At 59.9% G+C, this 46,789-nt stretch carries 44 protein-coding genes, 2 tRNA genes and 1 pseudogene; 18 read left to right on the top strand and 29 right to left on the bottom strand.

Annotation, left to right across the window (positions count from 1 at the left end):
- Positions 1-2 precede the first annotated feature (2 nt).
- The gene (locus tag ACWR1S_RS26220) at positions 3-647 is read left to right on the top strand and encodes an energy transducer TonB (RefSeq protein WP_454565512.1); all 645 of its coding nucleotides are present in this window, start codon (positions 3-5) and stop codon (positions 645-647) included.
- Positions 640-1,092: a ribosomal protein S18-alanine N-acetyltransferase gene (gene rimI / locus ACWR1S_RS26215; RefSeq protein WP_007912963.1), complete on the top strand. Its 453-nt coding sequence runs from the start codon at positions 640-642 to the stop codon at positions 1,090-1,092. Before ACWR1S_RS26220 ends, rimI begins: the two co-directional genes overlap by 8 nt.
- A 143-nt stretch (positions 1,093-1,235) precedes the next feature.
- Here rimI and ACWR1S_RS26210 read toward each other — a convergent pair whose 3' ends face one another.
- Positions 1,236-1,640, bottom strand: coding sequence for a serine kinase/phosphatase (locus tag ACWR1S_RS26210; protein ID WP_454565511.1), 405 nt, complete (start codon positions 1,638-1,640; stop codon positions 1,236-1,238).
- 141 nt (positions 1,641-1,781) lie between these two features.
- Here ACWR1S_RS26210 and can point away from each other — a divergent pair, with 141 nt between their 5' ends.
- Entirely contained in the window at positions 1,782-2,426 is a 645-nt protein-coding gene (gene can, locus ACWR1S_RS26205; RefSeq protein WP_064120416.1) for a carbonate dehydratase, read from the top strand.
- Positions 2,427-2,446: 20 nt separating this feature from the next.
- Here the strand turns inward: can and ACWR1S_RS26200 are convergent, their stop codons facing one another.
- From ACWR1S_RS26200 to ACWR1S_RS26175, 6 genes are all read right to left on the bottom strand, one after another.
- Positions 2,447-2,968, bottom strand: a complete 522-nt coding sequence (locus ACWR1S_RS26200) for an SET domain-containing protein-lysine N-methyltransferase (protein WP_127929781.1) — start codon at positions 2,966-2,968, stop codon at positions 2,447-2,449.
- Positions 2,969-3,148: 180 nt separating this feature from the next.
- Positions 3,149-4,336 carry a hypothetical protein gene (locus tag ACWR1S_RS26195; protein WP_454565510.1) on the bottom strand — a complete coding sequence of 396 codons (1,188 nt, stop codon included), beginning with the start codon at positions 4,334-4,336 and terminating at the stop codon, positions 3,149-3,151.
- A gap of 119 nt (positions 4,337-4,455) precedes the next feature.
- Positions 4,456-6,150: an acid phosphatase gene (acpA, locus tag ACWR1S_RS26190; protein WP_454565509.1), complete on the bottom strand. Its 1,695-nt coding sequence runs from the start codon at positions 6,148-6,150 to the stop codon at positions 4,456-4,458.
- A 99-nt stretch (positions 6,151-6,249) separates the two neighbouring features.
- Positions 6,250-7,977, bottom strand: coding sequence for a J domain-containing protein (locus ACWR1S_RS26185; protein WP_454565508.1), 1,728 nt, complete (start codon positions 7,975-7,977; stop codon positions 6,250-6,252).
- An 11-nt stretch (positions 7,978-7,988) separates the two neighbouring features.
- A complete protein-coding gene (locus tag ACWR1S_RS26180; protein WP_454565507.1) occupies positions 7,989-9,686 on the bottom strand; it encodes a molecular chaperone HscC in 1,698 nt (565 codons plus the stop codon).
- Between the two features lie 189 nt (positions 9,687-9,875).
- Positions 9,876-11,294: a short-chain fatty acid transporter gene (locus tag ACWR1S_RS26175; RefSeq protein WP_116031448.1), complete on the bottom strand. Its 1,419-nt coding sequence runs from the start codon at positions 11,292-11,294 to the stop codon at positions 9,876-9,878.
- A gap of 333 nt (positions 11,295-11,627) precedes the next feature.
- Between ACWR1S_RS26175 and ACWR1S_RS26170 the strand changes: the two genes are divergently transcribed.
- Positions 11,628-12,941 (top strand): MFS transporter, encoded by a 1,314-nt coding sequence (locus tag ACWR1S_RS26170; protein WP_454565506.1) that lies wholly within the window; start codon positions 11,628-11,630, stop codon positions 12,939-12,941.
- 39 nt (positions 12,942-12,980) lie between these two features.
- On the opposite strand, the gene ACWR1S_RS26165 is transcribed toward ACWR1S_RS26170, so the two are convergent.
- Positions 12,981-14,351, bottom strand: a complete 1,371-nt coding sequence (locus tag ACWR1S_RS26165; protein WP_454565505.1) for a GntT/GntP/DsdX family permease — start codon at positions 14,349-14,351, stop codon at positions 12,981-12,983.
- 190 nt (positions 14,352-14,541) lie between these two features.
- Between ACWR1S_RS26165 and ACWR1S_RS26160 the strand changes: the two are divergent.
- The 3 genes and pseudogenes from ACWR1S_RS26160 to ACWR1S_RS26150 form a co-directional block, all read left to right on the top strand.
- Positions 14,542-15,366: pseudogene (locus tag ACWR1S_RS26160) on the top strand (PAS domain-containing protein); the annotation flags it as partial.
- Positions 15,346-15,906, top strand: coding sequence for a methyl-accepting chemotaxis protein (locus ACWR1S_RS26155; protein ID WP_371748318.1), 561 nt, complete (start codon positions 15,346-15,348; stop codon positions 15,904-15,906). The pseudogene ACWR1S_RS26160 and the gene ACWR1S_RS26155, both read left to right, overlap by 21 nt.
- 100 nt (positions 15,907-16,006) lie before the next feature.
- On the top strand, positions 16,007-16,606 hold the full coding sequence (locus ACWR1S_RS26150) for a flavin reductase family protein (protein ID WP_454565504.1): 600 nt from the start codon (positions 16,007-16,009) through the stop codon (positions 16,604-16,606).
- Here ACWR1S_RS26150 and ACWR1S_RS26145 read toward each other — a convergent pair whose 3' ends face one another.
- The 3 genes from ACWR1S_RS26145 to ggt form a co-directional block, all read right to left on the bottom strand.
- Positions 16,607-16,978 carry a helix-turn-helix domain-containing protein gene (locus ACWR1S_RS26145; protein WP_454565503.1) on the bottom strand — a complete coding sequence of 124 codons (372 nt, stop codon included), beginning with the start codon at positions 16,976-16,978 and terminating at the stop codon, positions 16,607-16,609. It abuts the gene before it with no gap.
- A gap of 3 nt (positions 16,979-16,981) precedes the next feature.
- Entirely contained in the window at positions 16,982-17,284 is a 303-nt protein-coding gene (locus tag ACWR1S_RS26140; RefSeq protein ID WP_095122959.1) for a type II toxin-antitoxin system HigB family toxin, read from the bottom strand.
- Between the two features lie 249 nt (positions 17,285-17,533).
- Positions 17,534-19,366, bottom strand: a complete 1,833-nt coding sequence (gene ggt, locus ACWR1S_RS26135) for a gamma-glutamyltransferase (protein ID WP_454565502.1) — start codon at positions 19,364-19,366, stop codon at positions 17,534-17,536.
- A gap of 264 nt (positions 19,367-19,630) precedes the next feature.
- Between ggt and ACWR1S_RS26130 the strand changes: the two genes are divergently transcribed.
- The 3 genes from ACWR1S_RS26130 to ACWR1S_RS26120 all read left to right on the top strand — a co-directional run bounded on the left by ACWR1S_RS26130 (position 19,631) and on the right by ACWR1S_RS26120 (position 21,797).
- On the top strand, positions 19,631-20,740 hold the full coding sequence (locus ACWR1S_RS26130) for a DUF2817 domain-containing protein (protein WP_454565501.1): 1,110 nt from the start codon (positions 19,631-19,633) through the stop codon (positions 20,738-20,740).
- A 269-nt stretch (positions 20,741-21,009) separates the two neighbouring features.
- On the top strand, positions 21,010-21,480 hold the full coding sequence (locus tag ACWR1S_RS26125) for a helix-turn-helix domain-containing protein (RefSeq protein WP_454565500.1): 471 nt from the start codon (positions 21,010-21,012) through the stop codon (positions 21,478-21,480).
- A 92-nt stretch (positions 21,481-21,572) separates the two neighbouring features.
- The gene (locus ACWR1S_RS26120) at positions 21,573-21,797 is read left to right on the top strand and encodes a SymE family type I addiction module toxin (RefSeq protein ID WP_454565499.1); all 225 of its coding nucleotides are present in this window, start codon (positions 21,573-21,575) and stop codon (positions 21,795-21,797) included.
- A 375-nt stretch (positions 21,798-22,172) separates the two neighbouring features.
- Here the strand turns inward: ACWR1S_RS26120 and ACWR1S_RS26115 are convergent.
- From ACWR1S_RS26115 to ACWR1S_RS26090, 6 genes are all read right to left on the bottom strand, one after another.
- A tRNA-Met gene (locus tag ACWR1S_RS26115) sits at positions 22,173-22,249 on the bottom strand.
- Positions 22,250-22,335: 86 nt separating this feature from the next.
- Entirely contained in the window at positions 22,336-23,790 is a 1,455-nt protein-coding gene (locus tag ACWR1S_RS26110) for an amidase (RefSeq protein ID WP_454565498.1), read from the bottom strand.
- A gap of 60 nt (positions 23,791-23,850) precedes the next feature.
- The gene (locus ACWR1S_RS26105) at positions 23,851-24,897 is read right to left on the bottom strand and encodes an ABC transporter substrate-binding protein (RefSeq protein ID WP_454565497.1); all 1,047 of its coding nucleotides are present in this window, start codon (positions 24,895-24,897) and stop codon (positions 23,851-23,853) included.
- Positions 24,898-24,924: 27 nt separating this feature from the next.
- The gene (locus ACWR1S_RS26100; RefSeq protein ID WP_116255190.1) at positions 24,925-25,731 is read right to left on the bottom strand and encodes an ABC transporter permease; all 807 of its coding nucleotides are present in this window, start codon (positions 25,729-25,731) and stop codon (positions 24,925-24,927) included.
- Positions 25,731-26,651, bottom strand: coding sequence for an ABC transporter permease (locus tag ACWR1S_RS26095; protein WP_108226011.1), 921 nt, complete (start codon positions 26,649-26,651; stop codon positions 25,731-25,733). The genes ACWR1S_RS26100 and ACWR1S_RS26095 overlap by 1 nt, the downstream gene beginning before the upstream one ends.
- Before the next feature lie 15 nt (positions 26,652-26,666).
- Positions 26,667-27,785, bottom strand: a complete 1,119-nt coding sequence (locus tag ACWR1S_RS26090; protein ID WP_454565496.1) for an ABC transporter ATP-binding protein — start codon at positions 27,783-27,785, stop codon at positions 26,667-26,669.
- Positions 27,786-28,011: 226 nt separating this feature from the next.
- Here ACWR1S_RS26090 and ACWR1S_RS26085 point away from each other — a divergent pair, with 226 nt between their 5' ends.
- On the top strand, positions 28,012-28,914 hold the full coding sequence (locus tag ACWR1S_RS26085; RefSeq protein WP_454565495.1) for a LysR substrate-binding domain-containing protein: 903 nt from the start codon (positions 28,012-28,014) through the stop codon (positions 28,912-28,914).
- Here ACWR1S_RS26085 and ACWR1S_RS26080 read toward each other — a convergent pair.
- Positions 28,907-30,964: a methyl-accepting chemotaxis protein gene (locus tag ACWR1S_RS26080; RefSeq protein WP_454565494.1), complete on the bottom strand. Its 2,058-nt coding sequence runs from the start codon at positions 30,962-30,964 to the stop codon at positions 28,907-28,909. The genes ACWR1S_RS26085 and ACWR1S_RS26080 overlap by 8 nt on opposite strands.
- Positions 30,965-31,297: 333 nt before the next feature.
- Between ACWR1S_RS26080 and ACWR1S_RS26075 the strand changes: the two genes are divergently transcribed.
- On the top strand, positions 31,298-32,515 hold the full coding sequence (locus ACWR1S_RS26075; protein WP_454565493.1) for an MFS transporter: 1,218 nt from the start codon (positions 31,298-31,300) through the stop codon (positions 32,513-32,515).
- 185 nt (positions 32,516-32,700) lie between these two features.
- Here the strand turns inward: ACWR1S_RS26075 and ychF are convergent, their stop codons facing one another.
- The 8 genes from ychF to ACWR1S_RS26035 form a co-directional block, all read right to left on the bottom strand.
- On the bottom strand, positions 32,701-33,801 hold the full coding sequence (ychF, locus tag ACWR1S_RS26070; RefSeq protein ID WP_034156038.1) for a redox-regulated ATPase YchF: 1,101 nt from the start codon (positions 33,799-33,801) through the stop codon (positions 32,701-32,703).
- A gap of 22 nt (positions 33,802-33,823) precedes the next feature.
- Positions 33,824-34,408, bottom strand: coding sequence for an aminoacyl-tRNA hydrolase (gene pth / locus ACWR1S_RS26065; RefSeq protein WP_008079560.1), 585 nt, complete (start codon positions 34,406-34,408; stop codon positions 33,824-33,826).
- A 171-nt stretch (positions 34,409-34,579) separates the two neighbouring features.
- Positions 34,580-35,179 carry a 50S ribosomal protein L25/general stress protein Ctc gene (locus tag ACWR1S_RS26060; protein WP_454565492.1) on the bottom strand — a complete coding sequence of 200 codons (600 nt, stop codon included), beginning with the start codon at positions 35,177-35,179 and terminating at the stop codon, positions 34,580-34,582.
- 141 nt (positions 35,180-35,320) lie between these two features.
- Entirely contained in the window at positions 35,321-36,262 is a 942-nt protein-coding gene (locus ACWR1S_RS26055) for a ribose-phosphate pyrophosphokinase (RefSeq protein WP_003171603.1), read from the bottom strand.
- A 45-nt stretch (positions 36,263-36,307) separates the two neighbouring features.
- Positions 36,308-36,382, bottom strand: a tRNA-Gln gene (locus tag ACWR1S_RS26050).
- Between the two features lie 36 nt (positions 36,383-36,418).
- On the bottom strand, positions 36,419-37,270 hold the full coding sequence (ispE, locus tag ACWR1S_RS26045) for a 4-(cytidine 5'-diphospho)-2-C-methyl-D-erythritol kinase (RefSeq protein ID WP_122604795.1): 852 nt from the start codon (positions 37,268-37,270) through the stop codon (positions 36,419-36,421).
- A 3-nt stretch (positions 37,271-37,273) separates the two neighbouring features.
- A complete protein-coding gene (gene lolB / locus ACWR1S_RS26040) occupies positions 37,274-37,891 on the bottom strand; it encodes a lipoprotein insertase outer membrane protein LolB (RefSeq protein WP_454565491.1) in 618 nt (205 codons plus the stop codon).
- 3 nt (positions 37,892-37,894) lie between these two features.
- Entirely contained in the window at positions 37,895-39,619 is a 1,725-nt protein-coding gene (locus tag ACWR1S_RS26035) for a tetratricopeptide repeat protein (RefSeq protein WP_454565490.1), read from the bottom strand.
- Positions 39,620-39,801: 182 nt separating this feature from the next.
- On the opposite strand from ACWR1S_RS26035, the gene hemA reads away from it, so the two are divergent.
- The 6 genes from hemA (at position 39,802) to ACWR1S_RS26005 (ending at position 45,162) form a co-directional block, all read left to right on the top strand.
- Complete coding sequence (gene hemA / locus ACWR1S_RS26030) at positions 39,802-41,088, top strand: glutamyl-tRNA reductase (protein ID WP_007951716.1); 1,287 nt, start codon at positions 39,802-39,804, stop codon at positions 41,086-41,088.
- Positions 41,085-42,167 (top strand): peptide chain release factor 1, encoded by a 1,083-nt coding sequence (gene prfA, locus ACWR1S_RS26025; protein ID WP_454565489.1) that lies wholly within the window; start codon positions 41,085-41,087, stop codon positions 42,165-42,167. Before hemA ends, prfA begins: the two co-directional genes overlap by 4 nt.
- The gene (prmC, locus tag ACWR1S_RS26020; protein ID WP_454565488.1) at positions 42,168-42,998 is read left to right on the top strand and encodes a peptide chain release factor N(5)-glutamine methyltransferase; all 831 of its coding nucleotides are present in this window, start codon (positions 42,168-42,170) and stop codon (positions 42,996-42,998) included.
- Positions 42,992-43,747: a molybdopterin-synthase adenylyltransferase MoeB gene (locus tag ACWR1S_RS26015; protein ID WP_007912884.1), complete on the top strand. Its 756-nt coding sequence runs from the start codon at positions 42,992-42,994 to the stop codon at positions 43,745-43,747. The genes prmC and ACWR1S_RS26015 overlap by 7 nt, the downstream gene beginning before the upstream one ends.
- Positions 43,740-44,531 carry a glutamate racemase gene (gene murI, locus ACWR1S_RS26010; protein ID WP_454565487.1) on the top strand — a complete coding sequence of 264 codons (792 nt, stop codon included), beginning with the start codon at positions 43,740-43,742 and terminating at the stop codon, positions 44,529-44,531. Before ACWR1S_RS26015 ends, murI begins: the two co-directional genes overlap by 8 nt.
- 112 nt (positions 44,532-44,643) lie before the next feature.
- The gene (locus ACWR1S_RS26005; protein ID WP_454565486.1) at positions 44,644-45,162 is read left to right on the top strand and encodes an acyloxyacyl hydrolase; all 519 of its coding nucleotides are present in this window, start codon (positions 44,644-44,646) and stop codon (positions 45,160-45,162) included.
- A 129-nt stretch (positions 45,163-45,291) separates the two neighbouring features.
- Here the strand turns inward: ACWR1S_RS26005 and ACWR1S_RS26000 are convergent, their stop codons facing one another.
- The 3 genes from ACWR1S_RS26000 to ACWR1S_RS25990 all read right to left on the bottom strand — a co-directional run.
- Positions 45,292-45,597 carry a YkgJ family cysteine cluster protein gene (locus ACWR1S_RS26000; RefSeq protein WP_077574517.1) on the bottom strand — a complete coding sequence of 102 codons (306 nt, stop codon included), beginning with the start codon at positions 45,595-45,597 and terminating at the stop codon, positions 45,292-45,294.
- A gap of 52 nt (positions 45,598-45,649) precedes the next feature.
- On the bottom strand, positions 45,650-46,141 hold the full coding sequence (locus tag ACWR1S_RS25995) for a DUF2878 domain-containing protein (protein WP_454565485.1): 492 nt from the start codon (positions 46,139-46,141) through the stop codon (positions 45,650-45,652).
- A partial coding sequence (locus ACWR1S_RS25990) for a class I SAM-dependent methyltransferase (RefSeq protein WP_454565484.1) occupies positions 46,134-46,789 on the bottom strand: 656 nt, incomplete at its 5' end. The genes ACWR1S_RS25995 and ACWR1S_RS25990, both read right to left, overlap by 8 nt.

Raw genomic sequence — 46,789 nt, 5'->3', positions numbered from 1 at the left:
TGGTGCTTGCACCGCAGGTCGAAACGCCCGCGCAACCTGCCGTTCGTCCGGCCGAACGGCCGAAAATCGAAGTGCCGCGCCCTTCGTTGGCCAGCACGCGGACCAACGCCAAACCGGCGGAAGAGGCCGACGACACGCCAGTGGTCGCCAAACCGGCGCCGGTGCCACCACCGCGTTTCGCCCTGCAATTGCTGCGTGCCGGGCGCTGTTTGCTGCTGGTCGAGTTACCCACAGGCGAACCGTTCCAGAGCCGCGATCCTGCCTACCTGTTGCTCAAAGACATGTTGCGCGCCGCCGGTCTGCCGGATGCGCCGCAAATTGTCGGCGAGCCGGTGCGCTGGCCGTGGCTCAATCGCGGCACCATGGACCAAGGTCCGGAAGCAGCGCGTGACTTTGTGCAGGGTTTCCTTTCTGTGCAAATGGAAACGGCGCCGTGCGCCTGCCTGTGGCTGATCGGCCTGCCGGCGGTGCGTTTTGCCGGTGAAGCGGACGCCGAAGCGTTCAATCGTGAATTGCAGATCGAAGGTCTGGGCTCGGCCTGGGCCATTCCCGGTCTGGAATTGTTAATGGAAGAGCCACAGCGCAAGGCCGCTGTGTGGCAAGCCATGCGTCGGCTGATGGCGCGCTGGAAAGAATCGAATGAGTGACGCTGTATCGTTCCGCCCGATGACCGAGGCGGATCTGGAAACCGTGCTGAAAATCGAGTACGCCGCGTACAGCCATCCGTGGACCCGCGGGATTTTTCTCGACGGGCTGGGCAAGTACCAGATCTGGCTGATGTTCGAAGGTGAGCAGCAGGTTGGCCACGGCGTGGTGCAGATCATTCTGGATGAGGCGCATCTGCTCAATATCACCGTCAAACCGGAGAATCAGGGGCGCGGGCTGGGGCTGACGTTGCTCGAGCATCTGATGTCGCGGGCGTATGCGGCTTCGGCGCGGGAATGTTTTCTGGAAGTGCGTGACAGCAATACGGGCGCGTTCAAGTTGTATGAGCGTTATGGCTTCAACGAGATTGGCCGGCGTCGGGATTATTATCCGGCGGTGGGCGGGCGTGAAGATGCCGTGGTCATGGCCTGCACCCTGGTTGACTGATCCTGCTTAAAAGCTTCGTCGGAACGCCGCCCGGAGCAAGCTCGCTCCCACAGTGGATTTGATTCGCACACAAATTTTGTGATCAAACCATAAACCTGTGGGAGCGAGCTTGCTCGCGAAGACGTCCTCTCAGGCACTGATGATCAACGGTTGCCATCCAGCGGATCACGCCGTGCCAGCTCTGCCTCATCCAGGCCATTACCCCCGCCGATGTCATCCTCATCGACGATGCTCAAATCCCAATCCGCCTGATTGCCTTGACCCGCTTCCTCGGCATCCCGCGCACCGTCTTCATGAATCAGCGTTTCCGGGCTCATGTCATCGTCAGTTGGCTCATGATCGCTGACCGAAGCCCCGGTCATGCCCGCCTCGCGTACACGCTCACGCGGCATCAACTGCTCACGTTCACGCTCGGGAATCTCATCACCGATCTTCGCGCTGGGTTCATCTTCATCGAAATCCAGCTCATGCACCGAACCCATGCGGTCTTCGTTATCATCGATGGGCTCTGGTTGCGCTGCATCGTAAGGGCGTCGTGAATCAGTCATGGCAATTCCTCATACTGTGGGCCTTACTTAGGTGGACTCACCGGGCACACGAGAATTCCAATGAAATCACTTGCGCTGGCGGCGTGACCCCGACGGGCGGTCGTCTGTCATACCAGCGCATCTTTCTTGAGGCCTTACAGCATGCACGACTTACAAGACCTGATTGATAACAACGAGCGTTGGGCTGACGCGATCACCAAGGAAGACCCGGATTTCTTCGCCAAACTGGCGCGCCAGCAAACCCCTGAATACCTGTGGATCGGCTGTTCCGATGCGCGCGTGCCGGCCAACGAGATCGTCGGCATGCTGCCGGGCGATCTGTTCGTGCACCGCAACGTCGCCAACGTAGTGCTGCACACCGACCTCAACTGCCTGTCGGTGATCCAGTACGCGGTCGACGTGCTCAAGGTCAAACATATCCTCGTCACCGGCCACTACGGCTGCGGCGGTGTGCGCGCGTCGATGCAGGACCGTCAGTTCGGTCTGATCGACGGCTGGCTGCGATCGATCCGCGATCTGTACTACGAAAAACGCGAAGAACTGGCCAAGCTGCCGACCGAAGAAGAGCAGGTTGATCGCATGTGCGAACTCAACGTGATCCAGCAAGTGGCCAATGTCGCCCACACCAGCATCATCCAGAACGCCTGGCATCGCGGGCAGAGCCTGTCGATCCACGGGTGCATCTATGGCATCAAGGATGGCCGCTGGAAAAGTCTGAACACGACCATCAGTGGTTTCGAGCAATTGCCGCCGCAGTATCGTTTGCGTCCGGTTGGCGCGGTATAACTCAGCTTCCAGCGCACCTTTCAGCGCCCTGAATGCCGCCAGCGCTGTAGAAAGTGCTGACCTTCGAGGGTGGGTGGTTCGTCGTAGCCGGTGATCCACCCACGGCAGCGTGGCGAACCGCAACCGCAGGCAAACTGGTGCAGCAGTTTGTCTTCAGTGGCGGTGTAGTCCATGGTCAGCCGTTCGCCGCTGTGGATATCTTTCAACGCCCACAACCATAACTCGCTCATGTCGAGAAACACGTTGGGGTCGCAGGCGTGTTCGATCAATCCGCAGAAGCGCGGGTCGTAAATGTGGATCCCCGTCAGCAATTGTCGGGTCTGGCGGCAGCGATACGGCAGTAATTGCCCGGACACCCGGCACATCCGGTGGGTGTGCAGGAACTCGCGCCGCGCGGCGACCGCCGTAGGGGCGCCGTATCCATCCTGAAGGATTTCGAAATCGGCGCTGGCCGGAAACCCCAGGCGCACGGGCAGGCCGGCGAAGGGATAGATGCCTTCAGTATCGCGTGGCGGCGAGTGCGCCATAGCGTGGATGTTCATATCAGTCCTTGTCGCAAGGCTTTTGCGACTTCCTTGGGTTGACGTCCTGTCAGCGCTGCAATACTGCTGGTTGGATCCAATCGTGTCTTATTAGGTATAGCTGGTCTACTGTCAGATCTGACAGGCGATTTAGACGTATTCCCGCGTCAGCCTTGGCTGACACGGGAATGCCTCAAGCGATTACAGGTGCGGGGCGGGGATTGCAGTGGCTGGCAGCGGTGCCTGCAGTTGCTTCAGTTGAGTCTTGATCGGGGTGGTCGCGCACTTGGCGGTGGCCTGTTCCGGGGTCAGATTGCGGATCGAGGTGTAGAACAGCTCGCAGGTTTTGACTTTCTGCGTGACTTGCCACGTCTGCGTGCAACTGTTGAGCGTTGTTTGCGCATCGCTGCCCGGTTTGCTGCCCATGCCGGCCTGCCAGCAGGCGGCGCTCAAATCCTGACCCATGACTTTCAGGCCCGCAGCATCGGCCTTGGCTTGCGCATCGTCGCCGGTGTAGCTCTTCGGGTCAGCGGCGTACCAGATGTAACTCGGGTGGTTCGAACCCAGCACGGGCACTTTCACACCTTCGCTCGGGCTGATGGTCGCCAGCCCCAATACATTCACGGTTGGCCCGTATTGCTGCTTGATCCAGTTACGCACCGGCGCGCCGAACGCGACCATCGGCAACGTCGTGCCGCTGGCGGTCTGGCTGAATTGTTTGACCAGCGTGGTCTGGTAGTCCTTGAAGTAGTCATACACGCCTTCCAGGTCGCTGCCGGCATTGGACGGCGCAGCGATCGGGGCAATGTCGATGATGGTTTGATAGGCCGGCGTCTGCTCGGCAGGAATGCCATTGTCGGTCAGCAGCGTAGCCCAGCGATCGGTGGTGTTCGAACGCAGATAATCCTGCGCTTGGGTCAGCGAGTAATCCGGCGGGAAGTGCAGCAACTCGACGCTTTTGCGGTTTTCCAGGGCCATGCCCAGTGGCAGGAACAGATACCAGCTGTAGGCCCACTTGCCGTCGGCGTTGAGCTTGCTCGCGCCGGTGTAGGCCAGATCCCCCGCATCCAGCAGCGCCGACAGCGGTTTGTCGTAATCCTTCGGCACGCCGGTGATTTCGGCGTAGAGCTGGCCATTGTCGGTCTTGACCAGCACTTTGGCGTCGGCATAACCATCGCGCTGCACGCTCTGGCTCAAGTAATGGCTGACGGTCTGCTCCAGCGTCCAGTTGCGGAAGCAGATCACGTTGCAGTTGTTGGGGTAAGCGAAGAGGCGGGTAACGCGTTCGGTGCTGCCCAGTTTCAAGTCGACATCGGCGTGGGCGGCCGCGCTCAGCGTGAGCGCGGCAAGAGCCAATGCTATCGGGTTAAGTCCTGCGAATTTGAACATGCTCAGATCCTTTTCAGCGTCGGTTCCCCGCGTATCGGGGGCGGCTCATAGTGGATCAGCCGCGTTTGACAGAGAAGCCGTCATCGGCAGATTTTTGCGCAAACTCGCAGGTCTGGTTTTCAAGCCTGAAAATGCAGAGCGTTGGTCAGATCGCCCATGGGTTTCTGGCCCCGGGCAATCATCGCCTCGTCCCGTTGTTTGAGGCCGTCGAGGGTTTCCAACTGGAAGACACGGGTGATCAAGCGCAGGATCGACGCCGTGTCGTAGACCGTGTGATCCACCGTACCCTTGCGTGCAAACGGCGACACCACCAGCGCCGGCACGCGTGACCCCGGGCCCCAGCGGTCGCCCTTGGGCGGGGCGACGTGATCCCACCAGCCACCGTTTTCGTCGACCGTGACGATCACCACCATGTTTTGCCATTGCGGGCTTTCGCGCAGCACTTTCAGCGCGCGCACGATATGCCGGTCCCCGGACGCCACGTCGGCGTAACCGGCGTGCATGTTCAGGTTGCCTTGGGGTTTGTAGAAACTCACCGCCGGCAGCTTACCGGCCTCGGCATCGGCGAAGAATTTGTTGGTGTTCGACTCATCGCCCAGACCGGCGTCACGCAGGCGTTTGTTGCGCTCGGCGGGGTTCTCCGGGCCTTGCTGCTTGAAGTAGTTGAACGGCTGGTGGTGATACTGGAAATTCGGGATCTTCGGAATGCCGCCGGAATCCTTGTATTGATCCAGCGTTGCCTGCCACGCGCCGGCGTACCAGGCCCAATCGATGTTCTTTTTCGACAGCTTGTCGCCGATGTGTTCGTGGGTCTGCGGCACCATGACGTTGGGCAGATCCGCTTTGGCGTACGCCGGGCGCTCCGGATCGCGAATCCATGTCGGCCAGTAGGGCGGGGCGAGGGTGTTGACGCCGAAGCCGTCCGGGGTCAGCGCACTCGGGCCGAACTGCGGCGGGCCGGTCATGGCGCTGGCCGGCGATGCGTCCAGCGGCTTGAGGCGCGGATCGGCTGGATTGTCACTTTGCAGCGCGGCGATCTGTGATTTGGCCACCGAGTTGGCAACGTCCGGATAGAACGGCGCGGTGGCGCTGATCAGGTACTGGTGGTTGAGGAACGAGCCACCGAAGGCGCCCTGGAAGAAGTTGTCGCACAGCACGAATTCCTGCGCGACGTCCCACAGGCGCAGTGAATACCGGCTCTGCGCGTAGTGGCCCATGGTCAAGCCACCGGAGTCGGCCCAAGCGACGAAGCCGTCGTTCTTGCCGCCGTTGATCTGCATCTGATTCTGATAGAACACGTGCCACAAGTCGCGCGTCACCAGACCGAACGGCAAGTCCTCGCCGTTCGGGCCTTTGAGGGCGAAAGGTGCGTTGGGCAGGTTTTCCTGAAACTGCGTGGCGCTAGGGTAGGTCACACCATCGAGGGGCTGCGGGCCGATCTGCAGGACGCCGCCCCAGACGGGCGGCAGGGTTTGCAGCAGCGAGCCGTCGCGATCACGTTGTTGATAGTCGCCGGGTTTGAGCGCGGCCAGCGGCTTTTCGACTCCGGGAAAATCACCGAACAGGTTGTTGAAGCTGCGGTTCTCGGCGTAGATCACCACCACGGTTTTCACCTGATCGCGCAGGGCCTTGTCCAGCTCGGCGGGTGTCAGCGGGTGCTCGGCCGGTTTGCCCGGTTGATCGCTGGCGCTGCCACACCCGGCCAGCGTGGCACCGACACCGAGCACCGCGACGCCGCCGAGAAAGCGGCGGCGACTGGTGTCGGTGGGGTGATTGGATTCAGGTGCGTCAGTGCCGTCTGTGTCGTCTTTCATCTGTCAGCCCGTTCTTGCTTAATTGTTTCAGTATGTTTCGGGCGGACGCTAGCAAGTGAGTGTGACGGATGGATGACAAACGGCACTGGCGCTGCTTGCCTAGCCGGGCATGAGTTGGCTGAGCGAAAAACCGAGTCTGCTGGCTGCCGTGATCGCGGTCATGACCACCAGAAAGAGCAATTGCAGCGGACTGAAGTGCGCCCAGTGCAGCGCGGTCAGCCAGGGGCGGCGGCTGCTCAGCTGCGGATCGAGCGAACCGATGCGGCGTTTGTGCACCAGCCCGATCAGCAGCGTGCCGACATAAGTGATCGCCCCCAGCGGGCCAAGCATCAGCGAAAACAGCAGCACCATCACCCCTTGCGGTACGCCGTGGCGTATCACCAGCCAGCGCGTGTCAGGGTTCCATTTGCGCGGAATCAGTCCTTCGGTGAGCCACAGGTCCGGGACGATGACATGGGCCGTGAGCACCACCCACCAACTCAGGGCAAAGCGGAAAAACCAGACCGGTACGCAGGCAAAGATCATCGGAATGAAGATCAGATTGGCGGTATCTCTTTTCTCAAGGCCCAGATAGAACAGGCACAGCGCCAGGGCAATGGCCGCCCACACGCGTACCCAGGTTTCGGCGGCGATGGGCCGTGGAAAAAAACGCCGCCAGTAAAAAGCATCGGCATAGGGCAAACGTGCGAGCAGCTCGGGGAAGCGCCACGTGAGTTTTTCCGACAAGTCATGGCAGGCCTGCCATTCGTTCTGACCAAAGCCGTCGATGATCTTCTTCTGCTGCAGGGGCTTGAGCGGATTGATCAGCAGATGCGCCGCTTGCACGTCGGCCGCCCAGGTGCGGTCGCTTTCAGCCTTGGCGCGCAGATTGTCGTAGAAACTTTCCTGATCGCAGCGTTCGATCAACGTGTCCCAGAGCCAGTCCGGTTGCGGGTGCAGGCCTTTGTTGTGATCCCAGCCGAACAGCTGGCCGATGCGGTCGAACAGCGGCACGCTCCATTCGCTGTCATTGAGCAAGTGCAGCAGGGTTTGCTGCCATTGTTCGCGGCGATCGAAAACCTGCAGCCACGGTTGGGCGCTGTAGCGTTTGAGCACGTTGAGGAATTCGCGCTCGCTCTGACTTTCGAGCAGTGCTCGCAGGGCGTTTTGATAATCGGCCATTAGGCTTTCGGCGAGCAGGTCACGCTGACGTTCATTCATCAGCACGTCTTGCCACGGCCCCAACCATCCAAGTTGCTCGACGGCCCAGTGCAGCAGTGGAGCGCGCAGTGATGGCTGTTCAAAACACAGTTGCAGCAAAAGTCTTTCGAAGGCCTTGGCGCAGCCTTGCTGTTGCGCCTGATCCCAACGCTCGTCGAGGTTTTCGGGTGATAGCCCCTCAATCAGTGGCCGTGCGGCCTGGGCTTCAAGCGCATACGCCTCTGTGTCCGGGGCCACCGTCAGTGGCTCGACAGGCAAAACATCATCCTTCGCCGGCGGCGCAAAAGGCTCGGGGGCTGCCGGGTTGACGGGCGGAACGTCGAGATCGGCAAAATCCCACGACGGGTTTTGCGGGTGGCTGTGTTTGTTTGCCAGCGCAGCATCGAACGCCAGTGCGGCAAAGGTGCTGGACGCCGTGGCCACGGCGACGTCTTCTTCGTCGGCAGGCTCAGCGTTTTCAAGCCGCCACCGGGCAATCGCCAGCGCTTGTTCGTAGGCTTCGCGCAAGCGCTGGAAACCTTCGGCATCCTCATCGGGGCGGAAGGTTTTCAACAGCCGCGCATAGGCGCGCTTGATGTCGCGGGTTTCAGCATCATCGTGCAGGTGCAGCACCGACCAGCAATCCATGGCCAGGCTCCTTATTGCCACGGGGTGCGATCAAGTTCGCTCAGGCGGCGGCTCAAGTCGGTGCGCACTTCACGGATCTGGCGCTCGTCCTGAGAGTCGAGGGCGATCTGGAATTGTTTGGCCCAATCGCCCATCAGGTCACGCAGATCGCCCAGGCTTTCCTGGTAGAGGCGCTCAAGGCGTGCAGTCAGCAGCGTGTTGACCTGTTGCTCGCGCGGGTGAATCTTCAGCTGTGCGAGGTTCGCCAGGCGTTGCTGGATCTCCTCGGGTGACAGCACGCCCGGGTTGTTCTCGATGACCAGCGAATGCTGTTGCCCGGTCAGGGGAATTTTCACCTGGGCTTCCAGCAGACCGTTGTTGTCGTAGGTGAAACGCACATCGAGGGCGACTTCGCCGGCCTTGCGTTTCGGCACCTTGATGTCCAGCTCGCCGAGTGCGACGTTGTCTTTGACCAGACGGCTTTCACCCTGGAAGATCCGCACGACTACGTGTTCCTGATTGTCGTGCAGGGTGTACACGGTTTTCACCCGACTGACCGGCACGATGCTGTTGCGCTCGATGATCGGCAGGTAGTGGCCGCTCTCATAGTTGCGGCCGACCTGCGTGGAGGTCTCGATGCCCAGGGTGTAGGAGCAGACGTCGGTCAGCACCACTTCTTCCAGCGCGGCGGCGCGGGCCTTGAGGGCTGCCTGAATGGCCGCGCCCTGTGCGACCACCTGATCAGGATCGAGGGTGATCGACGGAAAGCGGCCGAACAGCCCGGCGGCGAGTTTGCGCACCAGCGGCATGCGCGTGGTACCGCCGACCAGCAGAATTTCGTCGAGGTCGCTGACGCGGATGCGCGCATCGCGCAGCGCCCGTTCAATCGGCGCGCGCAGGCGTTCGAGCAGCGGCATGTACAGCGTCGCCAACTGTTGCTGGGTGATGGTGTGCGTCCACTGCCGCTCACCGAGCTGCAAGCGGAATTCGGCACTGTCGTCCTGCCCCAGCGCCTTGCGCACGCGTTCGGCCTCGCGACGCAGCGGTTGGATGACGCTGCTGCGCTCAGGGAAGTCTGCGGCCGAGCGGTGCTGGCTGATGAAGTGCTCGAGCAGCACGGTGTCGAAGTCTTCGCCACCGAGGAAGTTGTCACCAGCGCTGGCACGCACCTCCATGACGCCTTCGAACAGCTCCAGAATCGACACGTCGAACGTGCCGCCACCAAGGTCGAAAACCAGGAACGAAGTTTCCTTGTCCCGTTGGTGCAGTCCATAGGCGAGGGCGGCGGCGGTCGGCTCGTTGATCAGCTTCTCGACCTTCAGCCCGGCCAGTTCGCCGGCGATCCGCGTGGCCTTGCGCTGGGCATCACTGAAGTACGCCGGGACGCTGATCACGGCTTCGGTGACGGTTTCGCCAAACGCGCGTTCGACGTCTTCTTTCAAGCTCTTGAGCACCAGCGCGGACAGCTCTTCCGGGCGAAACGCCTTGTCGGCCAGATAAACTTCCGTGGCGCTGCCCATGTGGCGCTTGAACAGCGATGCGGTCAGGCGCGGATGCGTGTGCAGACGCTCACGCGCCGCCTGACCGACCAGAATCCGGCCTTGATCATCCAGGCCGACAACGCTCGGTGTCAGGAACTGACCCAGGGCATTGGGCACCAACTCGGTGGCATCCCCACGCCAGACGGCGACCAGGCTGTTGGTGGTTCCCAGGTCAATCCCTACGATCATTGCAACGAACTCCCTTTGCGCTTGGTAAAAAATGGAAACATTTATCGGCGCGCAGAATATTACCGAGGGTGCGATGCGGTAAAGCACGATGATGGCTCTGAGCCATTATTTGCGACAGGCAGCCCGATAAACGGCTGTTTCAGGAGAAAAGTGCGGAGCGCGGCCAGCATGACCGCGCCCCGCTTGGGGTTACGGCATGACTGGCGGCGTATACGCCAAGGTCGTCCCCAGCGCCCACAGCAAAACCAGCACCAGCGGCGTATGCACCAGCAACTGCACGAACGAGAAACCGATCAGATCCCGCGCCTTCAGTCCGAGTACGCCGAGCAGCGGCAGCATGTAGAACGGGTTGATCAGGTTCGGCAGCGCTTCTGCAGCGTTATAAATCTGCACTGCCCAGCCGAGGTGATACTGCAGATCGTTGGCGACCTGCATCACGTACGGCGCTTCGATGATCCACTTGCCGCCACCGGATGGAATGAAGAAGCCGAGAATCGCCGAGTACACGCCCATCAACAGCGCATAAGTGTCGTGGGAGGCGATGCTGACGAAGAACGTCGAGATGTGGTGCGCCAGCGTCTGCGCATCGGCGCCTTTGACCGTGGTCATCAGCGCGGCAATCGAGCCGTACAGCGGGAACTGGATCAACACGCCGGTGGTGGTCGGCACCGCACGGGCCACGGCATCGAGGAAACTGCGCGGACGCCAGTGCAGCAATGCGCCGAGCATGATGAACAGGAAGTTGTAGGTGTTCAGCCCGGAAATCGCGGTGATCGCCGGTTTGGTCGAGAACTCGTGAAACAGCCATCCCGCCGCCAACAGCACTAGCACAATGATCAGCAGTGGACTGTGTTCCAGCCATTCACCCGGCCGCGTCCGCGGTTGCAGCGGTGGCAGGTTGAAGGCCGGGTCGATGCCGCAGGCCTTGGCGTCGCGCGCCGAATTCGGCCCGGGGGCGGTGGCGTAGGCGATGATGATCGAGATCACGATCAGCGCCAGCAGCATGACACCGGACTGCCAGAGGAAAATCGTTTCGGTGAACGGAATCACCCCGGTGATCGACAGGATCGACGGCGGCAGGCTGGCCGGGTTGGCCTGCAACTGCGCGGCCGACGACGACAAACCCAAGGCCCACACCGCGCCAAGGCCCAGATAGGCCGCGGCGCCGGCGGCGCGGTAATCCATTTTCAGGTCAGTGCGGCGGGCGAGGGCGCGGACCAGCAAACCGCCGAACACCAGCGACAGGCCCCAGTTGAGCAGGGACGCAACCATCGAGATCAGCGCCACCCACGCTACAGCGGAGCGGCCGTTTTTCGGGATGCGCGCCAACCGGTCAATCAGTTTTACGGCGGGTGGCGAACTGGCGACGACATAGCCGCCAATCACCACGAAGGCCATCTGCATGGTGAACGGAATCAGGCTCCAGAAGCCGTCACCAAACGCCATCGCCGCATCGGTGGGTTTGGCGCCCATGGCCAGTGTGGCCAGGGCGACGATGATCACGGCCAGCGCGGCGAACACCCAGGAATCGGGGAACCAGCGTTCGGCGAAACTTGAACAGCGCAGGGCAAAGCGTGCGGAGCGGCTATCTTCGATATCAACGGCCACAGGGAGTACCTCGGATTTTTATGGTTATTGTGGTCTTGCGGACGAAACACATATCCTCTGTAGGAGTGAGCCTGCTCGCGATAGCTTTCTTACATTCAACACTTGTATTGACTGAATCGACGCCATCGCGAGCAGGCTCACTCCTACAAGGATCTCGGCATGACTTGCCGATGGTGGTTCGCCTGGCAGGACAGGCATTAACAGTAATTCAACTGCCGATGCTTTGTGAGCAGGTTTTGCAAAACCGGGACTATGGTCTAACGGGTTGTCCACCAGCCCATTTGCGTAGACCATGGGCGCCTTGGTTTTTTGCCTGTTTCCGAGTTCTTTGCCATGACTGCCCAATCCCCGGCCAAACCTGCGCCGTTCAGCCGTTCCGACTACAAGACCCTCGGCCTTGCGGCCCTTGGCGGTGCGCTGGAAATCTACGATTTCATCATTTTCGTATTCTTCGCCCTGACCCTCAGCCAGTTGTTCTTCCCGCCGGAAATGCCCGAGTGGCTGCGGCTGCTGCAAAGCTTCGGCATCTTCGTCACCGGTTATCTGGCGCGGCCGCTGGGCGGGATTTTGATGGCGCACTTCGCCGATAAACTTGGGCGCAAGAAAGTCTTCAGCCTGAGCATCCTGATGATGGCGCTGCCGTGCCTGCTGATCGGGATCATGCCGACTTATGCACAGATCGGTTACTTCGCGCCGTTGCTGTTGCTGGCGCTGCGCATCCTGCAAGGTGCGGCGGTGGGGGGTGAGGTGCCGAGCGCCTGGGTGTTTGTCGCCGAGCACGCGCCGGCCGGCCATCGCGGTTATGCCTTGGGCTTTTTGCAGGCCGGGCTGACCTTCGGTTACTTGATCGGCGCATTGACCGCTACGTTTCTGGCGCAAGTCTTCACCCCGGCGGAAATACTTGATTACGCCTGGCGCTACCCGTTCCTGCTCGGAGGCGCCTTCGGTGTGATCGGCGTTTATCTGCGCCGCTGGCTGAGCGAAACCCCGGTGTTCATGGCCATGGAAGCGCAACGTGAGGCGCGCGTTGAATTGCCGTTGCGCACAGTGCTGCGCGAGCACCGGCTGGCGATGCTGCCGGCGATGTTGCTGACTTGCGTGCTGACCTCGGCGGTGGTGGTGTTCGTGGTCATTACGCCGACCATGATGCAGAAAACCTTCGGCATGACCGCCAGCCACACCTTTGCCCTGAGCGCATTGGGCATCGTCTTTCTCAACATCGGCTGCGTGATTGCCGGTCTGTTGGTTGATCGCTTCGGTGCCTGGCGCACGGTCATGCTCTACAGTCTGCTGCTGCCATTGGGTATCGGTGTGCTTTACGGCTGCCTGATCAGCGGCGGCGAGTGGATTGGTATCGCGTATGCCATTGCCGGTCTTGCTTGCGGTGTCGTCGGAGCCGTGCCATCGGTGATGGTCGGCTTGTTCCCCGCGCGTATTCGCGTGTCAGGCATTTCCTTCACCTACAACATTGCCTACGCGGCGTGGGCGAGCATCACACCGCTGCTGCTGATCGGTCTGATGCCGTGGAGTCCGTGGATCTGTGTGATGTTCTGCGCGGTGATGGGCATGGTCGGCGTCGTCAGCGCGGCGTATTTTGGCGCGCGCATGCCCCGAGTCGGCAGCCAATCCGTGGCGCCCTGTTCCTGAAAACGGGTTATCAGCCTCGGCGCCAACCCGCCGAGGCCGTTACGTCAGCCAGTGCCACCACAGCAACGTTCCCGCCAGACCCACTACCGAGACAATGGTTTGCAGGATCGACCAGACCCAGATGGTCTGTTTCAGTTGCAAGCCAAAGTACTCGCGAACCATCCAGAACCCGGCGTCGTTGACGTGGCAAAAGAACACTGAGCCGGCACCAATCGCCAACGCCACCAACGAACTCTGCGTCGCGGCGAGGCCCGCCATCATCGGCGCCAGAATCCCCGCCGTCGTGGTCGTGGCCACCGTCGCCGAGCCCGTGGCCTGACGCAAGGCCACAGCGATCAGCCACGCCAGCAACAGGTACGGCATGTGCGCGCCTTCAGCGACTTTGCTGATGGTCTGGCTGACGCCGGCATCCAGCAAGGTCTGCTTCAAGCCGCCGCCAGCACCGATGGTCAGCAACAGCACGGCAATCGGCGCGAGGCTTTTGCGCAGGGTGCCGCCGACGTCTTCGCGGGGCATGCCATTGGCCCAGCCGAGGCAGATCACCGCCGCCATCACTGCAATGCCCAGCGCCACCAACGGTTCGCCAAGAAACTTCAAGGTCAGGGCGACGCTGCTTTCCGGGCTCATCGTGACTTTCGCCAGGGTACTGCCGAGCATCAGCAGCACCGGCAGCAGAATGATCAACAGCGACATGCCGAAACTCGGCTGACGCGGCGCTTTTGGCGGCGCACTGAACAGGGCGCCGAGCTCTGCCGGCTCATCGACATGCATGCGTTTCGACAGCCAGTTGCCGTACAGCGGCCCAGCCAGAATCACCGCCGGGATGGCGATGCTGAAACCGAGCAACATGGTCAGCCCGAGGTCGGCATGCAACGCGCTGACCGCAATCAGCGGTCCCGGGTGCGGCGGCATCAGCGCATGCAGCGTGGTCATTCCGGCCAGCGCCGGAATCGCGATTTTCAGCAGCGGCTGACCTGAACGGCGAGCCATGACGAAGATGATCGGCACCATCATCACCAGCCCCACTTCAAAGAACAGCGGCAGGCCAATCACCATCGCCACCAACGCCATGACCCATGGCAGTGACTTGCCTTTGCCCAGCCCGAGCAAGGTCGACGCGATGCGGTCGGCGGCGCCGGATTCGGCCATCAGTGCGCCGAGCATCGATCCCAGCGCAATGATGATCCCCGCTTCACCGAGAATCGCCCCGGCGCCTTTGCTGAACGCCTTGGCCACGTCTTCGGGCGGTAAACCGGCGCCGACACCGGCAATGAACGTACCGATCAGAATTGAGAGAAAGGGCGGCAGTTTGGTGGCGCTGATCAACACGATGATCGTCGCAATGGCCAGCAGGCAGCAGAGAATCAGGCGGGTGTCGTGCACCATCCAGGCAGCGGTCGATACATCCAAAACGGAACTCCTTATCGGGCGAATACCGGCAACATGTTGTTGCAATTTATCTTGAGAATACCTGATGTGGCCGGGCCAGAGCGCTGGGTTTTGTATCCGCTCGATGGTGGATAGAGAAGGCCAGTGGCCTATTGAGATTATTTTTGACTGACCGGTCGCAAGCGCTCTTCAGAAAAGATTTTCAAGGCCGATGGTTAGGCTGCATCCCGCTTTCTATCCTGCCCATCGGTACTTCCCCATGTTCAACAAACGCTTGAAGCAAGAGCTGGCCGCTCTTCGTGAAGAACTCTCCAGCCTTGTGCAAGTGAAAGAAAGCCTGGAAAGCGAGATGCTGGTGCTGACCCTTGAGCCCGACGGGCGCATTCAGTCGGTCAACCAGAACTTCCTCACTGAGATGCTCTACAAGAGCCAGGACCTGATCGGTCGGGCGATTGAAGACATCGTCCCGGCGCATGTGAAGTCGGACGAATTCCATCACCGTTTCAAAAACGCCATGAATAGAGGCGAGCACTTCGCCGGTGCCGTGCGCCTGTTGCGTGGCAATGGTGAAGAAGCGTGGCTGCGTTCGATTGTGCAGCCGGTGCGTTCTTCGGATGGGCGGATCAAACACATTTCGCTGTTCGCCAGCGACCTGACCCGCACCATTGAAGCCTCGCGTGAACACGAAAACCTGATCGGTGCGCTGGTGCGCTCCACTGCCGTGATCGAGTTTGACCTCAACGGCAACGTGCTTAACGCCAACGATCGCTTCCTCAGCGGCATGGGTTACAGCCTGGCGCAGATCAAGGGTAAACATCACCGGACGTTCTGCGCTCCGGAGGAGTACAACAGCGCCGAGTACCAGAACTTCTGGCGCCGTTTGAACAACGGCGAGTTCGTCGCTGACCGCTTCAAGCGTGTCGACAGCCATGGTCGTACGGTGTGGCTGGAGGCGTCCTACAACCCGGTGGTCGATGCCAACAACAAACTGTACAAAGTGGTGAAATTCGCCACCGTGATCACCGATCAGGTCAATCGCGAACAAGCAGTAGCCGACGCGGCCAGCATTGCCTACAGCACTTCGCAGCAAACCGACAGCACCGCGCAACGCGGCACCACCGTGGTCACCGAGGCGGTGAATGTGATGCGTGATCTGTCGCGGCACATGCAGGCTGCCGGGGAAGGCATCGAGGCATTGAACGAGCAGTCGCAGGTGATCGGCACCATCGTCAAAACCATCAGCGGCATCGCCGAACAGACCAACCTGCTGGCGCTCAACGCTGCCATTGAGGCGGCGCGCGCCGGTGAGCAGGGCCGTGGTTTTGCGGTGGTGGCCGACGAAGTGCGGCAACTGGCCTCGCGCACCAGTCAGGCGACCGAAGAGATTGTCACCGTGGTGCGGCAGAACCAGGAAATGGCGCGCAACGCCGTAGCGCTGATGACCGACGGCAAGCTTCAGGCCGAACAAGGCCTGGCGCTGGCAGCAGAGGCGGGCACGGTGATTGTCGAGATTCAGGACGGTGCGCAGAAAGTCGTGAATGCGGTCGGCCAGTTCGCCAACCAACTCTCCCACTGATCTGCACTGATCCCATGTGGGAGCGAGCTTGCTCCCACAGGTTCTGTGTTTCTTCAGTGGCAGCGCTACAATCGGCTCCTTTTCCCCCGGAGCAGACCCCATGAGCGATTCCCACCGCCGCCCGGTGCCCCTGAACAAAGCCTACCGTTTGCTCAACCACGGGCCGACCGTGCTGGTCAGCGCCGCCCACGATGGCCAGCGCAACATCATGGCTGCCGCTTGGGCCATGCCATTGGACTTCGAACCACCGAAAGTCGCCGTCGTCCTCGATAAATCCACCTGGACCCGCCAACTGCTCGAAGCGTCCGGCACCTTCGTGCTCAACGTGCCGTGCGTCAACCAGGCCGACATCGTGCAAACCGTCGGCAATACCTCGGGTCTGGACATCAGCCAAAGCCAAGGGCAAGACAAGTTTCAGGCTTACGGCCTGCAAACCTTTGCCGGCGAACAAGTCGAAGCGCCGCTGCTCGAAGGCTGCGTCGCTTGGCTGGAATGCCGCTTGCTGCCTGAGCCGCGCAATCATGAGCAATACGACCTGTTCCTCGCCGAAGTCATCGCCGCCCACGCCGATGAGCGCGTGTTCAGCGACGGGCGCTGGCATTTCGAAGGGCATGACGGTTTGCGCACCTTGCACCACGTGGCGGGCGGGCATTTCCTGAAGATTGGTGATGGGGTGGATGGCAAGACGTTGTCGGTTTGATTAGCCCAGCTTGGCGGGTTTGATCAGGCTCTCGGCTGGAATACCGAATAGTTCATGGAGCTTCCATATCATGGGAAGCGTCAAAGCACGCTTGCCATTGAGGACTTCATATACCCGGTTCGTCCTGCCAATGGCAGGGGCCAGATCCGCCGCAGAAAGCCCTGATTGCTCCATACGGAACTTGATGGCTTCGATTGCATTCGGCAAGTCGAGGGGGAATTTCTTGGCTTCGTAAACTTCGATGAGGGTGATCATGACATCGAAGTAGTCCCCTTCGGGTGTACCCGGTTCTGGCTCATTGTCAAAAAATGCAGACACCTCTTTGAGTGCTGCACGGTATTCCTCTTCCGTATGAATTGGATGAATATTCATGGGTTACTCCATTTCGACGGTATCAGCGTCGATTGCATCGTACTGCTTGTGGGTGCCGACGAATTTTATGTATATGGCGCCGAAGCGGTAGGCCACGGCTACGATCAGGCGAAAGTCATTACCCTTGATGTTGAACACCACTCTGCGGCTTTTCAGAATGCTCGCAGAAGCAAAGTGTGCCTTGATGTCCGAGGGTGTTGACCAGCTTGCTTTTCTCGCTTCATCTATCCACGCCAACAGTGGTTGCTCTGAGTCCGGATACCGTTCCCAAAAATTTTTGAGCTGACTGACAGCGATAATTCTCATGACGCGATCCTAGTCCCGCTATGGGACTGATGCAAGGCAGTTAGCATTCGGTGGACGTACGGTTCAAATATTTCTGTATTCATAATTGCCAGCAGATTCCGAAAGTATTTTTTGCTGAACGGCCACTTACTCTATCTGTGGCAGCAAGTTTTCGGGGTAGGAAAAGGCGACGGAATGCGAGTGAACACAATCTGTTAGCCACAAAAAAGGCCTACCTCACGGTAAGCCTTTTCTCTTTGCGTCCTAGCCTCAATCCCCCAACGCTTCCCCCTCACGCCGTGGATCCGCGCCACCCTCCAACGACGCTTTCCCCTGCGCATCCTTGACCCGCACGATGGCCTGGGTGCCGCTGGTCATGTCGATTTCATTCACCGCATGCCCTTTGTCCTTCAGTGCCTGAATCAGCGCCGGGCTGAATTGGCCTTGTTCCAGTTCGGTCGGGCCGTTGCGGCTGCCGAAGTTGGGCAGGCTGATGGCGCTTTGCGGGTCGAGGTGCCAGTCGAGCAGGCCGACGGTGGTTTTGGCCACGTATTCGATGATTTGCGAACCGCCCGGCGAGCCGACCGTGGCGACGAATTCGCCGCTGGGGCGATCGAAGATCAGCGTTGGCGCCATCGACGAGCGTGGACGTTTGCCGGGTTCGACGCGGTTGGCGACTTTCTGCCCGTTCTCTTCGGGGATGAACGAGAAGTCGGTCATCTGGTTGTTCAGCAGGAAACCCTGAACCATCAGGTGCGAACCGAACGCCGCTTCGATGGTGGTGGTCATCGACACGGCGCCGCCGAGGTCATCCACCGCGACCACTTGCGAGGTGGAGATGCGCAGCGGCGAACGGTCCGGGGCGTAGGCCACCTGCACGCCCGGCGGTGTGCCCGGTTTGGCGCTGCCCATGCTGCGCTCGCCGATCAGGCTGGCGCGGCTTGCCAGATAACCCGGGTCGACCAGGCCTTTGACCGGCACCGGCACGAAGTCGGTATCGGCGACGTATTGCGCGCGGTCGGCGTAAGCCAGACGTTCGGCTTCGGCGATCAAATGCACGGCTTGCGGGTCCGGTTCGATCCCGGCCGGTTTGTCGGTCTTCAGCGGTTTCAGAGGCGTCAGCGAGAGGCGCGGGTCGCGGGTTTCCAGCGCCTGCAACGTGCCGAGAATCTGCGCAACGGCGATCCCGCCCGACGACGGTGGCGGCATGCCGCAGACCTGCCAGCGTTTGTAGTCGGTGCACAGCGGCGCGCGCTCCTTGGCCTGATAGCGCTGCAGATCGCTGAGCGTCAGGCTGCCGGGGTTGGCGTGGCCCTGCACCTTGGCGACGATTTCTTCGGCGATCGGGCCTTTGTAAAGCGCATCCGCGCCTTCATTGGCGATGCGTTTGAGCACTGCGGCCAGCGCCGGGTTTTGCAGGCGTGTGCCAACGGCTTTGACGCTTCCATCGGCGTTGAGGAAGTACTTGGCCATGTCGGGCGACTGGCGGATCACCGGGTCTGCTTCCAGCAGCGAGTGCAAACGCGGGGATATCGCAAAGCCTTGCTCGGCCAGTTTGATCGCCGGTTCAAACAGCTTGGCCCATGGCAGGCGACCGTGTTGTTTATGCGCCAGCTCTAGCGCACGCAATACGCCCGGCGTACCGACCGAGCGACCGCCAATCTGCGCCTGCGGGAACGACATCGGCTGGCCATCGGCACGCACGAACAGCTTTTCGGTCGCGCCGGCCGGTGCGGTTTCGCGACCGTCATACGTGCGCACCTGTTTACCGTCCCACAACACGATCATCGCGCCGCCGCCGATCCCGGACGATTGCGGCTCAACCAGGGTCAGCACCGCTTGCATCGCAATCGCCGCATCAATCGCCGAGCCGCCCTGACGCAGCATCTCGCGACCGGCTTCAGCAGCCAAGGGATTGGCAGCGGCGGCCATGTGTTGGCTGGCGTGACGGGTTTGCAGATCGGTGCGGAAACCGGACGCGGCTTCCGGTGCCAACGGCAAGGTCGAAGAGGGCGGGGCGTTGCACGCGGTGAGGGTCAGGGCGCTGATGATCAGCGTCAGGGCAGGCAGGCGAAAGCGGCTCAAGGGCAAGGCTGAAAACACGTGGGCTCTCCGTCCGTGGGATAAAAGTCTCAGGGACTTTATCGACCGCTCGGTCGCGACGCAAACCGATGGGCATTTTTGTCTTTCTTTTCAGGGCGGATGTTCGCTAGGGTCAAGCTCAAATTTATGGAGCACCAACATCCCCTGTAGGAGTGAGCCTGCTCGCGATAGCGGCATTACGGCCAACATCAGTATTGACTGAACCACCGCTATCGCGAGCAGGCTCACTCCTTGTAAAGACATAAAAATCACAAGAGGCTAGGCATGCACAGCGAGTTCCCCTCCGAATCCAGCTACCGCGATCAACGCGAACAGTTCATCGCCGCCGCCAATGCCGTCGGCGCCACGCTCACTTCCTACGCCCATCCACGCTGCGGCCCCTTTGGCGAACCGCTGAGCACCGACGTCGCCGTGCTCGGCGATCCACAGGCCAAACGCCGACTGGTAGCGCTCAGCGGTACCCACGGCGTCGAGGGCTATTACGGCTCGGATTGTCAGATCGAATGGCTGAAGGCATTCCTACCGGGCTCGCTGCCCAAGGATGTCGCGGTGGTGATGGTGCACCTGATCAACCCATGGGGCACGGCGTGGTTACGCCGGGTCAACGAAGACAACATCGACCTCAACCGCAATCACCTCGATTTCACAGGACCCTTGCCGGATAACCGCGCGTACGCCGCGCTGCATGAAATCTACGCCTGCACCGATCTCAATGGCTCCGAACGCAAACGCGTCGATACCTTGCTCGACGCGCAGATCAACCAACACGGCTGGCCGGCGGTGATGTCGATTGTCGAGGGCGGCCAGCACAGCCATCCCGACGGACTGTTTTACGGCGGCCGCGCGCCGAGCTGGTCGAATCGCACCTTGCATCAAATCATCGATGCGCATCTGGCTGGCGCTGAAACGGTGATGTGTTTTGATTTGCACACCGGCGCTGGCGAGTACGGCCATCCGATGTTGCTGACCATCACCCAGGCACCTTACCCGGCACTCGCGCAGGCCCAGGCGATCTACGGCCCATGGCTTTACACGCTGCACACCGGCGCCGACACCTTGAGCGAAACCGGCGTGGCAGCGACGGCTACCGGGTACACCTCGCAGGCGTTGCTCAATGCTTTACCGGACGTGCAGTTGATGCCGTTCGTGATCGAGTGCGGGACGTATCCGGGGCCGGATGTGCATCGGCATTTGCGCGATGATCACTGGCTGCATTTGCATGGTGATCCGCTGGATGCGATAGGGCGGGCGATCAAGTTGAATCTGCTGGAGCAGTTTTATCCGGCTGATCCGGACTGGCGGGCAATGGTGGGTTTGCGTACTCGGCAAATCTGGGCGAGAGGGTTGTCGGCGTTGGAAAACTGGTCGCAGTAAATCATCAGTGTCTTTGCTGCCGGCACTTTCCTCCAGACACAAAAAACGGCTCACTTTGCGGTAAGCCGTTTTTTTGTATTTGTGCTGCGCGATCTAATTCATACCAGGATCGAATCCGTTTCCTACAGCGTTTTTTCAACCTGATCTCTCGCTACCGATTCAGTCGAATGAAAAGGCATTTCGCGCCTGTAGTACCTCGCCCCCGACCTAGCGGTTGTTCTGCCTTTCAGGTCGACAACTTACGCGCCTTTACCTGAGGATATTTTCTGTTGTTTTTTCCAGGATGGATTTCAGATGAAAAGGATGAGTCCGTTGCCATTCAACTCTATTTTCAGTCGGCCATTGTCATGAGTGTTTCCAATGAGGACCGCGATTTTCTGGTGGCGATGGGCAGTCGTATTGCTCACTTACGCACAGTGCACGAGATCACACAGACTCGGTTTGCACGGGCTTTAGGTCTTTCCCGGCAAACCTTTCAGGGCTACGAGGAGGGCACGCGCAGCATGCCGGTCACGACACTGGTGAAGATGGCATTTGCGCTTCGCGTGCCCGTTGAAGACCTGCTCGGGGTTCCCTCTTACACGGAGACGCCCAGACGCAGCTTGACCTCGACGTGGTATCGACGGTTGCAGTCCATCAATGAGCTTTCGAAGGTCCAGCAGAAGGTCATTGCGCAGATGCTTGACGCACTAATCGCACAGGCAGCGACCAAAGCGAGCGACGAAGAAAAAGAAATTTGAAGTAACCCAAAGAACGCGGAACCAAGGTGCGCGAACACCCTGGCCCCGCTAACCACAAGCAGCTAAACAGGAGCTAATAACAGGAGCTAATCATGGCTAACACCAATCATACGTCATCAACCCCCATCACTGAACGCAGGTTGAAAATCGCCGCTGATTTTTACCCGGTTCATACCAAGGAAAAGACCTACAGCCCCGCCAAACCGGTGCCCTGGATCAGGCTTCGCGGACTGTGGTTGCGGCAGGCGGGATTCGAGGGGAACGAGAACGTCAAAGTGCGTGTGATGAAAGGGTGTCTGGTGATTACAGCGGAATAGATGAGTCGTCCGAGTAAAGCCGCAACGCTATTTGCGTAGGAAAAACGCCGCTAACCCTCAGGGATAGCGGCATTTTTCTCAAATAGCACTTTTGATTATCTTGAATTTTATGGCGGGCGAGGCCCGTGTTACCTGGCTAAAAGCCTGGTTGTGAGGAAGGCATGATCTTGAATTTGATATTGGCTTATGTGAAAAAAAAAGAAGCGCAAACTGTAAGAAAGTCTGACTGATGAGCGACTGCGAACCCATTGATCGGTGGTAGCGCATCGCTACACCTCTAGCGCAAACAGTGATTCGGATAGATCGGTAACCGGGCGGGGGATTATTGCAGGCATAAAAAAACGGCCTACCTTTCGGTAAGCCGTTTTTAGTACTTGGTGGCTACACAGGGACTTGAACCCCGGACCCCAGCATTATGAATGCTATGCTCTAACCAACTGAGCTATGTAGCCAAGTGGCGCGCATTATTCCCCTGAAATGGAAAAGCGTCAAGCGTAAATTTAAAAATTTTTTCTACGCTTTCAACCGTTTATCAAAATCACTGGCTGAGCAGTGGCGAAGGGCAGCGTTGGAACCAGCGGCTGGCCTGCTCATAAGCGTGCGCCAATTGCAGGACAGCGAAGTCGGCCTGGTGCTTGCCGATGATTTGCAGCCCCATCGGTAAACCCTGCGCATTGAATCCCGCCTGGACGTTCGCAACCGGGCAACCCGACAACGTGCCGGGGATGACCACCTCCATCCAGCGGTGATACGTGTCCATCGCCACACCCTCAATCGACGTCGGCCACGGCTGAGTCTTGTCGAACGGAAACACCTGAGCGCTCGGCAACAACAGATAGTCGTAGCGTTCGAACAGCCGGGAAATCGCCCGATACCAATCGCTGCGCACCACTGAGGCGGCGAACACTTCGCTGGCCGAAAGCTTCAAACCATTCTCAACTTCCCAGATCGCTTCCGGTTTCAGCAACGCACGCTTCTGCGGGTCGGCATACGTCGCGCCCAAAGACCCCGCGACCATCCAGTGCCGCAACGTCCGCCAACTGCTCCACAGCCGATCAGGCGCGAAATCCGGCTGAACGGACTCAACGTGGCAGCCGAGGCTCTCAAAGTCGGCGAAGGTCTTCTCGCACAGCGACAGCACGCCTTGCTCCATCGGCAGATAACCGCTGAAGTCCCCCAGCCAACCCAAACGCGTGCCTTTGAAATCACGCTCCAGCGGCGCCGCAAACGTCTCACCGGATTCAGCTATCGACAGCGGCGCCCGAACATCACCGCCAGCTTGCACCGACAACAGCAACGCCGCATCTTTCACACTGCGCGCCATCGGTCCTTCGTAACCCAACTGATCGAAAAACAGATCCGCGCTGTCATCGAACGGCACACGGCCCTGCGACGGACGAAATCCAAAGATGTTGTTGAACGCCGCCGGATTACGCAGCGAGCCCATCATGTCGCTGCCATCCGCGACAGGCACCAGATGCATCGCCAGTGCCGCCGCCGCGCCGCCACTGCTGCCGCCCGCGGTTTTGCTCGGGTCATACGCGCAAGCGGTCGCACCAAACAACGGGTTATAACTCTGCGAACCGAGGCCGAATTCCGGGGTGTTGGTCTTGCCGATGATGATCGCGCCGGCGGCCTTGATCCGCTCGACCATGATGCCGTCGCGCTCAGGCACAAAGTCTTTGTACAGCGGCGAACCCAGCGTGGTGCGAATGCCCTGGGTCAGTGACAGATCCTTGATCGCATGGGGCAAGCCATGCATCCAGCCACGGTACTCGCCACGCGCCAGTTCGGCATCGCGTTCATCGGCCTGAGCCAGCAGATGTTCCGGTGATTGCAGGCTGATCAACGCATTGACCAACGGGTTGAAACGTTCGATATGGGCAAGGTAAGTCTGCATCACTTCCCGGCAGGACACCTGGCGCAGGCGGATGCGGTCGGCGAGCGCGTGGGCCTGCAGCAGGACCAGTTCGCTGATGTTATTAGCGTTCATTGCAAGCGGCCTTTCAGACGGCTGGAAAAGTGCCCCGCCAGTGCGACGGGGCGGTAGCGATCAACGCATCAGGTTGGTCCAGAGACGGTCAGCGAGGCGGATCGCGCCTTCACCGCAGGTCTTGCTGAACACCACGTTGGTGCCCTCGGGAATGTGCAATTCCGGCGCATCCTTGAGCGCCGCATCGAGGAACGGTTCAACGCCTTTGATCGGGCTCTGGTGCTTGAGGAAGTTCTGCGTCATCGCCGAGTTTTCCGGCTGGCTGAGGAAGGCGATGAACGCCTTGGCATTCGCCGGATTCTTGCTGCCAGCGGGGATGACCATGTTGTCGACCCAGGCCAGTACGCCTTCTTTCGGGTAGAGGTATTTCAGCGTCGGTTTCATCTCGCGGGCGCGCATCGACGAGCCGCCCCAGAACATCGACATGTCGATTTCACCCGAGGCGAGGTTCTCGCGAATCGAGCCGGCCTTGGAGCTGTAGGTTTTCACGAACGGCTTCTGCGCCTTGAGCAGCGTCAGCACCTGCTGCATCTGTTTCGGGTCTTCACTGCACAGCGGAATGTTCAAATAGAGGCTGGCCATGTCGACCATGTCGCTGACCGAGTCGAACATGTTGATGCGCCCCTGCAACTCGGCTGGCGGCTCATACAAAACCTTGTAGCTGTCAGCCGGGCCTTTGTAGCGGGCGCTGTCGAGCACGACGCTGGTGGTGCCCCAGATGAACGGCACCGAATACGCGCCTTCTGGGTCCCAGCTCGGTTTTTTCAGGTTATCCACAACGCTGGCGTAGTAGGGTTCCTTGACCGGGTCAAAGCGTTCCAGCAGGTTTTCCTTGATCAGGATCGGCACGAACTGGTGCGACGGAATCGCCACGTCATAACCGGCGCCGCCCTGTTTCAATTTCGCCAGCAGCGTCTCGTTGGAATCGTAGGAATCGACGGTGACTTCGATGCCGGTCTGCTTTTGGAACTTGGCAAGAATCTCCGGCGAAAAATAGCCGCTCCAGCTCACCACGTTGAGCTTCTCGGCGGCCTGAACACTGGCGGCCATGCTTAGCGGCACAGTCAGGAACAACGAAGTGCCGACGCTTTTTATCCACTTGCTCATGCTATTTCCCCACAGGTCGTAGAAGGTTCAGGCGTTCTTTTTGCCCAACAGGTAAGAGAGGCTGACGAACAGCACCGAGACGCCCAGGATCAGGGTTGACACGGCGTTGACGTCGGGTGTCACGCCCATCCGTAGCAGGCCGAAAATGAAGATCGGCAAGGTCGTGGTGCCCGCTTGCGAGACCATCATCGAGATCACGAAGTTATCCAGCGAGACGATGAAGGCCAGCATCAGCCCGGAGAAAATCCCTGGCATCAGCAGCGGCAATGTCACTTTGCGAAAGGTTCGCCAAGGGCCGGCGTAGAGGTCGGCGGAAGCCTGCTCCAGCGACAGATCCATGTCGTTCAACCGCGCACGAATCGGCAGGTAGGCGAAGGGAATGCAGAACACCGTATGGGCGATGATCAGGTTGCCGTAACCCAGCGACAGACCGATGGTGGAGAACAGCGCCAGCGTCGCCACACCGACGACAATTTCCGGCAACACCAGCGGCAACATGATCGCGCCCATCGACAAGTGCAGGCCCTTGAACTTGGCCCCGCGCGAGGTGCCGAGGGCGGCGAGGGTGGCAATCGCCGTGGCGATCATGCTCGCGCACACCGCGATCAACAGGCTGTTGCCGGCGGCCTGGCGCAAGGCCTGATTGGCGAACGCGGCGCGATACCAGTCGAGGCTGAAACCGGTCCACACCGTCGCCGATTGGTTGGCATTGAACGAGAACACCACCAGCACCACGATCGGCGCATACAGGTACAGATAGAACAGAAAACTGAAGCCGCCGAAACCGGGAAAGTCCTGCACGCCCAGCCCTTTGCGTTTGAAGATTCCGATCATCACGCACCTCCTTTGGCGATGCGCTGGCGCTCGGCGCGCAGGGCATACACGGTCAGTACCAGCATCACCGCAGCCATCAGCACCAGCGACAGCGCTGCGCCAAACGGCCAGTTACGCGCATCGCTGAACTGCCGGAAGATCAGGTTGCCGAGCATCATCCGCGTGCCACCTCCGAGCAATTCCGGGGCGATCATCGCGCCCAGACATGGCACGAAAGTGAGGATGGCACCGGCGAGAATCCCCGGTTTGGCGATCGGCAAAACCACTTTGCGTAAGGTGCGCACCCGTCCGGCATACAGGTCCTGCGCGGCTTCGAGCAGACGGATATCCATCTTTTCCAGCGTTGCGTAAATCGGCAACACCACGAACGGCGCATAGGTGTAAACCAGTCCCAGCAGCACCGCGCCGTCGGTGTACAACAGTTGCAACGGTTCATGAATGACGCCCAGGCCCATCAGACTGTTGTTGATCACCCCGGTGTTGCGCAGCAGCAGAATCCACGCGTAAGTGCGGATCAGCAGGTTGGCCCAGAACGGCACGGTGATCAGAAAAATCAGCAAGCCGCGTCGATGCGCCGGCTGCATCGCCAGCCACACGGCGACCGGAAATCCGATCAGCAATGTGATGATCGTGGTCAGCCCGGCAATGCCAATCGAGCGCAGGGCGATGATCAAATACGAGTCGGCAAACGCGAGGCTGTCATCCAGTTGCCGCTCGAACAGCAGCGAGGTGTAGGCGTCGCTGCTGAAGACTTTATTGACCCCGCCGTAGGGGTTGGCTTCCATCAGCGAATAGCCGATGACGATGAGGATCGGCACCAGCAGAAACAGGCCGATGGCGATCAGCGCCGGGCTGACCCCGAGGAAACTCTGGAAGGCTTTGCGGCGTTCCAGCGTGTTGGCAATCGGTAAGGCATGCATGGCAATTCCTCCGGCTCAATCGTGCAGGACGCTGGCGCTTCCACGGTCGAATAACAGACCGGCCTGACTGCCGACGGCGAAACGCAGGCTCTGGTCGACGCAGTTGGGCGTACGCACGGTGAGGCGCGAACCGTCGCTCAGGCTGACCTGATATTGCAGGTCGGTGCCCAGATAGATCTGCGCTTCGATTCGGCACGGCAGCGCGTTTTCGCTGTTGGCCGGCAGCAGATGCAGGCGCTCGGGGCGTACCGACAAGGTCACGCTGGCGCCGACTGCCACGTCGCTGCACGGTTGCGCCGGCAGAGGATGGCCCGCCGGCCCGGCGAACCAGGCCATGCCGTCCTCTACGCGAGTGACCGAGCCTTCAATGAAATTGGTTTCGCCAATGAAGTCGGCGACGAAGCGATTGCGCGGGCGTTCGTAGATGTCTTCCGGGCGCCCGACTTGCTGCACTTCACCTTCGGAGAGCACGGCGATGCGGTCGGACATGGTCAGCGCTTCTTCCTGGTCGTGGGTAACGAAGATGAAGGTGATGCCGGTTTTCGCCTGGATGGTTTTCAACTCTTCGCGCATGGCCTGACGCAGTTTGAGGTCGAGTGCCGACAGCGGCTCATCAAGCAGCAACACTTTTGGATGCGGTGCCAAAGCGCGGGCGAGGGCGACACGTTGTTGCTGACCGCCAGAGAGTTGCGCCGGTTTGCGAGTGGCGAAGCGCTCCATCTGCACCAGCGCCAACATCTCGCGCACGCGCTCGGCGATTTGCCCTTTGTTGAGGACTTTGCCCATCGGCTGTGATTCGAGGCCGAAGGCCAGGTTCTCGGCGATGGTCATGTGCGGGAACAGCGCGTAATGCTGAAATACGGTGTTGACCGGCCGCTGGAATGGCGGGCGCTCAGCGATGTTTTCGCCGTAGAGCAGGATCTCGCCTTCGGTTGGAAACTCGAAACCGGCGATCATCCGCAGCAGCGTGGTCTTGCCGCAGCCGGAAGGGCCTAGAAGGGTGAAGAATTCGTTGTCGCGGATGTCCAGGTCGATGCTTTTCAGCGCCACCGGACCGGTCTGCGGATCACCGTAAACCTTGCGCACCGAGCGGATCGAGACCGCCAGCGTTTGCAGCGAATGCAGGGCATTCATGCGTTACCTCCGATTCCCCCATCGCCTGCGACTCGCTTGGAAAAGCGTTGCCGTCGGGCCATGGATATTATTTTTTTGGGCAGGATCGAGATTGCGTTCGGGTGTGAAACCAGCTGTTTTATTGTTCTGCTGTGGCTCGATTATCAGCCAGGGGTTGCGCGGCGCGACACTTCAATTTAAACATGGCAGGTGTTAGTTAATTTAACAGCCGCAGGTGCCAGGAAACATGCCCGACCACCGTTTGCCGCCGCTCAACGCGGTACGCGCCTTTGATGCCGCCGCCCGGTTGGGCAGCTATGTCGAAGCCTCGAAAGCCCTGCACGTGACCCAGCCTGCGATTGGCCGGCACGTGAAATTGCTTGAGGACTGGCTGGGCATTCAATTGTTCGAACGCACCTCACGCGGGGTCAATCTGACGCCAGCGGGGGAGAAGTACCACCGCAAGATCAGCGCCGCTTTGCAGCTAATCATTGAGGCAGGCAAAGAGGCCCGACCAAAAGATGCCGAGCGCTGGTTGCGGATCATGGTGGTGCCGGGGTTTGCCAAGCGCTGGTTGATGCCAAGGATCGAAGCGCTGCGGCATCTGCGCCCGGGATTGAAACTGGCCATTGAGCCGAATTCGACCTTCACCGAAGTGGATGGCAAAAGCGCCGATCTGGGCATCGTCTACGGCCTCGACGGGCAGTATGCCGACTCACGGGAAGCGCTGATTTGCCCACGGGTTTTTCCGATCTGCACGCCGGCGTATCTGGCCAGCATTGCACCGATCAACAGCCCGGCCGATCTGGTCAGCCACGAACTGATCCACGTCGACGACGGCGAATGGTGGAATCTGTGGTTCGCCGCCCATGACCTCGATATCCACCTCAATTCCGACATGCTCTACGTCAACAATGACCACGCTCTGTCGGTCGCCGAGAGCGGGCAGGGGATCGCGTTGGCCAACGAGGTGCTGGTGCGTCATGAACTGGCCAGCGGCAAACTGGTGCGTGCGGTCGATGCTGAGGTGAAGCTTGAGAGCTATCGAGTGCTGACGCCGTCCGCCGAACTCTCGGCGGATGTGGCGTGGTTTATTCAATGGCTCAAGGCTGAACTGGAAACGGACTTCCCCGAGGCTGTGATCAACTGAGGCGGAAGCGTGCGGTGTTGTCACTCAGCGCTTTGCTGCCCTGGCTCAGGGTGTCTGCGGCAAGATTCACCGCCCGCGCGCCTTCGAGCAAGCGCACGGCCGCCTGATCAACCTGCTGGATATTGCCGCTGACTTCATCGGCGGTACTTGCCTGTTCCTCAACCGCTGTGGCGATCTGCGCGAGGGTGTCGGTAACGCTCTGCACGGCGCTGGCGATTTCGCCCAGGCGTTCACCGAGACCGGTCACCGACTCGGCATCGGTTTGCGCCTGGCCGCAGGCGGCTTCCATCAAACTCACGGCTTCGTTGACTGTAGCGCGCAGGCTGTCGACGGTGCCGGCGATCTGCGCGGTGGACGACTGTGTGCGTTGCGAAAGGCTGCGCACTTCATCGGCCACCACGGCAAAGCCGCGACCTTGTTCGCCGGCACGCGCGGCTTCGATAGCGGCGTTGAGCGCGAGCAGATTGGTCTGTTCGGCGACGCCGCGAATGGTGTCGACGACCAATTGAATCTGCTGGCCTTGCTCGCTGACCCGGCCCAGCGCCGCCGCAGTTTCGTTCAAGCGCTGGTTGAGCTGCTGAATACTCGCGGTGGTGCGCTGGCTGTCGCGGCTGCTGTCGGCGGCAATGCGCCGGGTATGCTGAGCGCTGCCGGAGGCCTGCTCGCAACTCTGCGCCACGCCTTGCGACGTCGCGGCGAGTTGCGTGGCGGCTGCGGCGATCTGGCTGATCTGCAACTGCTGCGCCTCGACTTCGTTGAGGGCGCCGCTGGAATGCTCGTTGAGGCTGCGTACGGCGTGGCTCAGTTGTGAGGTTTCGTGATCGACACCGAGCATGCTCGTGCGCAGTTGCACCACGGCAACGTTGAGCGCGGTGCTGATCGCCGCCAGCTCATCGCGGCCCACCACCGGCACTTGCAGACTCAGGTTGCCATCGCGCAGGGCTTCGGCGAGCAGGGTGATGCCGCTGGCGCTGCGGCGGATCGAGGCTTGCAGGCAGACAAACAGATACAGCGCCGCCAGCAGCAGGCAGCCGAAAATGGCTGCGACGATGATGAACTGACGGATCGCCGAGCTGTGGTAGGCATCGAGTCGTTGATCCAGCGACACCAGCGATTGCTGGCGCAGGGCGGCGAGGTCGGTCAGCAGGGCGTCGAGGTTGCGTTCAAAGTCGTCCGGTTTGAGCGTGATGCTGCCGCCGAACACGCCGTCATCCAGCACCTTCAGGCCGCTATCAAGGCGTTTCAGACTGTCATGGTATTGGCTGGCCCAGCTCTGCTGATCTTTCGGCAGGCGTGCTTCGAGCAGCGTGGCGGTTTTGACCAGTTGCTCGCGGGCATCGCCGATGCGGCTGCGCAGGTCACGCAACTGCAAACGGCTTTGCAGAGTGAATTGGCCGGAGACGACCGAGGCTTGGCCGACTGCTGCGAGACGTCCGACGCGTTCGATCAGGTCCGGCGCGTGCTGCGTGGAAATTTGTGTCAGCAGATAGGTTTCCAGCCACGGCGCGAGGGTCAGGCGATTGTCCATGACGATCTGCTCGCGCAACGCTTGCAGGGCACTGAGGGCGTTGGTGAAACGGTCGTAGCCGTCCGGCCACCAACCGACACCACTGAGGCTTTTCGAGTCCAGCCCATTCAGCGCGGTTTGCAGCGCCTGATAGCGGGTAAGGGTTTCGTTTTCAGCGCCTTCGTTTTTCAGGGCGTTACCCAAGTCCGTGGTGGCTTGCAGAACTGCCGGTTGTACCGCGTCGAATGCACCCATGGCGGCGAGCGTGGCCGGCGTCGGTTGGCGATTGGTTTCGGTGGCGCGCCAACGGGCGGCACGGTCGCGTTGCGCGGCGAGCAGGTTGTCCAGCGCATCGAGTGCGAGCAACTGCCGCACGCCGGCACGTTCGCCGGAAATCAGATTGAGCTTGTCGCGATAGTCCTGGCCGATCATCAACAGGCTGCCGGCCAACGGCAGAATGAACAGCAGAAACAACAACTGGAATTTACCTGCGAAGCCAAACCGCCCCAGCAATTTGATCCCCGGTGAAAGGAAAGCCTGCATGCCCCATGACTCCTCTGGACACCACGCACCAATGGCGTGCATCGCGGTCGTGCGACCTGGATGTTGTGCCCTGCTAAAAGGCCTCGAAAGTTCACTCTCGCCCGCTCTGTAGGCCGGCTCTGTAGCGAAACTTCCCATTGTCGGTGCCCTTTGTAAGGGCGCCGCGTTCAAGGGAAGTAGCAAGGCAAGATTCAGACCATGGCGTTGCGCTATCACTTTGCAATCGACGACCAGCCAGTTAGTTAGCTGGCTAAGGGGATGGCGCTGACGCACTGAAAAATGGCACATTGACGCACCTGCCTGTGTGCACCCATCTGCTGTCCGGAAACTTCCATGGCTATCAGCAACGTTCAGACCGCCGCTGCCTCGGCGCCCGCTGCTCCGCAAAGCAGTCCATTGGTGATGCGTATCATCGGCGCGGTGGCGCTGGCGCATTTGATCAACGACCTGATCCAATCGGTTTTGCCTTCGATCTACCCGATGCTCAAGGCCAATTACGGCCTGACGTTTACTCAGGTCGGCCTGATCACTTTGACCTTTCAACTGACCGCGTCGCTGTTGCAGCCGTGGGTCGGTTATCACACCGATCGGCATCCGAAACCGTGGTTGTTGCCGGCCGGTTCGATTTGCACGCTGATTGGCATTGTGATGATGTCGATGGTTGGCAGTTTCCCCCTGATCCTGCTGGCGGCGGCGCTGATCGGTATCGGTTCCTCGACTTTCCATCCCGAAGCCTCGCGGATTGCGCGGCTGGCTTCGGGCGGACGCTTCGGTCTGGCGCAATCGACCTTCCAGGTCGGCGGTAACGCCGGTTCCGCGCTCGGTCCATTGCTGGCGGCGGCGATCATCATTCCGTTCGGTCAGGGCAATGTGGCGTGGTTCGGTTTGTTCGCAGTGTTTGCGCTGTTCGTGCTGTACCGCATCAGCCGCTGGTACGCCCATCACTTGAACCTGTTCAAGCTCAAGGCCGGTCAGGCAGCGACTCACGGGCTGTCGAAGGGCAGGGTGACCAGTGCGTTGGTGGTGTTGGGGCTGTTGGTGTTTTCGAAGTATTTCTACATGGCCAGCCTCACCAGTTACTTCACCTTCTACCTGATCGAGAAATTCGACCTGTCGGTGGCCAGTTCGCAGCTGCACCTGTTCCTGTTCTTGGGCGCGGTGGCGGCGGGGACGTTCTTCGGCGGGCCGATTGGCGATAAGATCGGCCGTAAAGCGGTGATCTGGTTTTCGATCCTCGGTGTGGCGCCGTTTACGTTGCTGATGCCCCACGTCGATCTGTTCTGGACCACTGTCCTCAGCGTGGTGATCGGCTTCATTCTGGCCTCGGCGTTCTCGGCGATTGTGGTGTACGCGCAGGAACTGGTGCCGGGCAATGTCGGGATGATTGCCGGGGTGTTCTTCGGTTTGATGTTTGGTTTTGGCGGGATCGGCGCGGCGTTGCTCGGGCATCTGGCGGATATTCACGGGATTGAGTACGTGTATTTCCTGTGCTCGTTCCTGCCGTTGTTTGGCGTGCTGGCGATCTTCTTGCCGCGCACCAAAAAGGCCTGATTCACACATTTCCCATTGTAGGAGTGAGCCTGCTCGCGATAGCGGTGTGTCAGTCAGCACATCTGTAGCTGATAGAACGCTATCGCGAGCAGGCTCACTCCTACAGGGGGTTGGTGGTGCGGCGGAAAATATTTCAGGCACAAAAAAGCCGCGTATCAAACGCGGCTTTTTCTTCGGCGTAACGCTTACACGTTGAAGCGGAAGTGCATCACGTCGCCGTCCTTGACGATGTAATCCTTGCCTTCCAGACGCCATTTACCGGCTTCTTTGGTGCCGGCTTCGCCCTTGTACTGGATGAAGTCGTTGTAGGCGATCACTTCGGCGCGGATGAAGCCTTTCTCGAAGTCGGTGTGGATCACGCCGGCAGCCTGAGGTGCGGTGGCACCGACTTTGACGGTCCAGGCGCGGACTTCTTCGACACCGGCGGTGAAGTAGGTCTGCAGGTGCAGCATTTCGTAGCCGGCGCGGATCACGCGGTTCAGGCCAGGCTCTTCCAGGCCCAGGGCCTCGAGGAACATGTCCTTCTCTTCGCCGTCATCCAGCTCGGCGATTTCTGCTTCGATCTTGTTGCAGACCGGAACGACCATCGCGCCTTCTTCTTCGGCAATGGCGCGAACCACGTCCAGGTGCGGGTTGTTCTCGAAACCGTCTTCAGCGACGTTGGCGATGTACATGACCGGTTTGGTGGTCAGCAGGTGGAAGCCCTTGATCACCGCTTTTTCGTCGGTACTCATGTTCTTCATCAGGCTGCGCGCCGGCTTGGCTTCGGTGAAGTGTGCGATCAGCTGCTCAAGCAGAGCCTTCTGAACCACGGCGTCCTTGTCTCCGCCCTTGGCGTTGCGCGCGACTTTCTGCAGTTGCTTCTCGCAGCTGTCGAGGTCGGCGAAGATCAGTTCCAGATCGATGATTTCGATGTCGCGTTTCGGGTCGACGCTGTTGGAAACGTGGATCACGTTTTCGTCTTCGAAGCAGCGCACCACGTGAGCGATCGCGTCGGTTTCGCGGATGTTGGCGAGGAACTTGTTGCCCAGGCCTTCACCTTTCGAGGCGCCGGCCACCAGGCCAGCGATGTCGACGAATTCCATGGTGGTCGGCAGGATACGCTTCGGATTGACGATGGCTGCCAGTGCTTCCAGACGCGGATCCGGCATCGGCACGATGCCGCTGTTCGGCTCGATGGTGCAGAAGGGGAAGTTCTCGGCCGCGATACCGGATTTGGTCAGGGCGTTGAACAGGGTGGACTTGCCGACGTTAGGCAGGCCGACGATGCCGCAATTGAATCCCATGGTGTTTCCCCTCGGAGTAGAGTCAGGCCTTCTGGCTGTGCAGGTTTTTCATCGCGCGGTTCCATTCACCGGCGAGGATATCCGGCAGCACGCCGAGGGCAAAGTCGATGCTGGCATCGAGTTTTTCCTGTTCGGCGCGTGGCGCACGACCCAGGACGAAATTTGAAACCATACTGGCGACGCCCGGGTGGCCGATGCCAAGCCGCAGGCGGTAGAACGTATTCTGATTACCCAGTTGCGCAATGATGTCGCGCAACCCGTTGTGACCGCCATGGCCGCCGCCCTGCTTGAGCTTGGCAACGCCCGGAGGCAAGTCGAGTTCGTCATGCGCCACGAGGATTTCTTCAGGCTTGATGCGGAAGAAACCGGCGAGTGCCGCCACGGCCTGGCCGCTGCGGTTCATGTAGGTGGTGGGAATCAGCAGACGAACATCCTGACCCTGATGCGAATAGCGCCCGGTCAGGCCGAAATATTTGCGATCGGCCACAAGATTCACATTCTGTGCGTGGGCGATGCGCTCAACAAAAAGGGCCCCTGCGTTATGCCGGGTCTGGTCGTATTCGGCGCCTGGATTTCCCAGGCCAACGATCAGTTTGATGGCAGTCACGATAGGGGCCCTTCCTTTGAGTGGTGAGTAACATCGCCGCGATCAGGGAAAGCGGCGAAAGTGGACGAAAAATGCTCATTTACCATGGATGTAAACTCCGCGTTCTCGCCCGCTTTCTCGCTACGTTCCAGTCCGCGATGTTACTTGCTCACTCAGGCATGACAGAGTGAATTACTCTGCTGCGCCTTCTTCAGCTTCTGGAGCAACGCGTGGAGCGTGTACGTTTGCAACAGCTTTGTCGTCGCCGTGAGCCAGTGCAACGAACTCAACGCCTTTAGGGGCTTTGAGGTCGGACAGGTGAACGATTGCGCCGATTTCCAGAGCCGACAGGTCGACTTCGATGAACTCAGGCAGATCTTTCGGCAGGCAGGAAACTTCGATTTCGTTCAGGACGTGCGAGATCTCGCCGCCTTTCTTGGTCGGAGCTTCTTCACCAACAAAGTGCACAGGCACGATAGCGGTCAGTTTCTGGCCAGCTACGACGCGTACGAAGTCAGCGTGCAGAACGTGACCCTTGGACGGGTGACGTTGCAGAGCCTTGATGATGACGTTCTGCTTTTTGCCGCCAACGTTCAGTTCGATAACGTGGCTGTAGGCAGCATCGTTTTCGAGCAGTTTGGCAACTTCTTTGGCCAGCATGCTGATGGATTCAGGGGCTTTTTCGCCACCGTAAACAACAGCTGGAACCAGAGCGGCGAGACGACGCAGGCGGCGGCTCGCACCTTTCCCCAGGTCGGAACGCACTTCAGCATTCAGAGTAAAATCGTTCATTTTGTATCTCCAAAATAGCCATGACCGAGTGGCGTTTGCGACCAGCGCCGAACACGGTATGGGCAAAAAAGCCCCGCCCCGGCAGGAATGCCGGGGCGGGGCGCTTTTCGTCAACGAGACATTTCGAGAAGGGCAGGGCCCTTAACGGAACATCGCGCTGATCGATTCTTCATTGCTGATGCGGCGAACCGCTTCGGCAACAACCGGTGCGATATCCAGTTGACGGATACGTGCACAGGCTTGTGCTGCAGCGGACAGCGGGATGGTGTTGGTCACCACCAGTTCGTCCAGCACGGAATTTTCGATATTCTCGATGGCCCGACCCGACAACACAGGGTGTGTGCAGTAGGCAAAGACCTTGGCTGCGCCATGCTCTTTCAGGGCCTTGGCCGCGTGGCACAGCGTGCCGGCGGTATCGACCATGTCATCGACCAGAATACAGGTACGCCCTTCGACATCACCGATGATATGCATCACTTCAGAGTGATTGGCTTTCTCACGGCGTTTGTCGATGATCCCGAGATCCACACCCAGGGATTTGGCAACGGCACGTGCACGCACGACGCCACCAATGTCCGGGGACACGATCATCAGGTTTTCGAAGCGCTGATCTTCAATGTCATCCACCAGAACCGGGGAGCCGTAGATGTTATCTACCGGAATATCGAAGAAACCCTGAATCTGGTCAGCATGCAGATCAACCGTGAGAACACGGTCGATGCCGACTACGGTAAGCATGTCAGCAACGACTTTCGCGCTGATAGCCACACGTGCGGAACGCGGACGGCGATCCTGACGGGCATAACCAAAATAAGGAATAACAGCAGTAATACGAGTAGCCGAGGAGCGGCGGAAGGCATCAGCCATCACTACCAGTTCCATCAGGTTATCGTTGGTCGGGGCGCAAGTCGGCTGAATAATGAAAACGTCTTTACCGCGAACGTTTTCATTGATCTCGGCTGTAATTTCGCCGTCGGAGAATTTACCGACAGAGATGTCACCGAGAGGGATATGCAGCTGACGTACGACACGCCGAGCCAGATCGGGGTTAGCATTCCCCGTAAAGACCATCATCTTGGACACGCGCAGTACCTAGAGGCTGAGGGTAACCTGGATGAGTATAGAAAATGGCAGGGGCGGCTGGATTCGAACCAACGCATGGCAGGATCAAAACCTGCTGCCTTACCGCTTGGCGACGCCCCTGTATCTGTTGCATCAAGTGCCGAGCACTTGGTTCCTTTAGAGCAGACTTTGCAGCTTGCGGTGCAACATCGAAACGTTGCTGCCTTTGGCTACAAACCCTGTAAGGGTCTCTGTCAGAAGGGCCGAGACTTTATCAGCTTCAGCTTTGCTTGGGAAGCCCCCAAACACACAACTTCCAGTTCCGGTGAGCTTTGCTTCGGTAAATTTACCTAACAAATCCAATGCGTTACGTACTTCCGGATAACGCCTTGCAACCACCGGCAAGCAGTCATTTCGACTGTTTCCCTCGGGAACGGGGCGCACTTTAATGGGCGGCGTGTTACGTGTCAACAAAGGATCGGAAAAAATTTCTGCCGTACTTACAGAGACTTGCGGCACGAGCACCAGATACCACGGTTCTTCGGGATCGACCGGGGTCAGTTTCTCGCCCACGCCCTCGGCGAAAGCCGCATGACCACGGACGAAAACCGGTACGTCGGCACCTAGCGTCAGGCCCAGCGTGGCCAGGCGATCTTCATCCCAACCCAGTTGCCACAAATGATTCAGACCGAGCAAAGTCGTCGCCGCATTCGAGCTGCCGCCACCGATGCCGCCACCCATGGGCAGCACTTTATCGATCCAGATGTCGATGCCGAGCGTGCAACCGGACTGTTGCTGGAGCATTTTCGCCGCGCGCACGATCAGGTTGCTGTCGTGCGGCACGCCGGCGAATTCGGTGTGCAACTGAATCACGCCGTCATCTCGCACGGCGAAAGTGATTTCATCGCCGTAATCGACAAATTGAAACAACGTCTGCAACTCGTGATAACCGTCTTCACGGCGCCCGAGAATGTGCAGCATCAAATTGAGCTTGGCCGGCGAGGGCAGGGTCAGGCGTGCAGCGGTCATGGGTTATTGCCCCAGCTTGCGCGGCTGCCAGGTCTTGATCACCAGCGTCACGTCGAGGTCAGTGCCGTGCAGCTTGATGCGCTCCGGCAACCAATAACCGTTTTGTTCGGTGTAGGCGGTGTATTCAACTTTCCAGCCGTCCTGTTCCAGGCTGGCCAGGCGGCTGTCGGCGTCCAGATTCAGGCGACTTTTAGTGTCCGGAGCCGGCAGGCCACGCACCCACCACGCCAGATTCGACACCGGCAACTTCCAGCCCAGTTGCTCTTCGAGCAGGGCTTCCGGGGATTGCGATTCGTAGCGACCCTGGTTGGCGACTTCCAGCGACACCTTGCCCGGACGCCCGGTCAGGCGTGCGGCGCCACGACCCAGCGGGCCGGACAGGCGAATGTCGTAATAGTCCTGACGCTGCAGCCAGAACAGCGTGCCGCTACCGGAGTCTTTTGGTGCGCGGATGCCGATCTTGCCGTCGATCTGCCAGCCATCGAGACCGGTCAGCTGTTGTTTGTTCGCGGCCCATTGAGCCGGACTGCCGTGGCCCTCGACCGATTCGCGAGCGCCAAAGCCCGCGCAACCGGCGAGCAGGGCGATGAAGCTGAAAACAATAACGTGGCGCAAAAACATGAGTTAAAGAGTCTCGGATCCGGTCAGGCGCTTGATGGTGCTGCGCAGAATGGTGCTGTCGGGCTGATCCTTGAGGAATTTGCCCCAGATTTGTTTGGCTTCACGCTGGTTGCCCTTGGTCCACAACACTTCGCCCAGGTGCGCGGCGACTTCGTGATCAGGGAAACGCTCCAGCGCCTGACGCAGATATTTCTCGGCGTCGTCCAGATTGCCCATGCGGTAATTCACCCAGCCGAGGCTGTCGAGTACCGCCGGGTCTTCCGGATTGATCTGGTGCGCCTGCTCGATCAGCGCCTTCGCTTCAGCGTAGCGGGTGGTGCGGTCGGACAGGGTGTAGCCCAAAGCGTTGAGTGCCATGGCGTTGTCCGGATCACGCTTGATGATCAGGCGCAGGTCTTTTTCCATCTGCGCCAGGTCATTGCGTTTTTCCGCGAGCATCGCCCGGGTATAGAGCAGATTCAGATCGTCCGGGTATTGCAGCAAAGCTTGCTGCAAGACTTTCCAGGCCTTGTCGTCCTGTTTGTTGGCCGACAGGGTTTCCGATTCGATCAGGTACAGCTGAATCGCGTAGTCCGGTTGCTCGTCGCGCTGGGCGGCGAGTTTGCTTTGCGCTTCAGCGGTTTTGCCGTTGTTCATCAGAATATCGGCCTGACGCAATTGCGCGGGCAGATAGTCGTTGCCCGGGCCGACCTGGGCGTACTCGATGAGTGCGCCTTGCGGGTCGTTGCGTTCTTCGGCGATGCGGCCGAGGTTCAGGTGCGCCGAATCGACATGGCTTTCGCGGGCGATCAGGTCTTCCAGATAACCCTTGGCCTCGTCCCAGGCTTTGGCTTCCAGGCAGACCAAGGCCAGTGAGTAACGCAGTTCGTCGTCTTCCGGGTATTGCTGAACCAGGCTGGAGAACTCGGCCTTGGCGTCGTCCATGCGGTCTTGTTCCACCAGCATGCGTGCGTAAGTCAGGCGCAGGCGTTTGTCGTCCGGGTACTTCTTGATGTTTTTTTGCAGTAATGGCAGCGCTTCGTCGCCACGGTTCATCACTTGCAGCAGGCGTGCACGCAGCAGAATCGGGGCGATTTCGCCTTCTTCCGGCGGATGGTCTTCGAGCAGGCTCAGCGCGGCTTTATTGTCACCGTCCTGCTGCAAGAGCAGGGCTTTGCCGAAGATCAGCTGGCTGTTGTTCGGATGACGTTGCAACAACCGGTCAAAACTTTTCATCAGACCGTTGCGGGTTTCCTGATCGGTATCGGCGGCCGACAGCGCGAGGAAGTCGAAATGTGTGTCGCCCTTGCCCTGCAGGACTTTCTCCATATAAACCATCGAGTCGTCATAACGCCCGGCGCGTGCCAGTTGCACGGCGGCGGCGCGTTGCGCTTCGAGATCGTCCGGGGCGTTTTTTGCCCAGATCAACGCGGTATCGAGGGCCGGTTGATCGGCGCCCAGATATTCGGCGATACGGAATGCACGTTCGGAGACGCCCGGATCCTGCGTATTGATGGCCTGGGTCACGTAGTTATCCAAGGCAATGTCGAAACGATTGCGCTGGCCGGCGAGTTCGGCGCTCAACAGGCTGAAAACGGTTTCCTCGCTGAACGAGCTGTAAACCTTGGGCTTTTCAGGCGCGGGCGTGGTGTCTTCAACCGACGGCGTACCGTCCGGCGACACGGGTGCCAAGGCCTGGCAGCCGCTGAGGAAGACAAAAGCGAGGAGCAACGCGGAGGATCTATTCATATAGGAAGAGGACGACTAACCTGCGGTCGGATCATCATGACACAAGCCTTCGGCCAAACATAACCGAGACTCAATTGTGCCCATTATAGGGGCTGACGATTGGGACAATAGTCAGCGGTAGTTGTTCTGAATCTTTCGAAGTAGGACAATTGCCGGCTTCACGTCACCATCAGCGACTTTGAATGGCCTTCCTTGCACTCGGTATCAACCACAAGACTGCTTCAGTAGACGTCCGCGAGCGCGTGGCCTTTACCCCTGAGCAGCTGGTGGAAGCCTTGCAGCAGCTCTGCCGACTGACCGACAGCCGCGAAGCTGCGATCCTTTCGACCTGCAATCGCAGTGAGCTTTATATAGAGCAGGATCAGCTGTCGGCGGATATCGTGCTGCGCTGGCTGGCCGACTACCACCATTTAAGCCTCGATGAGCTGCGCGCGAGTGCTTATGTGCATGAAGATGATGCGGCAGTTCGTCACATGATGCGCGTCGCCTCCGGGCTCGACTCGCTGGTGCTCGGTGAACCGCAGATTCTCGGCCAGATGAAATCGGCCTACGCCGTGGCCCGCGAGGCCGGCACCATCGGGCCGCTGCTGGGACGACTGTTTCAAGCGACCTTTAATGCCGCCAAACAGGTACGCACCGACACCGCTATCGGTGAAAACCCGGTGTCCGTGGCGTTTGCTGCCGTCAGTCTGGCCAAACAGATTTTCAGTGATTTGCAGCGCAGTCAGGCTCTGTTGATCGGCGCCGGCGAGACCATTACTTTGGTCGCCCGCCATTTGCACGAGTTGGGCGTCAAGCGCATCGTCGTCGCCAACCGCACACTGGAACGCGCCAGTCTGCTCGCCGAGCAGTTTGGCGCTCACGCGGTGTTGCTCTCGGACATCCCGGCAGAACTGGTGCGCAGCGATATCGTCATCAGCTCGACCGCCAGTCAGTTGCCGATCCTCGGCAAGGGCGCGGTAGAAAGCGCATTGAAGCTGCGCAAGCACAAACCGATCTTCATGGTCGACATCGCCGTTCCCCGGGATATCGAGCCGGAAGTCGGCGAGTTGGACGACGTTTACCTGTACAGCGTCGACGATCTCCACGAAGTGGTCGCCGAAAATCTCAAGAGCCGTCAGGGTGCAGCGCAAGCCGCTGAAGAGATGGTCTCGGTCGGCGCTGACGATTTCATGGTGCGCCTGCGCGAGCTGGCGGCGGTCGATGTGCTCAAGGCCTATCGTCAACAGAGCGAACGCCTGCGCGACGAGGAGCTGCAAAAGGCCCTGCGTCTGCTCGCCAACGGTGGCAACGCCGAAGACGTCCTCGGGCAACTGGCCCGTGGCCTGACCAATAAACTGTTGCATGCCCCAAGCGTGCAGCTGAAAAAGCTTTCTGCCGAAGGCCGCCTCGATGCGCTGGCCATGGCCCAGGAACTCTTTGCCCTTGAGGGCTCACCGGATAGCTTTTCGGATAAAAAACCGCAATGAAAGCGTCACTGCTCAACAAGCTGGATGTCCTCCAGGACCGTTTCGAGGAACTGACCGCGCTGCTCGGCGACGGCGAAGTCATTGCCGATCAGGCCAAATTCCGTGCTTATTCCAAGGAATACGCCGAACTTGAACCGGTCGTGCACGCCTATAAAAAGCTGCTCGGCGTACAAAGCGATCTTGAAGGCGCCCAGGCGCTGCTCAAGGACAACGACCCGGACATGCGTGAAATGGCCGTGGAAGAAGTCCGCGAAGCCAAGGAATTGCTGATCACCCTGGAAGGCGATCTGCAGCGCATGTTGCTGCCCAAGGATCCGAATGACGGGCGCAACGTCTATCTCGAAATCCGCGCCGGCACCGGTGGCGACGAGGCGGCGATTTTTTCCGGCGACCTGTTCCGCATGTACTCGCGTTACGCCGAACGTCGTGGCTGGCGTGTAGAGATCCTTTCGGCAAACGAAGGCGAACACGGTGGTTATAAAGAAGTCATCGCGCGCATTGAAGGCGACAACGTTTACGGCAAGCTGAAATTCGAATCCGGCGCGCACCGCGTACAGCGTGTACCCGCCACCGAGTCCCAGGGCCGTATCCACACCTCGGCCTGCACCGTGGCGGTGTTGCCCGAGCCGGACGAGCGCGAAGCCATCGAGATCAATCCGGCGGATTTGCGCGTCGACACTTACCGCTCCTCCGGGGCCGGTGGTCAGCACGTCAACACCACCGACTCGGCGATCCGCATCACGCACATACCGACCGGCACCGTGGTTGAGTGTCAGGAAGAACGTTCCCAGCACAAGAACCGTGCCCGGGCGATGGCCTGGCTGTCGGCGAAACTCAACGATCAGCAAACCGCAGCGGCGGCCAACGCGATCGCCAGCGAGCGTAAATTGCTGGTCGGTTCCGGCGACCGTTCCGAGCGCATTCGCACGTACAACTTTGCCCAAGGCCGGGTCACCGACCACCGCGTCAACCTGACCCTGTATTCCCTCGATGAAATTCTCGCCGGTGGCGTTGAAGCGGTGATCGAACCGTTGCTGGCCGAATACCAGGCTGACCAACTCGCAGCGATAGGTGAATAAATGACCATCATCGCCAGCCTGTTGCGCGCCGCCGAACTGCCGGACTCGCCCACCGCGCGTCTGGACGCCGAATTGCTTCTGGCCGCCGCGCTGGGCAAATCGCGCAGCTTTCTGCACACCTGGCCCGAGCGCATCGTGCCGAGTGAAGCGGCGCTGACCTTCGCCGAGTACCTGCAACGCCGTCGTGGCGGTGAGCCGGTGGCCTACATTCTCGGCCAACAGGGTTTCTGGAAACTCGATCTGGAAGTCGCACCGCACACACTGATCCCGCGCCCGGACACGGAATTGCTGGTGGAAGCGGCGCTGGAATTACTGCCGGCGACCCCGGCGAAAGTGCTCGACCTCGGCACTGGCAGCGGCGCGATCGCATTGGCCTTGGCCAGCGAACGTCCGGCGTGGAAAGTCACTGCCGTAGATCGCGTGCTTGAAGCCGTGGCATTGGCCGAACGCAATCGCCAGCGACTGCATCTGAACAACGCCACGGTGCTGAGCAGCCATTGGTTCAGCGCGCTGGAAGGTCAGCGTTTCCAGTTGATCATCAGTAATCCGCCGTACATTGCCGCCGCCGATCCGCATCTGGTCGAGGGCGATGTGCGCTTCGAACCGACCAGCGCGCTGGTTGCTGGTGAGGACGGGCTTGACGATCTGCGCTTGATCGTCGATCAGGCCCCGGATCATCTGGAGGCCGATGGCTGGCTGATGCTCGAACACGGCTATGATCAAGCCGAAGCCGTGCGCGACTTGCTGCTGACGCGCGGCTTTGAAGACGTCCACAGCCGCACCGATCTGGGCGGTCATCAACGCATCAGTCTGGGGCGCCTGCCGTGCTGAATGATCAGGAATTGCTGCGCTACAGCCGGCAGATTCTGCTGCAACACATCGACATCGACGGGCAACTGAAGCTCAAGGACAGTCGCGTGCTGATCGTTGGCCTCGGCGGTCTTGGCGCTCCAGTTGCGCTGTATCTGGCAGCGGCCGGTGTCGGTGAATTGCACCTGGCTGATTTCGACACGGTCGACCTGACCAACCTGCAACGCCAGATCATTCATGACACCGACAGTGTCGGCATGAGCAAGGTCGACTCGGCGCTCAAGCGTCTGGGCGCGATCAATCCCGAGATTCAGTTGATCGCCCATCGTCAGGCGCTGGACGAGGATTCTCTCGCGGCTGCCGTGGCGGCGGTGGATCTGGTGCTCGACTGTTCCGATAACTTTTCCACCCGCGAAGCGGTCAACGCCGCTTGTGTGGCCGCGTGCAAACCGTTGGTCAGCGGCGCGGCGATTCGCCTCGAAGGGCAATTGTCGGTGTTCGACCCGCGTCGTGCCGAGAGCCCCTGCTACCACTGTTTATACGGGCACGGCAGCGAAGCCGAACTGACCTGCAGCGAGGCCGGTGTGGTCGGGCCGCTGGTCGGTCTGGTTGGTAGTCTGCAGGCGCTGGAAGCCTTGAAGGTGCTGGTCGGTTTCGGAGAACCGCTGGTGGGGCGCTTGCTGTTGATCGATGCCCTCGGTTCGCGTTTCCGTGAGTTGCGCGTCAAGCGTGATCCGGGTTGCAGCGTCTGTGGTTCGCGCCATGCGTGAAGCGCCGATCGGCGTGTTCGACTCCGGGGTCGGCGGCTTGTCGGTACTGGCGGAAATTCAGCGTTTGTTGCCCAATGAATCGCTGCTCTATGTCGCCGATTGCGGGCACATTCCCTACGGTGAGAAAACCCCGGAATTCATCCGCCAGCGCTGCAGCGTGATGGCCGGGTTTTTCCGTGAGCAGGGCGCCAAGGCCTTGGTGCTGGCCTGTAATACGGCCACGGTTGCCGGCGTTGCCGATTTGCGTCGCGACTTTCCCGACTGGCCGATTGTCGGCATGGAGCCAGCGGTCAAACCCGCCGCCGCCGCAACCCGCAGCGGTGTGGTCGGCGTGTTGGCCACCACCGGTACTTTGCAGAGCGCCAAGTTCGCTGCGTTGCTGGATCGCTTTGCCGCTGATGTCCGCGTGATCACGCAGCCATGCCCCGGCCTGGTCGAGCTGATTGAAAGCGGCGATCTGCACAGCGCCGAGTTGCGCCAGCTGCTGCAAGGTTATGTCGAGCCACTGTTGGCCAATGGTTGCGACACGATCATCCTCGGCTGCACGCACTATCCCTTCCTCAAGCCAATGCTCAGGACGATGATCCCCGAGGACATCAGCCTGATCGATACCGGCGCCGCCGTGGCGCGGCAACTTCAGCGCCTTTTGGCGGAGCGCGATTTACTCGCTGCCGGCCCGAACCAGTCGGTCAGATTCTGGACCAGCGCCGATCCTGCGTACTTCAAAAACATCCTGCCGCTACTGGGGCAAAGTGCTGGCGAAGTGCAAAACTTCAGCTTGTAAAAAAATTGTGAAATAACTAAAACTTCAGCTGAACTTCTGAGCAGGCGCTAGCTTCTATAGCGAAGAGTTATCTAGAAAACCAAACGATCGTTCCGGAAAAGGAAGTTTCAACGTGAAGCGACTATTCTGCTTGGCCGCGATTGCGGCCGCACTGATGGGGCAAAGTTTTACTGCACAAGCGGCAGGCGTGGAGTTCGCGGTGGGGGCCACCAGCGACTCGACCATGACGTACCGACTGGGCATGAATTTCGACTGGGACAAGAGCTGGCTGCAAAGTGACGTCGGTCGTCTGACCGGTTACTGGAGCGGGGCTTACACCTACTGGGAAGGCGACAAGACCTCCAGTAACAACAGCCTGTCGTTCTCGCCGGTATTTGTTTACGAGTTTGCCGGTCAGTCGGTCAAACCGTATGTCGAGGCGGGGATCGGCGTAGCGGCGTTCTCCAATACCCAGTACGAATCCAATAATCTCGGCGGCTCTTTCCAGTTCGAAGACCGCTTCGGTTTTGGTCTGCGGTTCAATGGCGGGCATGAAGTCGGGATTCGTGCGACGCACTATTCCAACGCCGGCCTGGCCAGCAGCAACGACGGTGTAGAAAGTTACTCGCTGCATTACACGATGCCGCTCTAAGCCGAGCGCATAACCCCTGTAGGAGTGAGCCTGCTCGCGATAGCGGTGTGTCAGTCACAGATATATTGACTGACACACCGCTATCGCGAGCAGGCTCACTCCTACATTTTTTTTAGGGTGTTCTTGAGGTCAGCGGTAAGCAGTCGTGATGCCTTTGCGCTCTTCAATGCACTCCGGCGCGCCCATCTCGAACTCGCGGCAAATCAGCGGACGCTTTTCGTAAATCGTGCACATCATCGTGTCGCGATCCAGCGCCGCGCACCAGCCGTCGTCCAGCCGCAGCATCACTTCGCCGCCCCATTCATCGGTATCGATAAAGCGATCAGGCACGCCAGTGTCGGTGATCAGCATCACTTCAAGCTGACAGCAGCACGCCGCGCAGGTCGAGCAGGTGACCGCTGGTTCAGTGATTTGCTGGTGGGGAATGGTTTTCATGGCGGCAGTGTAAGGCAGTCGCCGACATGCGTGTGAAAGGTCTGACAGACGCTCAGTGTGCCAGCCGCCGCGCCATCGCATGCAGCAGCGGAAACAGCAGCGCCCAGAGCAGGCCGATGCCGATCAGTGTCGGGAATTCGCCGTAGGGAAATTGCACCCCGGCCAGGCGCCCGCCGCCGTAATACGACAGAGCCCCGCCAATCGCCCCCAGCACACTGGCCAGCCACCAGGGCCGCGCGCTCCACGCCAGGCAATGGCGCAACGTGGTCGCCAGCAGTGCCCAGAGCAGCATCAGCCACAGCGGAATCAGCGGCGACAGATCCTGAAATTCGAACACGCCTGTAGCGCGCAATACGCTGTCCACAGCGGTGCCGACAATCACCACACTGAGCATCAATCGGCCTTCAGCCGCCCAACTGCTGATCCAGCGCAGATGAATCACCAACACCGCCAACGCCAGCAGCAGCCACAAGCTGTTGCCGCCGAGCACACAGGTCAGCCAGCCGAGCTGGAACAGCACGGCATTGGCGACACGCTCAAGCATCGAAGCGACCGAGCAGCGGTGCGGGCATCGCGGCCGGTTTGGCCAGCAGCAATTGCGCGGTGCCGATGGTGCGTTCGAGGAAGCCGCCCTCGCAGTAACACAGGTAAAACTCCCACAGCCGCAGGAAATAATCGTCGTAACCCAACTCGCTCAAACGGCCATGGGCGCGGCGAAAATTCTCATGCCACAGGCGCAGGGTTCGCGCGTAGTGCAGGCCGAAATCCTCCATGTGCAGCAGGTTCATGTCGGTGTCGCGGCTGACCACATCGAGCATTTTCTGCACGCAGGGCAGGGCGCCGCCGGGGAAGATGTAGCGCTGAATGAAATCGACGCCGCGCTTGGCTTGTTCGTAGCGTTGCTCGCGGATGGTGATTGCCTGGATCAGCATCAGGCCGTTGCTCTTGAGCAGGTGCGCGCACTGTTTGAAGTAGGTCGGCAGGAAGCGGTGACCGACCGCTTCGATCATTTCGATCGACACCAGTTTGTCGTATTCGCCAGTGAGGTCGCGGTAGTCCTTGAGCAGCAACGTGACCTGATCCTGCAAACCGAGTTGCTCAATGCGTTGCGCGGTAAAGGCGTACTGCTCTTTCGAGAGTGTCGTGGTGGTGACGCGGCAACCGTAGTTCTGCGCCGCGTAGAGCGCCATGC

The sequence above is a fragment of the Pseudomonas sp. AIG genome, assembly GCF_977020205.1.
The sequence above is the reverse complement of the archived record's forward strand: the minus strand, read 5'-3'. Positions and strand labels throughout refer to the sequence as shown.

Coding starts and splice junctions, on each gene's coding strand:
- rimI (WP_007912963.1), top strand. CDS start 640: ATGAGTGACGCTGTATCGTTCCGCCCGATGACCGAGGCGGATCTGGAA.
- ACWR1S_RS26210 (WP_454565511.1), bottom strand. CDS start 1,640: ATGACTGATTCACGACGCCCTTACGATGCAGCGCAACCAGAGCCCATC.
- can (WP_064120416.1), top strand. CDS start 1,782: ATGCACGACTTACAAGACCTGATTGATAACAACGAGCGTTGGGCTGAC.
- ACWR1S_RS26200 (WP_127929781.1), bottom strand. CDS start 2,968: ATGAACATCCACGCTATGGCGCACTCGCCGCCACGCGATACTGAAGGC.
- ACWR1S_RS26195 (WP_454565510.1), bottom strand. CDS start 4,336: ATGTTCAAATTCGCAGGACTTAACCCGATAGCATTGGCTCTTGCCGCG.
- acpA (WP_454565509.1), bottom strand. CDS start 6,150: ATGAAAGACGACACAGACGGCACTGACGCACCTGAATCCAATCACCCC.
- ACWR1S_RS26185 (WP_454565508.1), bottom strand. CDS start 7,977: ATGGATTGCTGGTCGGTGCTGCACCTGCACGATGATGCTGAAACCCGC.
- ACWR1S_RS26180 (WP_454565507.1), bottom strand. CDS start 9,686: ATGATCGTAGGGATTGACCTGGGAACCACCAACAGCCTGGTCGCCGTC.
- ACWR1S_RS26170 (WP_454565506.1), top strand. CDS start 11,628: ATGACTGCCCAATCCCCGGCCAAACCTGCGCCGTTCAGCCGTTCCGAC.
- ACWR1S_RS26150 (WP_454565504.1), top strand. CDS start 16,007: ATGAGCGATTCCCACCGCCGCCCGGTGCCCCTGAACAAAGCCTACCGT.
- ACWR1S_RS26145 (WP_454565503.1), bottom strand. CDS start 16,978: ATGAATATTCATCCAATTCATACGGAAGAGGAATACCGTGCAGCACTC.
- ACWR1S_RS26140 (WP_095122959.1), bottom strand. CDS start 17,284: ATGAGAATTATCGCTGTCAGTCAGCTCAAAAATTTTTGGGAACGGTAT.
- ACWR1S_RS26130 (WP_454565501.1), top strand. CDS start 19,631: ATGCACAGCGAGTTCCCCTCCGAATCCAGCTACCGCGATCAACGCGAA.
- ACWR1S_RS26120 (WP_454565499.1), top strand. CDS start 21,573: ATGGCTAACACCAATCATACGTCATCAACCCCCATCACTGAACGCAGG.
- ACWR1S_RS26110 (WP_454565498.1), bottom strand. CDS start 23,790: ATGAACGCTAATAACATCAGCGAACTGGTCCTGCTGCAGGCCCACGCG.
- ACWR1S_RS26105 (WP_454565497.1), bottom strand. CDS start 24,897: ATGAGCAAGTGGATAAAAAGCGTCGGCACTTCGTTGTTCCTGACTGTG.
- ACWR1S_RS26100 (WP_116255190.1), bottom strand. CDS start 25,731: ATGATCGGAATCTTCAAACGCAAAGGGCTGGGCGTGCAGGACTTTCCC.
- ACWR1S_RS26095 (WP_108226011.1), bottom strand. CDS start 26,651: ATGCATGCCTTACCGATTGCCAACACGCTGGAACGCCGCAAAGCCTTC.
- ACWR1S_RS26090 (WP_454565496.1), bottom strand. CDS start 27,785: ATGAATGCCCTGCATTCGCTGCAAACGCTGGCGGTCTCGATCCGCTCG.
- ACWR1S_RS26085 (WP_454565495.1), top strand. CDS start 28,012: ATGCCCGACCACCGTTTGCCGCCGCTCAACGCGGTACGCGCCTTTGAT.
- ACWR1S_RS26080 (WP_454565494.1), bottom strand. CDS start 30,964: ATGCAGGCTTTCCTTTCACCGGGGATCAAATTGCTGGGGCGGTTTGGC.
- ACWR1S_RS26075 (WP_454565493.1), top strand. CDS start 31,298: ATGGCTATCAGCAACGTTCAGACCGCCGCTGCCTCGGCGCCCGCTGCT.
- ychF (WP_034156038.1), bottom strand. CDS start 33,801: ATGGGATTCAATTGCGGCATCGTCGGCCTGCCTAACGTCGGCAAGTCC.
- ACWR1S_RS26060 (WP_454565492.1), bottom strand. CDS start 35,179: ATGAACGATTTTACTCTGAATGCTGAAGTGCGTTCCGACCTGGGGAAA.
- ispE (WP_122604795.1), bottom strand. CDS start 37,270: ATGACCGCTGCACGCCTGACCCTGCCCTCGCCGGCCAAGCTCAATTTG.
- lolB (WP_454565491.1), bottom strand. CDS start 37,891: ATGTTTTTGCGCCACGTTATTGTTTTCAGCTTCATCGCCCTGCTCGCC.
- ACWR1S_RS26035 (WP_454565490.1), bottom strand. CDS start 39,619: ATGAATAGATCCTCCGCGTTGCTCCTCGCTTTTGTCTTCCTCAGCGGC.
- hemA (WP_007951716.1), top strand. CDS start 39,802: ATGGCCTTCCTTGCACTCGGTATCAACCACAAGACTGCTTCAGTAGAC.
- prfA (WP_454565489.1), top strand. CDS start 41,085: ATGAAAGCGTCACTGCTCAACAAGCTGGATGTCCTCCAGGACCGTTTC.
- prmC (WP_454565488.1), top strand. CDS start 42,168: ATGACCATCATCGCCAGCCTGTTGCGCGCCGCCGAACTGCCGGACTCG.
- murI (WP_454565487.1), top strand. CDS start 43,740: ATGCGTGAAGCGCCGATCGGCGTGTTCGACTCCGGGGTCGGCGGCTTG.
- ACWR1S_RS26000 (WP_077574517.1), bottom strand. CDS start 45,597: ATGAAAACCATTCCCCACCAGCAAATCACTGAACCAGCGGTCACCTGC.
- ACWR1S_RS25995 (WP_454565485.1), bottom strand. CDS start 46,141: ATGCTTGAGCGTGTCGCCAATGCCGTGCTGTTCCAGCTCGGCTGGCTG.